Source organism: Streptomyces sp. NPDC031340, from assembly GCF_055569945.1.
Window position 1 is genome coordinate 1 of record NZ_JBVIIE010000003.1, and the last position, 57,671, is coordinate 57,671.

39 protein-coding genes (1 of these 39 running past the window's edge) are annotated in these 57,671 nt (G+C 73.6%); 13 read left to right on the plus strand and 26 right to left on the minus strand.

Annotation, left to right across the window (positions count from 1 at the left end):
- Nucleotides 1-174 precede the first annotated feature (174 nt).
- The 4 genes from ACZ5GT_RS02670 to ACZ5GT_RS02685 form a co-directional block, all read right to left on the minus strand.
- Entirely contained in the window at nt 175-1,293 is a 1,119-nt protein-coding gene (locus ACZ5GT_RS02670) for an AAA family ATPase (protein ID WP_469013170.1), read from the minus strand.
- A complete protein-coding gene (pnuC, locus tag ACZ5GT_RS02675) occupies nt 1,290-1,955 on the minus strand; it encodes a nicotinamide riboside transporter PnuC (RefSeq protein WP_469013172.1) in 666 nt (221 codons plus the stop codon). The genes ACZ5GT_RS02670 and pnuC overlap by 4 nt, the downstream gene beginning before the upstream one ends.
- A 97-nt stretch (nt 1,956-2,052) precedes the next feature.
- Nucleotides 2,053-3,873, minus strand: coding sequence for a HAMP domain-containing sensor histidine kinase (locus ACZ5GT_RS02680; protein WP_469013174.1), 1,821 nt, complete (start codon nt 3,871-3,873; stop codon nt 2,053-2,055).
- Nucleotides 3,863-4,615: a response regulator transcription factor gene (locus tag ACZ5GT_RS02685; RefSeq protein ID WP_469013176.1), complete on the minus strand. Its 753-nt coding sequence runs from the start codon at nt 4,613-4,615 to the stop codon at nt 3,863-3,865. Before ACZ5GT_RS02685 ends, ACZ5GT_RS02680 begins: the two co-directional genes overlap by 11 nt.
- A 304-nt stretch (nt 4,616-4,919) precedes the next feature.
- On the opposite strand from ACZ5GT_RS02685, the gene ACZ5GT_RS02690 reads away from it, so the two are divergent.
- Nucleotides 4,920-5,786: an AfsR/SARP family transcriptional regulator gene (locus ACZ5GT_RS02690; protein ID WP_469013179.1), complete on the plus strand. Its 867-nt coding sequence runs from the start codon at nt 4,920-4,922 to the stop codon at nt 5,784-5,786.
- Here the strand turns inward: ACZ5GT_RS02690 and ACZ5GT_RS02695 are convergent.
- The 12 genes from ACZ5GT_RS02695 to eccCa form a co-directional block, all read right to left on the minus strand.
- Entirely contained in the window at nt 5,783-16,606 is a 10,824-nt protein-coding gene (locus tag ACZ5GT_RS02695; RefSeq protein ID WP_469013182.1) for a WXG100-like domain-containing protein, read from the minus strand. The genes ACZ5GT_RS02690 and ACZ5GT_RS02695 overlap by 4 nt on opposite strands.
- A gap of 52 nt (nt 16,607-16,658) precedes the next feature.
- The gene (locus ACZ5GT_RS02700) at nt 16,659-17,030 is read right to left on the minus strand and encodes a WXG100 family type VII secretion target (protein WP_469013184.1); all 372 of its coding nucleotides are present in this window, start codon (nt 17,028-17,030) and stop codon (nt 16,659-16,661) included.
- A complete protein-coding gene (locus ACZ5GT_RS02705) occupies nt 17,023-17,454 on the minus strand; it encodes a YbaB/EbfC family nucleoid-associated protein (RefSeq protein ID WP_360747107.1) in 432 nt (143 codons plus the stop codon). The genes ACZ5GT_RS02700 and ACZ5GT_RS02705 overlap by 8 nt, the downstream gene beginning before the upstream one ends.
- Nucleotides 17,455-17,501: 47 nt before the next feature.
- Complete coding sequence (locus ACZ5GT_RS02710) at nt 17,502-19,763, minus strand: WXG100 family type VII secretion target (RefSeq protein ID WP_469013187.1); 2,262 nt, start codon at nt 19,761-19,763, stop codon at nt 17,502-17,504.
- A 47-nt stretch (nt 19,764-19,810) separates the two neighbouring features.
- Nucleotides 19,811-20,482 carry a hypothetical protein gene (locus ACZ5GT_RS02715; RefSeq protein WP_469013189.1) on the minus strand — a complete coding sequence of 224 codons (672 nt, stop codon included), beginning with the start codon at nt 20,480-20,482 and terminating at the stop codon, nt 19,811-19,813.
- A 1-nt stretch (nt 20,483) separates the two neighbouring features.
- Nucleotides 20,484-20,774 (minus strand): WXG100 family type VII secretion target, encoded by a 291-nt coding sequence (locus tag ACZ5GT_RS02720; protein ID WP_398265378.1) that lies wholly within the window; start codon nt 20,772-20,774, stop codon nt 20,484-20,486.
- A gap of 31 nt (nt 20,775-20,805) precedes the next feature.
- Nucleotides 20,806-21,141, minus strand: coding sequence for a WXG100 family type VII secretion target (locus ACZ5GT_RS02725; protein ID WP_469013192.1), 336 nt, complete (start codon nt 21,139-21,141; stop codon nt 20,806-20,808).
- Between the two features lie 127 nt (nt 21,142-21,268).
- On the minus strand, nt 21,269-24,640 hold the full coding sequence (locus tag ACZ5GT_RS02730) for a right-handed parallel beta-helix repeat-containing protein (RefSeq protein WP_469013197.1): 3,372 nt from the start codon (nt 24,638-24,640) through the stop codon (nt 21,269-21,271).
- On the minus strand, nt 24,637-27,270 hold the full coding sequence (locus ACZ5GT_RS02735; RefSeq protein ID WP_469013201.1) for a hypothetical protein: 2,634 nt from the start codon (nt 27,268-27,270) through the stop codon (nt 24,637-24,639). Before ACZ5GT_RS02735 ends, ACZ5GT_RS02730 begins: the two co-directional genes overlap by 4 nt.
- A gap of 5 nt (nt 27,271-27,275) precedes the next feature.
- Nucleotides 27,276-28,568 (minus strand): type VII secretion protein EccB, encoded by a 1,293-nt coding sequence (gene eccB / locus ACZ5GT_RS02740; protein WP_469013205.1) that lies wholly within the window; start codon nt 28,566-28,568, stop codon nt 27,276-27,278.
- A gap of 11 nt (nt 28,569-28,579) precedes the next feature.
- Nucleotides 28,580-29,977 (minus strand): type VII secretion integral membrane protein EccD, encoded by a 1,398-nt coding sequence (eccD, locus tag ACZ5GT_RS02745; protein WP_469013209.1) that lies wholly within the window; start codon nt 29,975-29,977, stop codon nt 28,580-28,582.
- A complete protein-coding gene (eccCa, locus tag ACZ5GT_RS02750; protein WP_469013214.1) occupies nt 29,974-33,969 on the minus strand; it encodes a type VII secretion protein EccCa in 3,996 nt (1,331 codons plus the stop codon). The genes eccD and eccCa overlap by 4 nt, the downstream gene beginning before the upstream one ends.
- Nucleotides 33,970-34,284: 315 nt before the next feature.
- Between eccCa and ACZ5GT_RS02755 the strand changes: the two genes are divergently transcribed.
- The gene (locus tag ACZ5GT_RS02755; protein WP_469013219.1) at nt 34,285-34,911 is read left to right on the plus strand and encodes a helix-turn-helix transcriptional regulator; all 627 of its coding nucleotides are present in this window, start codon (nt 34,285-34,287) and stop codon (nt 34,909-34,911) included.
- A gap of 206 nt (nt 34,912-35,117) precedes the next feature.
- The gene (locus ACZ5GT_RS02760) at nt 35,118-36,368 is read left to right on the plus strand and encodes a ricin-type beta-trefoil lectin domain protein (RefSeq protein ID WP_469013222.1); all 1,251 of its coding nucleotides are present in this window, start codon (nt 35,118-35,120) and stop codon (nt 36,366-36,368) included.
- A 108-nt stretch (nt 36,369-36,476) separates the two neighbouring features.
- Here the strand turns inward: ACZ5GT_RS02760 and adh are convergent, their stop codons facing one another.
- The 5 genes from adh to xylB form a co-directional block, all read right to left on the minus strand.
- Nucleotides 36,477-38,000 (minus strand): aldehyde dehydrogenase, encoded by a 1,524-nt coding sequence (gene adh / locus ACZ5GT_RS02765; RefSeq protein WP_469013225.1) that lies wholly within the window; start codon nt 37,998-38,000, stop codon nt 36,477-36,479.
- 56 nt (nt 38,001-38,056) lie between these two features.
- Nucleotides 38,057-39,394 (minus strand): GAF domain-containing protein, encoded by a 1,338-nt coding sequence (locus ACZ5GT_RS02770; protein WP_469013230.1) that lies wholly within the window; start codon nt 39,392-39,394, stop codon nt 38,057-38,059.
- A 106-nt stretch (nt 39,395-39,500) separates the two neighbouring features.
- The gene (locus tag ACZ5GT_RS02775) at nt 39,501-40,100 is read right to left on the minus strand and encodes an N-acetylmuramoyl-L-alanine amidase (RefSeq protein ID WP_469013236.1); all 600 of its coding nucleotides are present in this window, start codon (nt 40,098-40,100) and stop codon (nt 39,501-39,503) included.
- Nucleotides 40,101-40,399: 299 nt separating this feature from the next.
- Complete coding sequence (locus tag ACZ5GT_RS02780) at nt 40,400-41,608, minus strand: ROK family protein (RefSeq protein WP_469013239.1); 1,209 nt, start codon at nt 41,606-41,608, stop codon at nt 40,400-40,402.
- A 12-nt stretch (nt 41,609-41,620) separates the two neighbouring features.
- Nucleotides 41,621-43,066 (minus strand): xylulokinase, encoded by a 1,446-nt coding sequence (gene xylB / locus ACZ5GT_RS02785; RefSeq protein WP_469013242.1) that lies wholly within the window; start codon nt 43,064-43,066, stop codon nt 41,621-41,623.
- A gap of 189 nt (nt 43,067-43,255) precedes the next feature.
- On the opposite strand from xylB, the gene xylA reads away from it, so the two are divergent.
- Together xylA and ACZ5GT_RS02795 are read left to right on the plus strand one after the other, a co-directional pair.
- Nucleotides 43,256-44,422: a xylose isomerase gene (gene xylA, locus ACZ5GT_RS02790; protein ID WP_469013246.1), complete on the plus strand. Its 1,167-nt coding sequence runs from the start codon at nt 43,256-43,258 to the stop codon at nt 44,420-44,422.
- A gap of 344 nt (nt 44,423-44,766) precedes the next feature.
- Nucleotides 44,767-45,051: a hypothetical protein gene (locus tag ACZ5GT_RS02795; protein WP_469013249.1), complete on the plus strand. Its 285-nt coding sequence runs from the start codon at nt 44,767-44,769 to the stop codon at nt 45,049-45,051.
- A 72-nt stretch (nt 45,052-45,123) separates the two neighbouring features.
- Here ACZ5GT_RS02795 and ACZ5GT_RS02800 read toward each other — a convergent pair whose 3' ends face one another.
- The gene (locus ACZ5GT_RS02800; RefSeq protein WP_469013253.1) at nt 45,124-46,464 is read right to left on the minus strand and encodes an esterase-like activity of phytase family protein; all 1,341 of its coding nucleotides are present in this window, start codon (nt 46,462-46,464) and stop codon (nt 45,124-45,126) included.
- Nucleotides 46,465-46,722: 258 nt separating this feature from the next.
- Between ACZ5GT_RS02800 and ACZ5GT_RS02805 the strand changes: the two genes are divergently transcribed.
- A complete protein-coding gene (locus ACZ5GT_RS02805; protein ID WP_073943599.1) occupies nt 46,723-46,905 on the plus strand; it encodes a hypothetical protein in 183 nt (60 codons plus the stop codon).
- A gap of 4 nt (nt 46,906-46,909) precedes the next feature.
- Here the strand turns inward: ACZ5GT_RS02805 and ACZ5GT_RS02810 are convergent, their stop codons facing one another.
- Nucleotides 46,910-48,304, minus strand: a complete 1,395-nt coding sequence (locus ACZ5GT_RS02810) for a tannase/feruloyl esterase family alpha/beta hydrolase (protein ID WP_469013258.1) — start codon at nt 48,302-48,304, stop codon at nt 46,910-46,912.
- Between the two features lie 261 nt (nt 48,305-48,565).
- Nucleotides 48,566-49,459, minus strand: coding sequence for a hypothetical protein (locus ACZ5GT_RS02815; RefSeq protein WP_469013263.1), 894 nt, complete (start codon nt 49,457-49,459; stop codon nt 48,566-48,568).
- 537 nt (nt 49,460-49,996) lie between these two features.
- Here ACZ5GT_RS02815 and ACZ5GT_RS02820 point away from each other — a divergent pair.
- Nucleotides 49,997-50,893: an oxygenase MpaB family protein gene (locus tag ACZ5GT_RS02820; protein ID WP_469013267.1), complete on the plus strand. Its 897-nt coding sequence runs from the start codon at nt 49,997-49,999 to the stop codon at nt 50,891-50,893.
- A gap of 199 nt (nt 50,894-51,092) precedes the next feature.
- Here ACZ5GT_RS02820 and ACZ5GT_RS02825 read toward each other — a convergent pair whose 3' ends face one another.
- A complete protein-coding gene (locus ACZ5GT_RS02825; RefSeq protein WP_469013273.1) occupies nt 51,093-51,692 on the minus strand; it encodes a class I SAM-dependent methyltransferase in 600 nt (199 codons plus the stop codon).
- A gap of 114 nt (nt 51,693-51,806) precedes the next feature.
- Nucleotides 51,807-52,235, minus strand: coding sequence for a PPOX class F420-dependent oxidoreductase (locus tag ACZ5GT_RS02830; RefSeq protein WP_469013279.1), 429 nt, complete (start codon nt 52,233-52,235; stop codon nt 51,807-51,809).
- A 93-nt stretch (nt 52,236-52,328) separates the two neighbouring features.
- Between ACZ5GT_RS02830 and ACZ5GT_RS02835 the strand changes: the two genes are divergently transcribed.
- From ACZ5GT_RS02835 to ACZ5GT_RS02860, 6 genes are all read left to right on the plus strand, one after another.
- Entirely contained in the window at nt 52,329-52,742 is a 414-nt protein-coding gene (locus ACZ5GT_RS02835) for a roadblock/LC7 domain-containing protein (RefSeq protein ID WP_469013281.1), read from the plus strand.
- 85 nt (nt 52,743-52,827) lie between these two features.
- Nucleotides 52,828-53,796, plus strand: coding sequence for an ABC transporter substrate-binding protein (locus ACZ5GT_RS02840; RefSeq protein WP_469013285.1), 969 nt, complete (start codon nt 52,828-52,830; stop codon nt 53,794-53,796).
- A complete protein-coding gene (locus ACZ5GT_RS02845; RefSeq protein ID WP_469013287.1) occupies nt 53,793-54,593 on the plus strand; it encodes an ABC transporter permease in 801 nt (266 codons plus the stop codon). Before ACZ5GT_RS02840 ends, ACZ5GT_RS02845 begins: the two co-directional genes overlap by 4 nt.
- Complete coding sequence (locus tag ACZ5GT_RS02850) at nt 54,590-55,447, plus strand: ABC transporter permease (protein ID WP_469013293.1); 858 nt, start codon at nt 54,590-54,592, stop codon at nt 55,445-55,447. The genes ACZ5GT_RS02845 and ACZ5GT_RS02850 overlap by 4 nt, the downstream gene beginning before the upstream one ends.
- Nucleotides 55,444-57,051: a benzoylformate decarboxylase gene (gene mdlC, locus ACZ5GT_RS02855; protein WP_469013297.1), complete on the plus strand. Its 1,608-nt coding sequence runs from the start codon at nt 55,444-55,446 to the stop codon at nt 57,049-57,051. Before ACZ5GT_RS02850 ends, mdlC begins: the two co-directional genes overlap by 4 nt.
- A gap of 3 nt (nt 57,052-57,054) precedes the next feature.
- Nucleotides 57,055-57,671 carry the 5' portion of an ABC transporter ATP-binding protein gene (locus ACZ5GT_RS02860; protein ID WP_469013299.1) on the plus strand. 151 nt of this gene lie beyond the right edge of the window, so the window shows 617 of its 768 coding nt (coding positions 1-617); the start codon lies at nt 57,055-57,057; the stop codon falls past the right edge of the window.

Below are 57,671 nucleotides of genomic sequence, written 5' to 3' on the forward strand. Positions count from 1 at the left end.
CCCCCCCCCCCCCCCCCCCCCCCCCCCCCCCCCCCCCCCCCCCCCCCCCCCCCCCCCCCCCCCCCCCCCCCCCCCCCCCCCCCCCCCCCACACGGACCCGGGCCAGAGCCTCGGCAGGGACGACAGGACGGACAGGACGGCGGACCGGCGGGCGCAACGCGGACGCCCGAAGCCTCAGCCGAGCGGGGCGGCCAGCCGCCAGCCCGCTTCGAGCAGCCGGTCCACTGCCTCCAGGGCCAGTCGCAGCCGCGTCGGGCGGTCACCGCGCACCTCCTGCCAGGGGACGCCGCGACCGGACAGCACCTCGCGGAACCGCTCGGTCATCCAGGGCCGCAACTCCTCGCCGTCGCGCAGGCCGTCATCGTGGAACGGCACGTCCTCATGGCCGGTGAGCAGATACAGCGCCCTGGGCGGCATGGCGTCGGCGAGGTTGTGCACCGCCTCGGTGGTCCGGCCGACGTAGCGCTCCTGCCAGACGGTGGTGGCCAGTGCGTCGGTGTCGCAGACCAGCACGGGCCCGCCGGCCCGGGCGGCGCGTTCCTCGTCGGCCGACTGGCGGGCGGCGACGGCCTCGAAGTCGGCGTCGCTCCATTCCAGGTCGAACACGGTGGCTTCCGGAGAGCCACGGCGGGCGGCCAGCGCGCGGGTCACCGCGAGCTTGGCGACGGTCAGTTCGCGCCCGTACTCGGGAACCCACCGGGTGAGCGCATGCGGGCCGCCACGGGTGCGCAGTGCCTCCGCCAGGTCGCGGGAGAGCGTGGTGGTGCCGGTGGACTCGGCGCCGAGCACCACCACCCGGCGGGCGAACCAGGCCCGTACCGGCGGCTCCAGCGCGTCCCAGTGGCCCACCGGGTCGCCGCGGACCGCGGTGGCGGAGACCGCGAAAGTCTCCCGTGCGACGTCCAGGCGGACGTCCGCCGCGCCGAACCGGCGCGCCAGTTCGGCGCCGTACGGCTCCGAGGTGAACACCGCGTCCACCGGGACGGCGGCATGTGCCGCGGCGGCGACCGCCTCACGCATCAGGGCCACGTGCCCGGTCCAGACGCTGTCGCTGTGGTAGTCCACCGGGATGTTGTCGACGACGCCCACGACGGCCACCTGGGGCCGGTCCGCGTACGCCTCGCGCAGCCAGCCGACCCGGTCGGCGAGCGGTATCGACTCCACGTCCGCTGCCATCACCACGATTGTGACACGACGGCAGCTGTCCGCCGCGGTGCGCACCAGGAAGTGGTGACCGGCGTGCGGGGGGTAGAACTTGCCGATGACCAGTCCGTGGTCGAAGGGGGCCGTCATGCGCGCACCGGGTCCGCTGCGGCGCTCGGCCGGCCCGCGGCCAGCTCCCGGTGCCAGCCGCGCAGTCCGAGCAGGCACATCGCCAGGAAGAGCACGTAGACGATGCCGGTCAGATAGAGCATCTTGGCGAAGTACAGCGGGATGTAGACCAGGTCCGCGGCGATCCAGAAGTACCAGGTCTCATAGGACTTGGTGTTGAGCAGCCACTGGGCGGCCAGCGACAGCACGGTGGTGAGGGCGTCCCAGAACGGCGCGACGTCGTCGGCGCGCGTCAGCACCACCGTCAGGCCCCAGGTCGCGGGTACGGCGAGCAGCAGCAGGACGGCCAGGGTGCGCGCGGAGGCATGGCCCATCGGGCGGGCGGAGCGGCGCTCGCCGCCGTGCAGCCAGGTCCACCAGCCGACGGCGGCCAGCAGCAGGTACACGACCTGCAACAGGGCGTCGGCGTACAGCTGGGCACTCCAGAACAGAACCAGGAAGAACAGGTTGTTGGCGATGCCGACGGGAAAGTTGGCGATCCTGGCCCTGACGGTCAGCCAGACACAGGCCGCACCGGTGGCGAAGCCGAGCAGCTCCGCCCAGGTCACCGCATCGCGGCCGAAGTCGAACAGCACGGTGTTCAGGGGCGCGACGATATCGCCCAGGACGTCGCTGACAGCCATTCAAAGCTCCTCGGCCGGTAAATGTCAGCATGACGATAAGGGGTGGAGCTGTCCCGTGCCAAGCCCCTCCGGCGAGACGACGAAGCGACCGGATGGATCACGGAACCGGACCGGAGTGCTGACCGGGCAGCCTGAGCGAGAAGACCGAGCCCTCCCCGGGCACGCTCGACACGTGTACGGTGCCGCCGTGCGCCTCGGCGAGCTTGCGGACGATGGACAGGCCCAGCCCGCTTCCGCCGCCCTGCCGGCTCCGTGACTTCTCCGCCCGCCAGAAACGGTCGAAGATCCTGGGCAGGTCCTCGCCGCTGATGCCGGAACCGGTGTCCTCAACGCTGAACACCACCTCGTCGCCCTTCATCCGGGTGCAGAGGGTGACCGTGCCGCCGACGGGCGTGTGCCGGATCGCGTTGGACACGAGGTTTCCGATCGCCTGGCGCAGCCGCACGGGATCGGCGTACAGGTGGGGCCCCTCGTCGCCGGACCGCACCCGCAGTCGCACTCCCGCGGAACCGGCGCTGCCCTGGTGGGCGCGGGCGACCTGGGCGAGCAGTGCGGCCGCGTCGACGCCTTCGGGGTGCAGCCTGAGCACGCCGGCGTCGGCCGCCGCGAGGTCGCGCAGGTCGTCGATGATGTGCTGAAGGAGCAGCGCCTCCTCCAGCAGCGAGGAGATGAGGTTCTTGTCCGCGGGTACGACACCGTCCTCGACGGCCTCCAGCCAGCCGCGTACGTTGCTGAGCGGGGTGCGCAGTTCGTGGGCGACGTCGCTCACCAGGGCCCGTCGTAGCTCCTCCAGTTGGCGGCGCCTGCTCGCCATCAGGTTGAACGCCTCGGCGAGTCTGCCGAACTCGTCGTCGCCGGTCACCTCGACGTGTGCGCTCTCGTCGCCCTCGGCCATCCGCCGGGCCGCGCCGGTCAGCGCACGCAGCGGCCTGACCATGCGCGTGCCGGCGACGAACGTGACCGTCATGGTGGTCAGCAGCACGGCGACGGTCACTCCGGCGATCCGCGCGCGGTTGGTGTCGGAGAGGTCGAAGAAGGTGGCGATCTTCTGGTCGGGTCCGCTGGTGAAGAGCAGGGCGGCCGGCGCCACGTAGGGGTCGAGCTGTTCCCGCCGGGCGGTGGAGAGGCAGGTCGTCACCGCGCGGGAGTCCGGAGTGCCCCGGGCGGTCGACGGGATCCAGGTGAGGTCGTCGGCGAGCTGCACCGGCGGGGCGTGACGGGCGGTGAGGCAACCGTTGACGAGCCGGCCCAGCTGGGCGAGCGCCTTCCGCTCCGTGGCGGTGCGCTGGAGGAGTCTGTCCACCCGGCACCGGTCACCGACGTCCAGAGCACGGCCGTCGATCATGACCTGTTCCCGGCCGTTGGGCAGCTCCGCGATGCTGACGTCCTGCAGCACTCCGGGCCCGCGCATACAGCTCGCCACGCGGGACGCCTTGGCGTGCAGAGCGGCCTTCTCCCGGGCGGTCAACCGGAAGGGGCCGACGGCGCGCGGATCGATGCGGTCGGCGGGGGCGCCGTCGTAGCGGGGCGCGAGCGCGGTGTCGACGGCGAACGCGTCGACGGTCGCCGACGCCGTCGACGGCAGCGACCGCGCCGCCGTTCGGCTTCTTCCCTCGGAATCCGCCAGCAGATGACGGTTCTCGTCGGTCAGGGTGATGCGGCGGCCGGTCTTCCGCGACAGCTCGCGGATCACCGGCCCGACGTCCCTCCAGTCCGGGTGCGTGGCCGCGAAACCGACGAGCGCGTCGTAGATCCGTGCGTCGTCGGCGAGGACCTGTCCGCGCTGGCGTCCGATGGCGACGGCGGTGAGGCTGACGACGAGCCAGGCGGTCGCGACGATCGAGCAGAGGGAGACCAGGGCGGACAGCAGCAGCAGCCGCGACCGCAGCCTTCTGCGCAGCGGTATGTCACCTGGCACGGGGACCGGTCCCGTCGTCGGACGCCTCCGCGGAAGGGGCGTCGGCGACCTTGTAGCCGACGCCGTAGACCGTGAGCAGCCGCTCGGGCCGGGCCGGATCACGCTCGATCTTGCGGCGCAGATTCATGACGTGCCCGTCGACCGTGCGGGTCGTGACATAGCGGTCGATGCCGTGCAGGTGCTCCAGCACCTGTTTCCTCGTGAACACCCGGCCCGGAGCCGACGCCAGCACCTCGAGCACGCGGAACTCGCCGGGTGTGCAGTCGACCAGCCGTCCCTCCACCCGCACCTCGAACCGGTCGGGGTCGACCGTCAGGGCCCCCACGACATACGCCGGTCCGGCCTTCTGGACGGTCCCGGCAGCGTGGGCGGCCGCGTGGCCGGCCCGTCTCAGCAGGGTACGGACGCGGGCCACCAGTTCACGTGGGCTGCAGGGCTTGGTCATGTAGTCGTCGGCGCCCAGGTCGAGGGCGAGCAGGAGGTCGTCCTCCTCCGCGCGCGCGGTGAGCATCAGGACCGGAACCTCGGACTCCCTGCGCAGCACCCGGCACACGTCCAGGCCGTCCACCCGCGGCATCATCCAGTCCAGCACCACCAGATCGGGCATCCGCCGCCGGATCTCGTCCAGGGCGGCCCGCCCGTCGTGGACGACACCGACCGAATGGCCTTCCCTCTCCAGGTAACGGCGGATGAGGTCGGCGTGTTTCAGGTCGTCGTCGGCGAGCACAACATACGCACACATGGTGGCCATCGTAGGAACGGCGAAGACCCAACTCCCGCGGATGCCGGGGAAGCCGCCACGGCGCACCGGACCACGACAGGAACCCAACAAGTTCCTGACATTCGGCCGGGAATCTGAGCACCGGCATCCCCAGCAGTGTCCCGCAGCCACTTGGACCGCACTTGGAGCCGACTTGGCACGGTGTCACATCGGCACGTCCGACGTCTGCCGGGAGAGCGATGCCACCCGCCACCGGATCGACGAACATGCCTCGGAGTCGTACATGTCCCCGCAGAAGGACGCCAGTCCGACAGATGGCTCATCCATGCTCCGCCTCCGCGTCCTCGGCTCGATGGAGGCCCAGGCGGGCGGAGAACGCGTGGCGCTGGGAGGGCCACAGCAGCGCGCGGTGCTCGCCATGCTGCTCACCGCGCGCGGCAGCGTGGTTCCGGCCGAGCGCATCACCGACCGTCTGTGGCCTCACACCCCGCATCACCGGGCACGGACCGCGCTGCAGCCGCTGATCTCCCACCTGCGGCGCGCTCTGGAACCGGAACGTCCGCCCAGGGCGCCGTCGAAGGTGCTCCCCAGCACCCCGCCCGGCTACGCCCTGCGCCTGCCGGAGGACGCCGTCGACGCCTGGCGGTTCGAGGCCGCTGTCCGGCGAGCCCGCTCCGACGAACCCGAGAGGGCGTGGCACCGACTGAGGGACGCCCTGTCCTGGTGGCAGGGTCCGGCCTACTGCGAATGGGCCGACCACGACTGGGCCGTGGCCGAGGTGGCCCGCCTGGACGAGATGCGGCTGATGGCCCGTGAACTGCTGCTGCGGGCGGGCCTCGAGGCGGGCCGGGCCGCGGAAGTCGTGCTCAGCGCCGAAACGCTCGTACGCGACGCGCCGTTGCGGGAGCACGCCTGGTTCATGCTGGCGCTGGCCCTGTGGGCGGGCGGCCGCCAGTCGGACGCGCTGGGAGCCCTGCGGCGGGCGAGGTCCGTCCTGAAGGAGACCGTCGGCGTCGCTCCCGGACCGGAGCTCGTGGAGCTGGAACGGTCGATACTCCGGGGTGAGCGTGAGGTGCTCCACCACGCGGTGTCCCTGCCGGGCGGCGGCGAGGGCCCCCGGCGCCGCCTCGGGACCGGGGTCGACGCCGCACCGCCGCATCGCCGGACCCCGGCCCTGCAGGCGTGGGCCTAGCGAGCCGTCGGGGGCTGACCGGGCCGGGGCGCCGGTTCGTGGCCCGTCTCCGGTGGCTGGGTGACGGTGATGAACGCCTGGAGACGGGCCTCCGGGGTGTCAAGGGCGGGGTCCGTGCCGTGCGGCAGATCCGCACCGCGGGACTCCGCCCTGATCGTGAACGTGTCGGACGTCAGCGGGGAGCCCAGGCCGCGCAGGTGGACGTCGAGGCGGCGGGCGAAGACCTCGCGGACGGCGTCGGCGCGCTCCGCGCCGGCCTGGACCGCCCTGCCGAAGTGCGGCCGGCCCGACACGGACGCGGTGGCGTGCCCGGTGACCAGTACCTCCGGCAGAGCGAGCCCGGCGCCGGAGCGCCGCACCGCGTCGCGTGCCACCTCCGCGGCCAGCGCGTCGATGCGGGCGGACTCCTCGGGGCCGGGCCTGGTGGCGTCCTCGGCGGCGAACGCCACGCTGCGGGTGAACATCGGGGCGGGGGCCTGCGCCGGAAGCGGGCCGGTCCGGGGAGCGCGGGCGGCGACCTCCCCGGCGTGCGAGCGGGACGGACTCGCGGCGGAGGGAGCCGAGCTGGACGGGGTGGAGCTGGACGGGGCGGAGCTGGACGGGCGTGGGGCGGGAGCGGCCGCGGGTTCCCGGACCGGGCCGTGGGCCGAACCGCGGTCCGACGGCGGGGCGGTCACGGACGGGCGGGACCAGTGGAAGACGTGACCGGTGACGGTGCGGTGGACGGCGTAGGCGCCCTGTTCGTCGTGCCCGTGGACGGCGATCCTGACCGGCTGCCGCCTCAGCACGGCCGGACCGCCGACCTCTGCCTTGCCGGGTTCCGTGGCCTTCATGCGGTGCGGCAGGGCCGTGTCGGGGGTGTCCCGGCCGGGTGTGCCGGGCGCCCGGGTGACCGGGCGCGCGGCCTCGTACGACTGCTCGCGTCCCCAACGGACGCTGTTCAGAGGAAAGTTGAGCACCGGGTTGTCGAGGAGGAGGGAGAAGTCGAGCGGGGAGACGTTCCAGTTGTAGCCATCGCTGAGGGTCGTTCCGGCCTCGTCCTTGACCGTGACGGTGAGTTCGTCCTCGGCCGTGTCACGGCGGCCCACGTCCTGGGCGGGGCCGATGGCCTCGATCGACAGGGCGACCGAGGTGCCCGGCACACGGTACCTGCTCTGCCCGGTGGCGAAGTGGTGGAACAGGGCGGGCAGTGACTGCCCGGAGAACGCCTGGCGGATCGCGAACCGTTGCTCCGGAGTCAGGCGCTGCTCCTCGCGCAGGTCGTGCTTCACCTCCGGGGCGTTCTCCTGTTCCAGGTCCTGGCCGGTGCGCAGCCGGGGATCGGCCGCGAAGGAGTCGAGGAAGCGGGAGACCGCGCCGGTCAGGTGCTCGGGCAAGGCCGACCGCACCGCCCACCGGGCCAGTCCGGTGCCCCGGTTGAGCGCCCACGACGAATAGGCGCCGGTCCGCCCGAGCAGTCCGTCTCCCCAGGGGCGCGGGGTCGCCTGGACCTCGATGGCGGCGTCGTGCAGGGCCCTGGTGTTGTCGAAGCCGACGAGGTCGTGCGCCTCGCGCAGAGCGTTCTGCCATGCGGCACCGGCGGTGTGCCCCTGGGCGTCCGTCCGGCCGAGCTCGATGCCGAACGGGCTGACGACCAGGGGGGCGGTGATACCGGGGTCCTGCGGCATGCCCGGGTGGTCCGGGGCGGTGGCACGCTCGGTGAGCGACTCGGGCACCCAGGCGGTCACCGCGAGCGGGCCGACCTCCTGCGGAGGTTTCGGCAGGTTCACGAAGCGGCCGGTCTCCGCGCGCCGGCTGACCGTCACCCGGAACCGCATGGTCGTGCTGAACCGGGCGTTCGTGTCGCCGAACCCGGACGTCTTGTGCCCGACGGTGGTGGTCACCCCCGACTCGGCGCCGCTGCCCCGGCCGCCTTCGAAGGCGGCGGAGGGAGTCCAGGAGGCCGCGTCCAAGCGCTCCGTCGGGGGCCGCAGCGAGGCACGCAGGTTTCCCTCGCCCCCCGCCGACCACTTGCCGGCGGCCTTGCCCTTGACCGTGTCGGAGGCGGTCACCTCACGGGTCAGCGCACGGTCCGAACGGGCGCCGTCGTCCTGCCAGCCGGCCGCGATTCCGCGCACCAGCACCTCGGTGACCACGTGCCCGGAGCGGGTCGTCCTGACGTGCCGGTCGAGGATGCCGGGGCCGACGAGTTCGTCGTAGCGGGCGGCGAGGGCGTCGGGCGAGTACGTGTCGGCGAACGGCAGCGCGGCGACGGGCACGGTCTCCCGGCCGGTCCCGCCCAGCTGCCGGTCGATCGCCCGCAGGACGAGATCCGAGTCGGGGAAGTCCACCAGGACGCCGCCCGAGATCCCCTGGTCCAGCATGGTGGCCCGGAGCTTCGGCGGCGTGGCGCCCGTCGGCCCGCCGGACGCGGTGTGCAGTCGTTTCACGTCCTCGTCGGACAGCAGGACGAACACCTCGTGGTCGCGCCGGAGCGGGCGGCCGGTGTGCGGCTCCCCGTCCGGCCGGGTGATCCGTCCGGCGACGCTGATCTCGGCGGTGGCCCGGTACACGTGCCAGGTGCCGGTGTGGCTGACCTTGCGGGCGGTGCCGGTCTGTCCCTTGACCGTGTCGGTGTCGTCCCGCTGGCCGCCGAGCTTGACCTTGGGGCCGCCGCGCACCTGGTAGCTCGTGGTCAGCGCGCCGGTCACGGTCTCGGGGAACCGGCCGAGGTCCGCGTTGAGGTTGCCCTTGGCGGACCACGACGTCTGGTCGGCCAGGGTGGTGGCGCCGCTCGCCTTCAGCTCCAGCTCGAGCGTGCCGTCACCGGCCAGGGTCTCCTGGTAGGTGAGGCCGCCCAGCCGGGTGCGCACCGACAGGCCGACGGTGTCGCGCTCACGTCCGTCGCCGACGTGCCGGTCGAGCGTGTTGGCCCAGCCGGAGTCCGAGGCGGAGACCAGCCCGTGCAGCTGGGCCCGGCCGGCCAGCGCGTCCACGGCCTCGTCCAGGTCCGGGACGCGCGGCGGCTCGCTGCCGGGGTCGCGGGACTCGTAGGCGCTGCGCAGAGCGGCGGCCGCCTGATTCCTGAACAGCGCCTCGTCGGTGACGTGCGCGACGGAGTGCAGTTGCGGAAGGCGGCCGGGCCGCAGGTAGCGGGGCGCCGACGGGTCGTCCTGCGACCGCCGCACCTCGACGCGCAGCCGGTCGCCGTCGGCGGGCACGACCTCGGTCGCGGTGCGCGCGCCGGAGCCGGCGGGCCGGGTGCCCGGCGTGTCCCCCGGCCGGTGCGGGCCGATCTCGACGCGGTACGTCACCGGGTAACTGAAGGCGTCGGCCCGGCCCTTGTGCTGGAACGCGCGCTGGACCTGGGTCTCGGCGGAGGCGACGGTCTGCCGGGACGGGGAGTAGGAGCCGTCGGCGCCGCCCCCTCCGAAGACCCGGACGGTGTCCACCGGGTTCAGCGTCCTGCGGAAGGTTCCGTTCGCACTGAGGGTGTGCTTGCCGCCGCGGGTCACGGCCTTCTCGGACACGTGCCCCCGGGTCACCGTGCTCTTCGCCGTCGCGGCCGGAGCTCCCTCGTGGCGGCCCGCCCCGAGGTCGGCCCGGATCACCACCTCGTACCCGCGGCCGGGCAGTACGGGCGAGTGGGAGGCGTCCAGGGTGATGCGGAAGGCGCCGTCGAGGAGCCGCCCGCCGCCCGCGCGCAGGGCGGAGGGCGACAGACGTTCGCGCAGCAGTCGCTGGTTCTCCATCGCCCGGGGCGTCACGCGGCCCTCCGCGCCGGCCGGCGGCGGAATGATGCCGGGGGCCAGTTCGCGCAGCCGTTCGGTGATGTGCCGTTCCAGCTCCGCCGAGCCGGGTACCTCGACGAACGCGGTGCGCTGCGCGGTCAGCGGCGCGCGCAGGTTCGCGGGGGCGGCGCGGGTGCCCGGGCCCTGGGCGTCGTGGGGAGCAGGATTCCCCGTCGGCGAGGCCTGGTCCGGGTGGTGGCGGAGCCGGACCACCTCGCCGGTGTGGACGAGCGGAGCGGCCTCCGGATCGGGCCGCGCCGGCGGGGAGTCCGGCCCGGGCTCGGGGCGGACCGCGTGCAGGCCGTCCATGCGGGGCGACAGGTGCTCGCGCAGCACCTCGACCCGGAGCCGCACCTTGGTGGTGACCAGGTCGCCCGTGCCCGTGTGCTCCAGGCTGTTCTCCAGCGCGAAGGTCTGTCTGCCCTTGTGCTGGTGCGCCTGGCTGTGCGCGTAGGCGTAGCCGCCGGTGACCGTCAGCCAGGCCGACTCACTGGTCGTACCGCTGTGCCAGACGCGCTTTGCCGCGCCCCCGTTCAGTCCGAGGCCCCAGGTCGAGGTGCCGGTCCTGCCGACCGCGTGCTCGCCGGTCTCCTTGCCGGTGAAGCTGTCTTTGGCGGAGACCGTCCCCTCGCGGACGGACGTCTCGGGCTCCAGGGTGAGACGCAGCCAGGCGTGACCGCCGTCGGAGAGGTCGAGGCGCTTGGAGGTCAGGCCCCAGCCGGCGGCGTGCTCGAACCCGTCGAGGACGTTCTTCGGCGACAGGAACTCGAGGATGTCGAGGTGGGCGGTGCCGTCCGGGCGTCCCTCGAGCGGGAGACGGCGGAAGACGTCGGCGTGCAGGGCGCTCAGGCCGGTGACGTCGAGCGGGCGGCCGCGCGCCGGCCCGGGACGGTCGCTCTGCCAGCCCTCCCACGTGCCGGCCCGTGAGGCTGCCGGGCCAGTCTCGGGGTGGGCGATCTCCGCCGTCACCCGGCCGTGCACCGAACCGCTGCCCGGCTGCGGCAGCGGCCGGCCGTCGGGGCCGATGACGGCCGTCTCGTAGCGGAAGCGGGAGACGTAGGTGCGGGTGGAGCCGGTGAGCGCGGTCTTCGCACCCGTCTCCGAATCCGCCTTCACCGAGGTGTCGGTCGCGTACGTGGCACCGGACGCCCTGACCGAGGGGATCAGAACGGGCATGACGTCGTCGCGGCCCGCGACCGAGAGCATCACGGTCGGGGCCAGTTCGCCGGGCGCCTTGGACGTGGTGAGGGAGATCTTCTCCGGCTCCGCCCGGCCCTTCGCCCCGAAGCTCCGCTCGAACCCCTTCCCGTCGTTCTTCCCGTCCGGCGTCCGCTCCTCCCGCGGAGCCCACTCTCCCGGCCTGGCCATGAGCACCACGTCGTGCGGTGCACCGCCGGCCCAGAGCCGGAAGCGCCAGCCACCGTTGACCATCTGCTCGTGCCTGGCCCGGAAGTTGGCCGGGGCGAACTCGACGTCGAGCTTCTGGACGACCCGGCGGTCCTCGCGATGTCCGGCGGGCAGGGTCTGAAGGACCCGGGCGCGCAACTCCTCGGGGCCGGGAGCCTGGGTGATCTTGATCCCGGCCAGCGATCTCTGGTACCGGCCACCCAGCTTCCCGGCCGGTCCGGCGGGCGGTTCGGGGGACGGTGCCGCGTGGTGCACGGGCTCGGGCGGCGCCGCGTCACCGTCCCGGCCGGGGGAGCCGCCGGGCGGGCGCGGTGTCTCGGGGTCGCCATCGGGCTCCACGGTCATCGGCTCGGGCTCGGGCTCGGGTTCTCGGGCCGCGCTCCTGACCGCGTCCGCCGGGGCGGGCATCGGCTCCGGAGCCGTGACCTGGGCCGTGCCGGGCGGCGGTACGGCCGGCGACTCCTGTCGTTCGGGCAGAGCGGTGGCCGGCGGCGCGGGGGTGGGGGACGGTTCGCCTCGGTCGGCGCTGGACTCCGGGTGCGCGAGGGGTGTCGGCGCCGGCTCGGCCGGTTTCTCCTCCGGCGCCGGTCCGGTGAAGCGGAACTCCCGCGGCACGTGGACGAGTTCGACGTCGTTCACGTCGGACCGGAAGCGGAGCAGCGGCTCGCCGCCCTCCCGGTGCGACTCGACGATCTTGGTGAAGATGCTCTTGCTGAAGGGAGTGGACGGCTCCCAGTCCATGTGGGCTCCGTGCATGACGGCCATGTCGTTGGCCATCATCGCCCCGACCACCTCCTCGTACCGGTTCCCCTTCAGCCGGGTACCGCCGGGTGTGCTGATGTCGAACACGTCGTGATCGCCGGTGATCTCCCGCCAGTTCCCCTCACCGTCCCTGCCGAACACCAGGCCGTCCTCGACCTTGAACCGGTCCTCGGCCTGGAGCCGGGCCATGACCGGAGCCAGCGTCCTGAACTCCTCGTCCCGCTGCGCGAACCGCTGCTGGAGCCGGTTCCAGGTCGTGTCGTCGAGAGTCCCACGCTCGGGCCTGACCGGCTGGAAGTACCCGATCAGGCCCCGGTGTTCGGCCTTGGCGCCGAGCAGGACGTCGAGGTCGTTGATCGACTTCGCCTTGATGTCCTTGGGCTTCGGCAGCTTTCCCTCCTCGAGCCACCGCACGGCCGTCGGATTGGTCGGCCGCACGTCGATCGTGAGGTGGTGACCGGCCGCGATCTGCCGGAACTTGCGGAAGTTGGCCGCCGGCATGCCGTAACGCGACCGGGCCTCGTCCTCCGATACGCCGGTGGACGACGACCGGGCCTGGTCCTCCGATACGCCGGTGGACGACAGATGCCGCAGTTCGGCGAAGCCGTCGGTGTTCGGGACGGTGGAGAGCGAGGGGTGGTCGGGGGACAGTTCCGCCCGGGTTGCCGCCACGGCGGGGGCCCCGTCCTTCGCGGCCGGCGGGACGCCGTCCGCCGAGGACTGCGCGGGGCGCGTCATCATGGCGGTGCCGTCGGACTGCGCGACGACGCCGTCCGACTGGGGAGCGCGCGGCAGCACCTCGTCACCGCCCTGGGCACCCTGCCACTGACCGTATTGGCGCTCGAGGTTTTCGAGCGTGCGGCGGACCTGCCACAGGCTCGGGAAATGCGGCAGGAGCTCGTCGACGACGTTCTGGTACATGGCGATGGCGCCGCCCTGATCCGCCGTCGGCACATGGCTCAGAACGCCGTCGTAGTACGTCAGGTACGGCTCCACGGCGTACCCCAAGTAGTGGTGGTACGCCGAGAGCCGTCGTATCTCCGTCGCCGTCCTGAGAAACCTGCGCCGGACCGCGTGCAGGCGGAATGTGTCGAACTCCTCGCGTCCCTGGCGGTTTCCGTCGAGCCCCAGATCGGTGCGGATGTTCTCCAGGTCCGCGTGGGCGAAGCCGCGTTCCCTGCCGTACACCTCCACGGGCTTGCGGTACGGGGAGTCCGGGCCGGGCGGCTGGTACGTCCCCTTCAGCTCGGGCTTGTAGAAGTCCTTGGAGTACCGGCCCGAGGCGGTGGCCGCGTCGATGACGACGGTCCGCTCGTACCCGGGAGGCAGGCCGCCCTTGCGGGTCCGTTCGTTGAGCGCCGCGTGCCATGCCTCCATACGCCGGGCACCGGATGTCGCATCCCCCTCCTCCAGGTAGCGGACCGGGTGTCCGATCAGCGCGACGGCCTCCAGGTTCCCGGAGCGGAAACCGAGGTGCTGCACGCCGTGGCGCCGGTTCAGGTGGTCGTACAGACGGAACTGGCCGGTGCGTGTGTCGCCGCCCCAGGCGCTCAGCCGCGGGTCGCGCCCCCGCCAGAAGCCGGTGATCTGGTGGATGTGCTCGTTGCCCAGCTCGGCACGCATCTCCCGGACCAGCTCGTCCCACTTTCCCGCCTTGGCCGGGTGGGGATGCGGGTCACCGGTGATGATCACCGCCTTGTAGTCCCCGGCCAGGTTCCGCAGGAGCTGGCGCATGCCCTCGAAGCTGGTGTCGTGCTCCATCCGGCCGTCCAGGTGCGCCCACTTCGTGGCCTTGCCGGTGAAGCGGGACCACAGCACCAGGACCTTCCCGTCGCCCTCCGGGATCCGCACACCGCGGCCGGCCAGCCACTCGGTGATCTCCGCGTCGCGATGGTCCTCCAGGTGCCACGCCTGGCGGATCTTCGACCGCAGCGCTTCGGAGAAGTGTGCGGCGACGTGGTCGGTGCCATGCGTGACGCCCCACAGCTCCTGATTCTGGTGCATCTCCTCGAAGTATTTGTTGATTCCCCACTGGTGCTGGGCGATACGGGTCGCCTCCTCGTTCAGCGCGCGCCAGGTGCTGCGCTTCTCCAGGTTCGGGAGACCCACCGTCCAGATGCGGTCGGGGTCGATGCCGCTGTCCCGGTAGAACTCCGCGATGTCCCGGGACTTGTCCAGGACCGGGTCGTGCCCCGGATGGCCGGGGCCGGGACCGCGCGCGATGAGGACATGCATGTTGGGCTTGTCGAGCAGCGTCGCGAGGATGGCGAACCGGTCGCCGGAGGCGTAACCGGGCTGCATGATCAGCTGGTTGTCGGGCGAGTAGACCGGCTGTCGCTCCGGCTGGTGCATCCGCGGAGGCACCGCCGGTGCCGCTCGCCCGACGTCCGCGCGGGAACGGGCGTCACGCCCGGCGCCCAGGGGATCGGAGACCGGGTCCACCCACACGTGGCGGCGGTCGTGGCTCTCGGCGCCGTGCCAGGCCCGTGCCCATTCCGCGTCGTGTGCGAGTACCTCGTCGTGTGCGAGTACCTCGTCGTGCGGGCGGGCGGTGGACGCCGTCTCCGGCGCCCTGCCCGCCGGTTCTCCGGCATGCCTGGGCCCGGCGCCTTCGCCGAGGTCGCCGACCAGGGTGCCGATCAGGTGCAGGTGCCGTTCGCGCAGCCCCGCCTGTCGCAGGCCCTCGGGTGCGGCGGCCCGGTAGTCGCCCTGGAGGCTGCCCTCGACGGCGGGGCGGTGCGGGGTGCTCCGGTCGCGGTACTCGTCGCGCAGGCCGATCTGGTGGCCGATCTCGTGGGCGAAATCGACGGGTTGCGCGTCCGGCCACCACGACCGCTGGTCCATGGCCCGGTCCCGGCCGACCAGGTCGACCGTCAGGTGCGGCTCCTCGCCGGGGCGGGCGCGCAACACGGTGACGTGCAGGCGGTCGCCGTTGGGGAGGTGGTAACCGGGTGCGTTGAGGAACTCCCGGACGCCGTCGGACATCCGGTTCCAGACCCCGTCGGTGTCGTGTCCGTCGCCCCCGTGGCGGAACGCCACCCTGACGGTCAGGTCGGTGACCCGCTCGCTGCGGTAGGTGAACCGCCGGGCCTCGAAGGCCGACCGGACGACGAAGCGCGGCGTACGGTCCAGCGTCGCCCTGGGCGCCTGTGGCCCGCCCGGGGGCGGAGTGGGGCCGGGGCCGGGGGCGGCGGTCTCTCCCCGGGGCGCGGGGACGGATGAGGTCTCCCGGGGGGCTGTCGTGGCGTGGGGCCCGGTGGCCGTCGTGGCGTGGGGTCCGGCGTTCGCTGTGGCGTGCGGGCCGGTGGCCGTCGCAGCGTGCGGTCCGGTGTCTGTCGCGGCGTGCGCCGTGGTGGCGTCGCGTCCGGGATTGGCGGCGGATTCCGTGGTGGTGCCGGCGGCGGTGGTCGCGGTCGCGGTCTGTGCGGCGGTGCCGACGGCGGGCTCCGTCGTCCCGGTGGCTTCCGGCCGGCTCTCCGTACGGACCGGTGCCGCCGGCTCGGTCGTGCGAGGGGTGCCGACGGTGGTGCCGGGGCCGGTGGCGGACTGGCGGGGTGCGCCCGTGCTCTCCGTGGCGGGACGTCCGGACCCCGGTGCGGTGCTGCCGGAACCGCCGGTGGTCGCGGGGCGGCCCACGTTCGCGGCCGTGGCGCCGGCCCCCGCACCGCTGCCTGTGCCGGTGGTGCCGGTGGTGCCGCGGGCCGGCGCGGGGACGGCGGTCCCGGATCGGGTCGCGGCACCACCGGCCGCTGTGGACGCCGGATCGCCCTGCGCGGTGGTGAGGGTGGTCGCGAATCCGGGCAGCCCACCGTCGTGGTGTGCGGTGAAGGGGGCGGACGTGGCCCCGGCCGTCTCCCGTACGACGGCGGAGTTCCCGCCGCGGAAGGCGCCGTTCCCCGTCCCGCCGCCGCCTCCGCCGTCGTTCGTGCCCGCCGTGGTCGCGGTGTTCTTCGACGTGCCCGGGAACGTGCCCGTCTGGGACAGCTCCGGCTTCTCGGCCGACATGAGCCCCGGCAGGTCGATCTTCAGCGTGCCGGGCACGTTCACGTGGACCGGGTCGATCTTGGCCGTGTCGCCGGTGCCGCCGAAGCGCCGTTTCCCGCCGCCGCCCAGTGCCCCCAGGGCACCCGCGCTGATGGACGAGCCGAACTCGTTCTCCCCGCTGTGGTAGACGCCGTACATGATCCCGGCGGTGCTCAGGCCGGTGGCCGCGCCGAGGACGCCCTTGCCGAGCAGCGAGTGCGCGAACTTCGGGGCGAGGACGCTGCCCGCACCGAAGAAGACGCCGCCCATGGCTCCGCCGATGGCGCCCGACACCACCGCGGATACGGTGTTGTCCCTGGACCACTGGGTGCGGTCGCCCTTGAGGAACTGGATGGTCTGGACGGCGACGTCGAGGCCGACGTTCAGGGCGACACCGGTCGCGACCGAGATGAGCAGGCGGCGCAGGATCATCTTCACCGCGAGGCGCGCGCCGGTCACGGCCACCGGGATGACCTCGGGCGCGAAGAAGGCCCACTGGGCGATCTGCCCGGCCAGCAGGACGAGCTGGCCGAGGATCATGTACTTGGAGTACTCGACCTGGACGGCGGTGTGCTTGCCGAGCCTGCCCAGCTGGTTCGCCGACTCCGCCATCTCCGGCAGACTCGCCTCCAGTTGGGTGACGAAGCCACGGAACTCGTCCGCGACCTGCCCGCCCACGCTCGCCAGGACCCCGTTGCCGGACGCGCCGATCTGCCCGCTGATGCCCTTGAGCTCCTGCGCGGCCTCGTGCCACGCCTGGCCGAGGGCCTGCAGACCGTCTTCGTCGCCCTTCGGCCAGGACTGCCCGACCGCCAGCCGGGCGACCCAGGCCAGCTCGGGGGGCATGTCGACGCTCATGCGGTGCCGTGTTCCTCTGTGGTCGTGTCGGGTTCCGTCGCGGTGCCGGATCTCATCGCCGGCCGGGGTGCCGGGAAGATCCGCCCGCGGTCACGGAGCCTGCGGCGGGCGTGACGGCGCGCAGGGCCTCCACGTTGTGTTCCTCGGTCCGCGCGAATCCCTTGGCCATGGTCCTGATGCCGTCCACGGTGCTGTCCAGTACGGTGCCGGCGGCGGTGATGCCGGCGCTGAGCTGCCGCTTGGGCTCGGCGTACTGCTCCCTGAACTGCCGCCCGCTCTCGTCGTCGCCCCAGCACGCGCCGAGGGACTCCAGACGGCCGTCCAGCTTCGTGGCGATGGACCTGATCCGCGCGGCCAACTCCTGCATCTGCGGGGCGGCCTGCTCGAGCCGTTCGGTGTCGACGGAGAAGGTGCCGTCACTCATGGGAGTCCCCCTGGAAGCCGTGGTCGACGTAGTCGCGGACGGACCGCGGCATGGCCGGGTCCTCGGGCAGGACGGCGCCGGGATCGACCCGGCCCTGGAGCAGGTCGGGTACGGTCACGCCGGGCGGCAGCCGGTCGGCCAGCACTCCGGCCACGCTCTCCAGGGCCTCGGACCTGGCCTGCCGCAGGGTGGTGAGCAGGACGTCGGCCAGTTCCCGGGGCGCCATACGGCGGTAGGCGCCGGTGGGGAACTCGATCGCGGTGACCTCTCCCTGGGCCCCGACGGTGATCTTCACCGTCTGCCGCGGGGCCGTCACGGTCGACGTCGTCTCGTTGATCCGGCGCCGGGTCTCGGCGGCCTCGTCGCGCTGGCGGCGGTACTGGTCCAGCAGGTCCTCGATCTGCTGGTCGTACGGGCTGGGCATGTGAAGTCGACTCCTTCCGGGCAGTGGTGGCGGACCGGGCGGCCCGGTCAGAAGGCGGCGGACCCGCCGGGAACGGCGCCCCAGGCGCTCTCTTCCTGGACGAGCAGGTCGGCGATGCCCCGGACGGCCGGCTCCTCCTCGGTCTCCTCGGCCTCCTCGGATTCCTCGGGCTCCTCCGGTTCGGGCCCCCCGTCGCCGCAGAACGGCTCCCCGGAGGCAGCGACGACGGTCCCGGACGGCGATCCGGTGCCGGTGCGGTCCGGCTGCCACGTGGTACGCGGCTCGGTCTGCTCGTCGTGCCCGTCCGCCTCCGGGTCGCTCGCCCGATCGCGTTCACCGGGCAGCGCCCACAGCAGGGGTACGAACGCGCCGGCTCCGGTCTCCCACGCGGAGAGGTCCTCCTCGCCGTCGTCCGCCAGCGGCTGCCCGGTCATGGCGCCCTCTTCGGCCGGGCGCAGGGGCGGCCCGTCGGTCCCGGCCACGCCCGGAGCGGTCGCGGAGCCGGCGGTGGTGGTCTCCGGTCCGGTCCCGGCGGGGCTCGTGCCCACCTCCGCCGCCGGCTCCCCGGCGCGTTCCCCGGACGGCTCGGACGCGCGGTCCGGGGCGGCGCGGTCGGTGGCGGCGCGGGCCGCCGGCCCGGTGACGCCGAACCCGGGCAGGTACGGCACACCGGGCAGGGCGCCCGTGAGCGAACCCACCTCGTCGTCACCGGCCTCCTCGTCGGCGGCCCAGGGCTCGGCGCTCGGGTCCAACAGCCCGGAGGCGTCGGTCCGTTCGTTCGTGCCGTCCCGTCCCGCCCCCGCCGCGCCCGTACCGCCCACGCCCGGCAGGTACGGCATCCCGGCCGTGCCCAGGCCCTCGCCGCCGGCCGCGGCGCCCTCCGCGGAGCCGACCTCGTCCCCGCCGGCGATCTCCTCGCCCTCCCAGGGGTCCGCGCTCGCGTCGAGCAGCCCCGAGGCATCGGTCGGCTCCGCGGACAGACCGGCGCCACCGGACCCGGTACCGCCCATTCCGGGCAGGTACGGCATCCCGGAGGACGTCGCCAACTGCGCGGGCGAGGCCGACCCGGTGGACAGGCCGTCGGTGAGGCCGCCGTCCAGACCGCCGGTCAGGCCGGCGCCGAGACCGTCGTCGAGAGCGGTGTCGCCGAAGGCGGCCGGGTCGGCCGTGGACAGACCGCCGAGGGAGCTGCCTTCCGAGGCCCCCGCACCGCGGCCGCCCAGACCGGCCAGGCTGCCGAGCCCCGGGAAGGGAACCGGGTTCAGCGTGTTGTCGAGGGCCGACGGATCGAGGGCCGACGGGTCGAGGCCGTCCAGACCGAGGTCGTCGAGGCCGGACGTGCCCAGGCCGGTGTCGTCCAGCCCGGACAGGTCGCCGGGGAAGGGGCTCACGCCGCCGGACAGGTCCGAGGCGGCGAGATCCCCCGCACCGTCCAGGCCGCCGATGCCGTCGCCGGTGCCGGGCCCGCCGTCGAGACCGCCGCCGGGAAAGCCGGACAGGTCCGACAGGCTTCCGTCTCCGCCGAGGCCGTCCCCGAGGCCGTCGCCGATGCCGTCGCCGGTCCCTCCGCCGAACCCGTCGGGGTCCGGGCCCGGAAAACCGTCTTCGTTCCCCGGGCCGTCCGGGTTGTTCGTGGGCGAGGTCACCGGAGTGGGGTTCACGATCGCGTCGGTGGTGACCTGGTAGGAGTGCGCCAGGCTCTTGAGCACCGCGCGCATGTCGGAGTTCATCATCGCGACGAGTTCGGGCTTCCGGCTGATCGGGATCAGCCCGTTCGCCATCGGGGTGACCCCCATCGCGACGGCCTGCTTGGCGTACCAGATGTCGATCTCCGCGAGCTTGTTCTGCGCGCTCTGGAAGGAGATCGCGTTGTTGGCGAGCTGGTGCGGGACGGAGTGGTCGCCGGTCGAGCCGCCGGACAGCACGTCCGCGTTGGCCTTCACCTGGCGGGAGAAGTTGGTCATCATGTCGAGGAAGGCGTCCGCCGCGCTGCCGCTCCACGGCCCGTTGTCGCCCGCGAGCGCCTTGGCCTGGGCGACCAGGCTCTTCGTGACCCCCTCCAGGATCAGTTGGACGTGGTAGAAGGCGTTGGCCGCGTCCAGGAGCGACTGCGGGTTGGCGACGGACCGGGCGTGGGCCACGTTGTCGTGGGTCTCGACTCCGGAGGACATGCCGTAGATGGCCGCCTTGATCTGCTTCCAGTCCCAGTTGTCGTAGTCCGTGACGCTTCCGTTGGACGAGCCGTCGGGGTTGCCGAAGATCGTCCCGTCGTCGCCCTGGTGGAAACCGCCGCTGTTGTAGTCCGGCATTTTCGCCCTCCCGCGGAGCCGCCGACCGTCGCCCGGTGAGCCCGCGCCTAGGCGGTCGTGGTGTTCGTGTTGCTGCTGGTGTTGCCTGTGCCTGTGCCGGTGCCCGTGGTGGTGGCCATGCCGTTGCCGCCGTTGGACGTCATCATCGTGTTGAAGTCGGCGGTGGTGGCCGCGAAGGCCTCGGCGAGGTCGCCGGCCGTCATGCGGTTGGCCTCCTCGGCGGTGCCGTACTTCCGGCTCAGTGCCCGCACCCCGTCCCGAAGGTCCGTCAGCCCCTTGACCAGGGCCGAGAGCGCGTCGCCGTAGCTCTTCTTCAGCCCGCCGTCGGCGTTGGGGCCGTTGACCGTCGTCCGCATGACGTTGGCGTGGTAGAAGGCGCCCGGCGCGACGGCGATGCCGCTCAGGCCGGTGGCGACGTCGCGCACCGGCTGGATCAGCAGGTCGATGTTGGTGGCGAACAGGTCCATGGACGGCGTACTGACCGAGGTCCCGTTGTGCCCGTCCCCGCCGGGCACCGGCGGCGGCACGAAGGGATGCAGGTCGGTGAGGATTCCCGGGCTGTGCAGGACGTCGGTGCCGCCGTGGTAGTGGTGGTCGTCCCCGGAACCGGTGGTGTTGTCGTCGGCGTGGCTGTCGGAGGATTCGTACCAGTTGTAGTTCTGGTCGCTGCCGTTGTTGTTGGGGTCCTGGTTGTCGACATCTTTGTTCGGGTGCCCCACGTCACTGCTCCCAGAGGCTCACGCCGTGCCGCTCACCCGCGTAGTAGGACTCGTTGATGTGGCCGAGGGCGTTGGTGGCGTTCTGGGCCTGGGTCACCATGTCGGCGGCGGCCGCGTCCCACTTGGCCTTGGCGACGTCGTAGGTGGTGCGGGCGTCGCTGGTCCACTCGCTCAGGTGGATCTTGGCGCTGTCGTCCAGTTCGGCGAGAGCCGCCTTGATCTTCCCGCTGATCGCGGTCATCTCGCCGATCACGTACTCGACCTGGTTCATGTTGACGGTGTAGGTGGGCACGGGTCGCTCCTCGTGTGGGTGGGGAAGGGGTCTAGAAGCCGGGCAGCGGGGTGGTCATGTTTTTGTGGAGCTGGGTGGCCATGTCGGTGGTGGCCCGGTGCGTGGTGTCGTAGCTCCCGGTGCTGGCCTGAAGCTTGTGCAGCATCAGTTCCAACTGCTGCTTGACGGTGCTGAAGTCGGAGAGCCAGGTGTCCATGGCGGTCTGGAAGGTGCTGGCGGCGTCACCGGTCCAGCTGGCCCGCAGCGCCTCGATCTGGCTCTGCATCTGGGTGTATGTGCTGCTGGCGTCCTCCAGGGCGGTCTGGAAGCTGCCCTGGGCGCTCCTCATGCCCGAGGTGTCCACCGAGGTGTTCGTGTTGGCGGCCATGGCCGTTCCTCTCGTCGCGGGGGCGTCGTGGTCGTCGTTCGTGATGGTGGTACGGGGTGGCGCCTGCCATGGGCCGGACCGGGGGCTCGCTGCCCCCGCGGCCGTGATTCCCTGCCCGTGCGGCCGGTCAGGAGACCAACAGCGCGTCCGGCAGCGGGACTTCGCCGGAGAGATCGCCGAGCACCAGCGCGGGGCCGCCCGCGCGGGCGGCGATCCGGTCCGCGAGCCGGTGTGCGCCGTGTGCGCCGTGGACCGGGTCCTGCGCGGCGAGCGCCGCGAGCACGTCGTCGGGCACGTCGAAGCCCAGGGCCGTGAGCCGCCGCCGGGTCAGCTCGGCGAGACCGGCGCCGGTGCAGGGCGGCAGCCTCAGGTAGTCGGCGAAGGCCCCGGCCAGGTCGGTGCGGGTACGCAGCAGTTCCATCAGGTGCGGGGCGCTGCCCGACAGCACGAGCACCGGACCGTACGGATCGCGCGCCGCGGTTTCGGCGGTCAACGCGTCGAGCACGGCGTGCCGTTCGGTGTCCGGACGGTCGTCGAAGGCCGGGTCGGCCTGCACGGCCAGCAGGCCGCCGGCCGCACGGCGGAACACGTCGGCGAGGAACGTGCGCGGCTGCGCCGCCCAGCGGGCCGGGACGGTGGAGAGCGGGACGTGGGTGAACGCGCCGGACGGGACGATGCCGAGTTCCGCCAGGGCCCTGCCGTAGGCGGCGGCCACGGCCCGGCGCCCGCTGCCGGGCGCGCCCTCCAGGACGACGTCCGCGAGGCTGGCCGTGCCCCGGCCGAGCTCGACGAGGGTGTCCAGGCGTGCCGTCAGTGCGTCGGTCACCGGGCTGAGACCGGCGAGGGCGGTCAGGTGACGGGTGGCGGCGGGGACAGGCGCGGCCGGGGAGGAAGGGGCGGCAGGGGCGGGCGCCTCGGGCGCGGCGGCGGGCGGTGCGGGGGAGCCGGGCTCCGGCGGCCTCCCGGGCGTGCCGGCGGCGGCGCCCGGGCCGGGGGTGAGGGGCGGAGCGTTGCCGGTCGCGGGAGCCGGTGAGGGGGCGGGAACCGGCGAGGGTTCGGTGACCGATGCGGGTTGGGGAGCCGACGGGGGCTCGGGAACCGATGAGGCCTCGGGAGCCGGTGCGGGGGAGCCGGCTCGGGCGGGACCACCCGGCGCCCCCGGCGCCCCGGTGGGTCTCCCCGGCGCCGGAGGCTGGGGCGCCGGCGTGATGTCGGCGGCGGTCAGCAGGCTCAGTTCGCTGTCGTGCCCGGGCGGCCGGGCGGCCAGCCGGGACGCCTGGGTGCTGATCATCGACTCGAAGACCTGGCGGGCGACCCGGCCGTTGCCGAAGGTGGGGCCCTTGGGGACCTCCTCGAAGTAGCGGCTCAGCGCGTCGAGGGCGTCGTCGGACAGCTCGTAGCAGTGCTTGGCGCACAGGCCCCGCACGATGGTGACCAGTTCCTCCGGAGCGTAGTTCGGGAACTCGATCGTGCGGGCGAAACGGGACGCCATACCGGGGTTGGAGGCCAGGAACCGGTCCATGTGCCCGGAGTAGCCGGCCGCGATGACGACGATCTCGTCGCGGTGGTCCTCCATCAGCTTCATCAGGGTCTCCACGGCCTCCTGACCGAAGTCCGGACCGCTGCCCCGCGACTGGTTGGTCAGGGTGTACGCCTCGTCGATGAAGAGCACCCCGCCCAGCGCCCGGGTGAAGACCTCCGTGGTCTTGATGGCGGTCCCGCCGATGATCTGGGCGACCAGGTCGGCACGGGCCACCTCGACGATGTGGCCCTGCTCGAGGACGCCGAGCTCGGCGAGGACCGCTCCGTACAGCCGGGCCACGGTCGTCTTGCCGGTGCCCGGAGGCCCGGCGAACACCAGATGGCGGCTCACCGGCGGCATGGGCAGGCCCATCTCGGTGCGCCGCCTGGCCATCTTGTTGAGGTTGATCAGCCCGGCGACCTCCAGCTTGACGCTCTCCAGACCGACCAGCGCCTCCAGTTCGGCCAGTGGCCCGTTGTCCGGCCGGGAGACGTCCGCGTCGGCCGCCGCGCCCGCGAGGCCGCCGACGTCCCGGATGCCCGCGCCCCCGCCGGAACGCGCGTCGGCGCCCCGGCCGAAACCGTCGCGGACCGCGTCGGCCGGAGCGTCCCGGGCGTTGTCCTGGACGACGCAGTTGCTGAGGTCGGTGCGGGCGGCGGCGTGCGCGTTGACGCCATGGCCACGCGCACCCGTCATCCGGCACCCGACGGCGGTGAAGGAACCACCCGCCAGAACCTGTACGGCGTCTCCTCCCGAACCGGTGAACTCGGTGTCGTGAGCGGTCAGTTCCGCGTCCTCGCCGACCACGGCACCGCACTCGCGCAGTACCGAGCCGGTCACGTACGCGCTCGCCGACGCGGTCACTCCCACCCCCTGGCCGCCTCCGCTCACCACGATCTCGGCGCCCAGCAGGGTGAGCCGGGCACCGCCCTGCGCCCGGACTCCGGCGCCCGCGGTGCCGGTGACGGTGAGCCGTTCCAGCTCGGCGGCGCCGCCGTCGGCGGCCTGCACGGCCGCCGTCGTGGCATCCCGGACGACGAGCCCCGTCGCCGTCACGGCGGTCGCCGCCCCGGTGACGTGCAGCCCGACCGGGGTCCCGGTGATCCGGCAGCCCTCCAGGCGGGGGCGGGCGCCCGCGGTGACGTGGACGCCGCTGCGGGCCACGCCGGTGACGGCGCAGCCGCGCAGCCGCGGCGCCGCGCCGTCGGCGATGTGCACGGAGTGGCCGGCCGAACCGGAGAAGGCGCACTCGGTGAGAGTGGTCTCGCCCCGGCCGGCGAGATAGGCGTCCAGGACGGTGCTGCCGGTCACGGTGACCCTCAGCAGGGCGGCACTCGCCTCCTGCTCCACGGCGACGGCGGGTTTGCCGCTGCCGGTGATCGTGGTGGCCTCGACGGTCGCCGAGGCATGGCCGTTGACGCAGACGCCGTTGCCCCGCGGGCGGTCCAGGCGGCAGTCCCGTACGGCGAGACTGCCGTGCTCGGCTACCACGACCGCCGACGATCCCGTTTCGGCGACCTCGGTGTCCACCAGCACGTTGCCGCCGCGCGAGGTGACGACCACACCCGCGCCGTGCGGGTTGGTCACCCGGCAGCCGCGGGCGGCCAGGGTGCCCTCGTTCCACGCCAGCACGGCCGTCCAGGCCTCGCCCTCGATCCGGCAGCCGTCCAGCGCGGACTGGCCGCGCCGCAGATCGAGGACCGGCGCGTCCCGGTCCGCGCCCGACAGGACGAGCCCGGACAACTGCACCGCCTCCGCGTCCACCACGACCGTGCTGCCCGAGATCGCGTGCACCCGTACGGTCCCGGCGCCGCCCTCGGCGGCCAGGGTCACGGGCCGGACGATGTCCAGCGCCTCCTCGTACCGGCCCGGCGCGACCGTGATCAACGCGCCCTCCGCGGCCTCGGCGAGGGCGTGGGCGATCGTCCGGTGAGCGCCCGGGCGGTCGGGGGAGACCAACAGGACCTGCCTGCTCACTGCTCGGCTCCTTCTCCGCGGACCGCGTGGGAGCTCACGATCAGTCCGGGTGGGTCGGCGCTCTCGGCCCCGGCGGTGGTGCCGGCCCTCTCCAGCGCGTCGAGGATGTTCTCCAGCCCCTTGAGGGCGATCTGGTCGAGCTTCGCCCGCTGCCCGCCGTCCCCGCCGTCCTCGGCATCCCCGCCGTTCCCGGCGGTCTCCGACGGTGACACCTCCCGCATCAGCACGGTGGAGCCCTCCGAGCGCAGCACCCTGAAGACGGTGCCGGGCAGGAACAGCACCCGGTCGGGGACGGCCGGGTCCAGTGCGGTGGTGCGGCGGGCGGTCATCGACCAGATCAGGACATCGGTGGCGCCCCTGCCGCGCGGGCCCGGGTGCAGGGACGTGCGGGCATGGCAGAAGGCCCACTCGGTGACCGGCCGGTCCTCGCGGTACCAGGCGCGTTCGGCCTCGTTGAGCCGGGTGCGCAGCAGGGCCGGGCCCCGGTAGGAGGGCAGCCGGCGCAGTCCGGCCGTGACGCAGCGCGCCAGGGGTACGTGCGGCCCGGCCGCGGCCTCGCGCACGGCCGCGTCGGCCCGGCGGGTGTCCCCGGACAGGTACAGCCGGACGGCGACCAGCTCGGTCAGCACGTCCGCCGCCTCCGTCCTGGACCTGCCGCGCAGCCCCGGTGACTCGGACATCACCCGCGAGACGGAGCCGGCCAGCGCGTTGTACTGCTCCTTGAAGGTCCGGCGCACCCAGTCCCGTTCCTGTGCGATGCCCCGCTCGGGCGGCAGCGCGCAGGCCGAGGCCCGCGGCACGGGCTGCACCCGTACCTCCGGCGCCGCGCCCGCCGACGCCGACGCCGACGCCGACGGCGACGCCGACGCCGACGGCGACGGCGACGGCGACGGCGCGACGGGGACGGACGGCGACGGCGCGTCGGCGATGGACGGCGCCGGCGCGGACGGGCCGGCGTCCGGGGCCTGCATCGGCGCGGGCAGGTCGGTGCCGTCGGCTTCCGGTTCGGGCACGGCCGACTCCAGCCGGAACCGGGGGGCGGCGGCCGGCGCGAGTCGCTGTGCGGGGGCGCTCGGCGCTTCCGCTTCCGGAAGGGGCGGTGGTGCCGGACCCGGTTCCGGCGTCTCCGGGACCGCGGACGGTGCCGGAACCGGGACCCGCGCAGCCTCGGCCGGGGGTTCCGCGACGCCCGCGGGCTCCGGTCCCGGTTCCCGGGTACCGTCCGCGGTCTCGTTCCGCGCGGACCGGGGCCTGTTCCGTACGGTGGGCGTCTCGTCCGGATCGGCCGTGCCGCCACCGTCGATCTCGTCCGGCGTCTCCGGAAGGTCCGCCGTGCGACCCCCCTGGCCCACCGCGGGTGCCTCCGACGGGTCCGTCGCAGGGACTCCGCCAGGCGCGTCGGGCGTGTCGGGCGTGGGGGAGTGATCCGCCGAGCCGGTCTCCGCGCGCCACGGGACGGGGTCGTGAACCTCGGGCGCCGCGACCGTCGAAGCGATGGTCGGCACGGCAGCCGGGGCCACGGCGTTCCGCGTCGGGACGGCCGATGCCATGGCGTCCCGCGCCGCGGCCGGACTCCGGCCGGGGGGCGGGTCCGTGGGGTGCGCGGGGGCACCGCCCCGGGACTGCGTCCGGACGTCGGCCGGTCCGGAACCCGGAGCCGGAGCCGGAGCCGGAGCGGGGGCCGGGGCCGGGGGCATCGCGCCGGACACGACCGCTCCCGTGGCAGGTGCAGGCGCGGGCGCAGCCGCGACCGCGGGTGCGGATACCGGGACCGTCGGGGGAGCCGGGGAAGGGACGTAGACCCGCTCGGCCGCCTCCCCCGGCGGTGCGGGTTCGTCGAGGACCGGTCCGCCGTACAGGACGGCGCGGTGGCCCAGGGCGTCGGCGAGTGCCTGGCCGGGCGCCTGGTCGCCGACGGCGTCCAGGGCGCCGTACAGCACGAACCGCGCCGCGGGGCGGGCGCCGGAGAGCACCGTGTCCCAGAAGCGGGCCACGTCGTCGAGTGGCAGCGGAGGGGTGCCGGGGCTGCCGAGGACGACCAGGAAGAGGTGCGGGTCGGTCGGCGCGGTCTCGACCGCGCGCCGGTGGCGGTCGGCCGGAGGGTCCCCGTCGGTGCGGCGCAGCCACACGCCGGCGGGCACCGGCTGGACGACGGTGCGGGCGCCGACCGGGCGGGCCCGGGTCGGTACGGAGAACTCCCAGTGCGGCTTGGGGAAGCGCTGTGCCACGGGTTCTGGGTCGTGACCCGGGCGGAACCGCAGCCAGGCACCGCCGTCGTCGCCGGGCAGGAACAGCCCGCCGGTGCGGGTCGGGACGAGGTCGCCATCCGCGGCGAGCACCTCCCGTCCGAGCCGGCCGGCGATGAGCCGGCCCGCCGTGCGGATCTCGTCGCCGGAGCCCCGGCCGAAGACCAGCCGCGGGCTGCCGTACCGGGAGGACGACAGCAGCCGGGCCACCGACTCCCACTCGGTGGTGAGGGCGTCGGCGGGGAGGTCCACCACGACGAGGGTGTGGTACGGGTCCTCGGCGATTCCCCCGGCGAAGGCGGCGGCCCGGTCGTCGAACCGGCCCCTGGGATGGATCACCAGGGCGTCGCCCACGGGCGTCGAGCGCAGCCGGAGTCTGCTCACCGGGCTCAGCCCTTCGCCGCGGCGGCACGGCTGAGTACCGGACCGTCCGGGATCAGGGCGAGGACGCCGGCGGGCAGGGTGAGCCGGCGCCCGCGGTCGCCGAACCCGAGGGCCCGCGCGGTGTCGTCGTCGGCGATCCGGTACTTCAGGCCCTGTTCGGTGACCAGGTACTCGCTCCCGCCGCCCTCCGGCACGGCCAGCACCCCGCCCCCCGGCGGCAGGACGATCCCCCTGTCGTCGACCGTGCCCACGGTGATCCGGGCCCGGCCGCCCGGCAGCGGCGTGAGGCAGACGGTGCCGCCGTCCAGGGCTCGGACACCCGACAGGTCGGGCACCCGGCCGGCCGTGTCATGGACCGCCGAGACCGGGACGGCCGCGATGTCCGCCTGCCCGACCTGCCGCGGCGCGTGCGCGCCGGGGCGCGCGGCGAGCAGCGCGAACTCGGTGGCGTCGACGAGTTCCAGCCCGTCGGAGCGCATCAGGTAGTAGTGCTGAACGGCGCCCGTCCCGGCGCGGAAGACGTCGCCGACCTCGGCGGCCTGTCCGGCGACCTTGCCTGCCGCCTTTCCGGCACCGGAGGGTACGGCGGCGGCGAGCGCCGCGCCGGTGGGGACGGAGGCCAGCCAGTCGGCGGTGGCGGGCAGCGCCGGCTGGTCATCCAGTCCGAGGGCGACCAGCGAGGAGTCGCTGGGGACCGGGTACTTCACCCCCCGCAGGAGCACGTACCGGGCGCCCTTCGGTCCGCCGAGCAGCACCTGCCGGTCGTCGGGCAGCGCGGTGAGCGCGGCCGCGGAGCCGCCGAAGACCAGGGTCTGCCCCTTGCGGGCCGCCCCCCGCCCCGGCAGGCAGCGCGCCCAGGCGCCGGAGGCCAGCGCGGACGCCTCGGGGACGGTGTCCGGAGCGCCCTCGATGCCCACGGGGCCGCCGTGCCGGACACCGGCGAGAGACTTGGCGGACACCGTCTCGGGCGCGGTCCGCCCGCCCGCGATGAGCAGCGCGGAGGCGTAGTTGCGGACGGGGCGGAGTGCGCCGTTCGCATAGACGTAGCGGTTGCCGGTGTCCTCCTCCAGGACGACGGCCCCGTCCTTGCGCCAGTCGTCCCGGGCGACGGGTGAGATCAGCCCGTACACCCCGAACCCGGCGCACAGCAGCAGCACCAGGCCCGCCCCGAAGACCGAGCCGAGCGCGGACCGTCTGGTCGGGCTGTCGCCCCGGCCGGGATCCCCGCTGACCAGGGCCGAGGCGAGGCGGCCCATGGCGAACTGGTACGCCTGCACATGATCACGTCGTGTCTGCATGCCCGGTGCTCCTAGCCCGCCAGGCCGCGGAAGTACGCGTACGCGTGCAGCACCTGGAGCAGCAGCGGCAGCAGGGCGATCGCCGTGACGATCTCCAGCAGGTCGCCGAGATGCCCCCACACCGGCAGCAGCCGGGCGCGCGGCAGTCGCCAGGCGCCGACGAGCAGTGCCGCCACGGCCGCCAGGAGCACCGCGAGCGCGACGGCCCGGCCCGCGGGGCCGGCGGACGTGACGCGGACGACGAGCACCAGCGCCAGGCCCCAGGCGCCCGCCAGCACGGCGGGTACCCGGTGGAGGGTGCCGTTGGCGCCGCGTGCCCGGAGCAGTACGGCCAGGCTGAGCGAGAGCGGCAGCAGCCACCCGGTCCAGCCGTGCTCACGGTCGACGAGCAGCCAGAGGGCGACCGCCCAGACCAGCGCGGAGGAGACGCCGATCACGTCGAGGCAGGCGGTGGCGACGGTGACCCGGCGGTTCACCGTCTCGCCGGGCTCGGGTTCGATGTCCGACTGGAGTTCCTCGGCGTCGTGCGGCAGCCGGGGCACCCGGAGCCGGGCCGTGCGCAGGGCCAGCCGGGGGGCGAGGTGCCCGAGCACGAAGAGGGCCACCGCGACCACCGAGGCGGCCTGGACGGCGCGCAGCCCGAGCCCCTCGGCGAGTCCGGCACCCGCCGCGGCGGCGACCGCCGTGAGCAGGACGGTGCCGGGCACCACGAGGGGAAGCGCGTTCAGCGCGAGCAGCACGCCGGCCAGCGCGACCACGAGCGCCGCGCCCATGAACACCCCGGTCAGACCGGGGGCGAAGCCACCGGACGGGCTCTCCCGCAGGGTCGCCCCGGCCAGCGCGGCGAAGGCGAAAGCGCCGGCCCCGGCCACCAGGCCGCTGCCCGGGTCGGCGCCCGTACGGGGCGCCGCGGCGCAACCGACGGTCAGCAGCAGGGCGATCGCCACGCAGACGGCCGCCGTGCGGGGCCCGGGGCCCGCGCCGAGCGTCGCGGCGGCGAGCGCGGCCAGGGCCAGGCAGGACAGGGCGAGGGCGAGATTGCGGGTGAGCCGGGGGCGCCACCGGCCGGGCGCGCCAGCGGCGGCGTGCGCGACCCCGTCGGCGATGTCGTCGAAGTGCAGGGCGGGCAGCGCCGCGTCGGCCGGCCGCAGCTGCAGGACGTCGCCGTCGCGGAGCCCGGCGCTCTCCACGGTCGCCCCGGGATCAAGGGGTTCCTCGCCGAGCCGTTGCAGCACCCAGGGGGTGTCCTGCGTGCCGGGGCGGGCGGTGACGTGGCGCAGCAGGACCGGCAGCAGGTCGGAGACCGTGGTGGTGACCGGGGCGGCCAGGTCGGCGCGGCCGTCGGGTGCCTCGACGGTGAAGCGGCAGACCTCGGTGGCCCGCAGCGGCGGGGGTGCGGTGTTGGTCATCGTGTTCCTGTGGGGGTCGAAGCCGCCGGCACCAGGCCGGTCTGGACGAGCGTGACGGTGCGCCGGGTCACCAGCTGGGCCCGGCCGGCCGGCAGGGTGCGGGGCTTGGCCTCGCCGATGAACTTGCCCTCCTCCTTGGGGTAGGAGAAGAGCAGCGCCGGGTTGCCCAGTTCCCACATGCGGCGGATCAGCGGGTCCATGACGGAGCGCATGGCGCCGGACGTGGAACGGGCGACCACCAGGTGCAGTCCGATGTGGGCGCCGTGCGCGAGCAGGGGCACCAGCGGCGTCATCGGGGACGGCGTGCCGGGCGCGCCGGTGAAGAGGTCGTAGTCGTCGACGAGGACGAACAGCAGCGGACCGGTCCACCAGTCCCGCTTCTCCAGGAGCTCCGGGGTGATGTCGGGCCCGGGCTGCCGCTTGGCCACCGAGACCGCGGCGCTGTCGGCGAGTCTGCCGAGCGCGTCGTTGTCGACCACGTAACCGACCCGGTACTCCTCCGGCACGTCCTTCAGGAGTCCGCGGCCGGGGTCGGCCAGCAGGATCTTGGCCTCCTGCGGACGGTAGCGGGCGGTGATGGCACGGATGGCCAGCCTGAGCGCGTTGGTCTTGCCCGTCTCGCCGTCACCGAAGACCAGCAGGTGCGGGGTGGCGCCGAAGTCGTGCCAGACAGGGGAGAGCCGCTGCTCGTCCCAGCCGAGGCAGAACCGCAGGTCGCGGGTGCCCGCCGGGGCCGGCAGCCGGCGCGCGTCCAGCCGGGCGGGCAACAGGCGCACGCCGGGTGCCCGGGGGCCGGTCCAGAACGAGTCGATCTCGGCGACCGCCGACTTGGTGGCGGCCGTCAGGTCGTCGGTGCGTGAGGAACTGTCGAGCCGGGGCAGCGCGGACAGGAAGTGGTGGCCGGACCCGGTCAGACCGCGGCCCGGACGGTGCGGGACACCGGCCGCCGCGCGGGAGCCGACCTCGGACTCCATCGAGTCGCCGAGCCGGAGTTCCAGCTTGGTGCCGAGCATGTCCCGCAGCCTGGGCCGCACTTCCGACCAGCGGACCGCGGAGGCGACCACATGCAGACCGAACGACAGCCCCCGGGCCGCGAGTTCCATGATCCGCTGCTCCAGGTCGTCGAAGTCCTGGCGGAGCGTCGCCCAGCCGTCGACGACCAGGAAGACATCGCCGAACGGGTCGTCGATCGTGCCGTCCGCACGCAGCGCCCGGTAGGCGGCCATCGACTCCAGTCCCCTGGACGTGAACACCTGCTCCCGCTGTTCCAGGAGTTGGCTCAGTTCCTCGACGGTGCGCTGCACCCGGTCGCGTTCCAGCCGGGTGGCCACCGAACCGACGTGCGGCAGCCCCGCGGTGGACACCAGACCGCCGCCGCCGAAGTCGAGGCAGTAGAACTGCACCTCGCGGGGCGTGTGGGTGAGCGCCAGCGACAGCAGCAGGGTGCGCAGCAGGGTCGACTTGCCGGTCTGCGGCGCGCCCACCAGGCCGATGTGGCCGTCCGCCCCCGACAGGTCGGCGACCAGCAGTTCCCGCAGCTGCTCGAACGGGCGGTCCACCAGACCCAGCGGGACGCGCAGCGCGCCCTGGACCTGGGGGTCGGCGGCGCCCATGCCGCGGTCCGGGTCCGGCACGACGGCGGGCAGCAACTGGTCCAGGCCCGGCGACTCGGACAACGGGGACAGCCAGACCTGCCGGGCGGGCGGCCCGCTGTCCTCCAGCCGTCCGACGAAGACGTCCAGCAGGCTGTCCTCGGCGTTCTCGTCGCCGTCCTCGCCGTCCTCGCCGGGCCGCCCGGCACCGGCGCCCTGGTCGCGCAGAGCCTCCTCGGCCGACGAGACCAGGCGGGCGGCCGCGTCCTCCGCCGTGTCCGGAACCGGCGGGCCCTGCCGTTCCAGGCCGAAAGCGGTCACCTCACGCACCGCGCCCTCGCCGTGCCCGGTCTCCTCCGGGCCCGGCGCGGCGGGCGCGGGGCCGGAGACGTACGCGGCCTTGAACCGGACCAGGTTGGTGGTGTCGACCTTGAGGTAGCCGTTGCCGGGGGCGGGGGGCAGCTCGTAGGCGCTGGAGGTGCCGATCACGCTGCGCGACTCCATCGAGGAGAAGGTGCGCAGCGCGATGCGGTACGACAGATGGCCCTCGACCCGGTGGATGCGGGACTCGTCCAGTCGCTGGGAGGCCAGCAGCAGATGGACGCCCAGGCTGCGCCCGAGCCGGCCGATGGAGACGAACAGCTCCACGAACTCCGGTTTGCTCGCCAGCAGTTCGGAGAACTCGTCCACGATGATCAGCAGCGAGGGCAGCGGGGCCAGGCCGTCCGCCCCGGCCGCGCGGGCCTTCTCGTACTCGTACAGCGAGGCGTGACCGGCCTCGCGCAGCAGCTCCTGCCGACGGATCATCTCGCCGTTGATGGAGTCCCGCATCCGGTCGACGAGGTGCAGCTCGTCGGCGAGGTTGGTGATGACGGCGGAGGTGTGCGGCAGCCGCTCCATGTTGAGGAAGGTGGCGCCGCCCTTGAAGTCCACCAGGACCAGGTTCAGGATCTCGGAGGAATGGGTCGCGGCCAGGCCGGTCACGAGGGTGCGCAGCAGTTCGCTCTTGCCGGAGCCGGTGGCGCCGATCAGCAGACCGTGCGGGCCCATGCCGCCCTGGGCGGACTCCTTGAGGTCGAGTTCGACGATGTCGCCGTCCTCGGTGACTCCGACGGGCACCTTCAGCCGGGCCTCCAGGGCCTGGCGCGGGCGCCACTTGGCCGGTACCTCGAAGGTCCGTACGTCGCGGATGCCGAGCATGGTGGCCAGGTCGAAGTCGGATTCCAGCGGGCGGTCCACCAGGTCGACGCCGCCGCCGGTGCGCATCGGGGCGAGGACGCGGGCCAGCGTCTCGGCCTCGACGCGGTCGAGTACGTCGGCGTGGCCGCTGACGATCTCGTCACCGTTGGGGAAGTCGACCGCGCCGCCGCGGACGACGAGCCGCAGCACCTTGGGGCCGCCGGGCACCGTGCCGGTGAGGTCGAGAAGCACCACGCCACGTATTCCGGCCCCCAGCAGCCGCGAGGTCTCCGGCAGCCGTACGCCCTGGGCGACGATCACCGTGAACGGCTCCGCCACGCTGGGCGAGGAGGCGGCGTCGTGGTCGGGGCGGTCGCGGACGTCCGGCCCCAGCAGGTCGAGCAGCTCGTCGTGGTCGCCGGCGGCGAGGCGGACCGGACCTGCGGAGTCCTCCTGCTTGGGATGGGCGTTGTGCGGCAGCCACTTGAGCCAGTCCCACTCGAGGCGCGCGGCCTCGTCGCCGAGCACCGCGACGCGCAGTTCGTCCGGGGAGTGGAAGACCGCCAGCTGCCCGAGCACCGCCCGCGCCAGGGCCAGCGCGTCCTCGGTCTCGCCGGTGAACTCGACGCTGGTGAAGCGCCGCAGTGCCACCGGCACGGGCAGCAGGGGCACCGTCTGGTGGGCCTTGGTGAACCGGCGCAGCGACACCGCGCACAGCGGTTCCAGGTCCTCCACCGGCTTGGTCTGCGGCGGAAGGAACTCCAGCGCGGCGCGCCGGGTCGCCAGGCCGATGCGGACGCGGGCGAAGTCGTCGTGCCCGGGCCTGCGTTCCCACAGCCGGGGGCCGGCGGCGAGCGCCCACAGGTCGGCGGGGGCCGGGTTGTCCCACAGCAGCGCGGCCCGCTGCGCGTCGGCGGCCTGCCGGGCCTGTGCGCGCTTCTGGCCGAGGTAGCGCAGGTAGTCGCGGCGTTCGGCGCGCATCCGGCGCCGCCGTTCGGCGCCGGGCCGGCCGATCTGGGTCAGCGTCATGCTGATCATGGCGACGCCCATCATCCCGGTCATCATGTACATGGGCGCACCGCCGCTGCCGACCGAGTACATCAGCACCATGGCCCCGGCGCCCAGGCCCATCGGCAGGTACGTCAGCACGGATCCGAAGTCGGCGGTGGCCGGTTCGCCGAGGACCGGGGGCTCGGCCAGTTCGACCTGTCCCTCGGGCATCGGGGGACCGTCGCCACGTGGTGGGCGCTTCGCGATGACGGTGCTCAACGTGCTCTCTTCCCTGCTCTCCGGAGGCTGGAACTGCGCGGCGAGCCTAGGCAGCCGGCCACCCGGAGCCCGGGCCGTACGGCGGATGTCTGTCCCGGCGGACAACGATCACTGGCCGGACGGGCGCCGTTGCCAAGTGCACGCCAAGTCGGCACCAAGGCGAGCCGGTGAAGATCCTCGTCCACCGTCTCCTCCGCCGGGCGGTGCCCACCGCACGGCACTCGGGGGCGACGGCCCGCACCCGGAAGGAAAGCAAGGACGTTGGGGATGATCTCGATCGCCGTCCTCGCCGGTGACCCGATCACCGGAGAGGGAGCCGTCTGGTGCCTGCGCAGGTACCCGGGGCTGCACGTACTGCCCAAGGAGGAACACCGCCACGCGGACGTCGCGCTCATGATCACGCCGGACGTCACCGAGGAGACCATGCTGCTCATGGAGTCCGTGTCCGCCCACTCGGCCAACCCCGGCATGGGGGTGGTCCTGGTCACGGGGCACATCGGGGAGGCCCACCTGATCCGGGCCCTGCAACTCGGCCTGCGCGGGGTGATGTGGCGTCAGGACAGCACCTACGACAAGATCGTGGAGGCCCTGCGGGCCGTGGCCGACGGCGACGCGGTCCTGCCCTTCCCCGTGCAGGGGCGTCTCGTCGACCACATACGCGCGGTCCAGCGTGACGTACTGGGCCCTCTGGGACTGACCGCGTCCGGTCTGGAGGCTCGCGAGGTCGACGTGCTGCGACTGCTGGCCGAGGGCTTCGAGACCAAAGAGATCGCCCAGAAACTGAACTATTCCGAGCGCACCATCAAGAGCATCGTCAGCGTCATGATGACCCGGCTCGGTCTGCGCAACCGCACCCACGCGGTCGCCTTCGCCCTGCGCTCCGGAACTCTTTAGTTTCCCGGACCTGCGTAGCTTCCCGGACCTGCGTAGCTTCCCGTGCGTACGGCGGCCTCCGCGGGCGTGTCCCGGTGAACCCGGTACCCAGGGGAAGGAATGTCCGCCCCGCCGGGCAGAACAACCCGGCACCGACCGTCCCGCGGCCGCCCCGGGTTCTAGGGTCGCTCGCCGACGGACCATCACGCGGAGACGGGCAGGCAGACATGGAGCGCGCAACGGGGCTTCCGGAGTCCCCCGGGGAGTCAGCCGTCTGGGAACGGCCGCTGCCGTGGCTGGAGGAGACCGGCATCCAGGCGGCCGGCGCCGCGACCAGCCCGGCGGCCGACGCCGACGCCGACGCCGACGGCGACCCTGCGCCCGACGGTGCGAGCGAGACCGGCCCGGGATCGCCACGGACGCCGGAACCTGAACCGGAACGGGCGTCGGTGACGGCGTCGGTGTCGTTGCCGCACGACGATGAGGCGCCCGCCCCGACACCCGCGCCCGACACATCCGCCCCGGCACCCACGCCCCAGGGCCCGTCCGTCCGCACGCCGGACGGCGATGGCGGGTCCGGAACGGCGGGCGGGCCGCCCGGAGGGCTGTTCCGGCCGTCGGCGACCAGAGCGCAGGTGCCCGGTCCGCGGGACGGAGAGGACTCCGGGGAAGCCGAGCCGGAGCGTGGCGCGCGGATCGTCGGGGCCACGGTCGCCGTCTGCGTTCTGCTGGGCCTCGGCCTGGGCGCCGTCGCGTTCCTCGCCGTGCCCGGCGACAGTGACTCGCAGCCGCGCGCCGCGTCCGTCGGTGACGGCGCCGTCCCCCGCCTCGCCACGGGCGGAGCACCGGTACCGACCGGGTCGCCGTCCGCCTCGGCCGAGGGCCGCCGGGGGCACGACAAGAAGGGGACGGGAACCCACCGGACCGACGACGCCCACGCCGCCGGAAGTCCGTCTCCCAAGGCGGACCCGGGCCACCAGCACGCGGCGGCCGACGCCCCGGCCACCGGGGCCCCGGCCGCCCAGAGCGGCGGCAAGTCGACGGGCGAGAAGTCGACGAGCGGGAACTCGGAGCAGACCACCGCGACCGCCGTGACCGGTGACGCGATCGTCGGCTACGGGTCCTCGAAGTGCATCGAGGTGAGCGCCCACGCGGGCGTGGACGGCTCCCCGCTGCGGCTGTGGGGCTGTGACGGCCACGCCTGGCAGAAGTGGGTCTTCAAGTCCGACGGCAGCGTGCGGTCCATGGGACGGTGCCTGGACATCGCCAACGCCTCGCAGGCCGACGGCGCGGTCATCCAACTGGCCACCTGCAACGGCGGCTGGGCCCAGCGCTTCCGCCTGAACAGCGCGCACGACCTGGTCAACACCGAGATCGGCAAGTGCGTCGACGCCAAGGACGCCGGCACCGGCAACGGCACCCGGCTGCAGTTGTGGAACTGCTCCGGCACGTCCAACCAGAAGTGGCGCCTGGGCTGAGCCGGCCGCCGCGGTACCTCCCGGGCGAGGGCGCACGCGTTGCTCCCAGGTACGCCCGGAAGGGCGCCTGAACGGGGAACTTCCCCGTTCAGGCGCCCTTTCCGGCTCCTAGAAGAAGCCCAGCCTCTTCGGCGAGTACGACACCAGCAGGTTCTTCGTCTGCTGGTAGTGCTCCAGCATCATCTTGTGCGTCTCGCGGCCGATGCCCGAGCCCTTGTAGCCGCCGAACGCCGCGTGCGCCGGGTAGGCGTGGTAGCAGTTCGTCCAGACGCGGCCCGCCTGGATCGCGCGGCCCGCACGGTAGGCGGTGTTGACGTCCCGCGTCCACACGCCCGCGCCGAGGCCGTACAGCGTGTCGTTGGCGATCTTGATGGCGTCGTCGAAATCGTCGAAGGAGGTCACCGAGACGACCGGGCCGAAGATCTCCTCCTGGAAGATCCGCATGCGGTTGTCGCCCTCGAAGATGGTCGGCTGGACGTAGAAGCCGCCCTTCAGCTCGCCCTCGTGCTCGATGCGTTCACCGCCGGTGAGGACCTTGGCGCCCTCCTGCCGTCCGATGTCCAGGTAGGAGAGGATCTTCTCCAGCTGGTCGTTGGACGCCTGCGCGCCGATCATCGTGTCCGTGTCGAGGGGGTGGCCGGTCTTGATCTGCTGGGTCCGCGCGACCGCCGCCTCCATGAACTCCGCGTAGTGGCCCCGCTGCACCAGGGCACGCGACGGACAGGTGCACACCTCGCCCTGGTTGAGGGCGAACATCGTGAAGCCCTCCAGGGCCTTGTCGCGGAAGTCGTCGTCCGCCGACCAGACGTCCTCGAAGAAGATGTTGGGGGACTTGCCGCCGAGTTCCAGGGTGACCGGGGTGATGTTCTCCGAGGCGTACTGCATGATCAGCCGGCCGGTGGTGGTCTCGCCGGTGAACGCCACCTTCGCCACCCGGGGGCTGGACGCCAGCGGCTTGCCCGCCTCCACGCCGAAGCCGTTGACGATGTTGACGACGCCCGGCGGCAGCAGGTCGGCGACCAGGCTGAGCCAGTAGTGGATGGACGCGGGGGTCTGCTCGGCCGGCTTCAGCACCACCGCGTTGCCCGCGGCCAGCGCCGGGGCGAGTTTCCACGTGGCCATCAGGATCGGGAAGTTCCACGGGATGATCTGCGCGACGACGCCGAGCGGCTCGTGGAAGTGGTACGCCACCGTGTCGTCGTCGACCTCGCCGAGCGAGCCCTCCTGCGCGCGGATCGCCCCCGCGAAGTAGCGGAAGTGGTCGATGGCCAGCGGAATGTCGGCCGCCAGCGTCTCCCGCACCGGCTTGCCGTTCTCCCAGCTCTCTGCGACCGCCAGCGGTTCGAGGTAGGCCTCCATCCGGTCGGCGATCTTCAGCAGGATGTCCGAGCGTTCGGTGACCGACGTACGGCCCCAGCCCGGGGCGGCCGCGTGCGCCGCGTCGAGCGCCCGCTCCACGTCCTCCGCCGTACCGCGCGCTATCTCGGTGAACGGCTGTCCGTTCACCGGTGACGGGTTCTCGAAGTACTGCCCGCGAACCGGCGGCACGTACTCGCCCCCGATGAAGTGGTCGTAACGCGCCTGGTAGGAGACGATCGCGCCCTCGGTACCGGGCGCCGCGTAACGGGTCATGCCGGAGTGCCTCCTTCGACAGCGCCGCCCGCCGTTGGGCAGCGTCCGTCCGGAGGCTAGGGACGCCCACGTTGCAACCACGTTGCCGCGTCCGGCCGGCTGGCCGCCGTCCGGCGCCCGTCCTGCGCCGTCCGGAGCCCGCCTGCCGGCAGCGCCAGCTCCGCCTCCAGCGCCGCGAGGCGGGAGCGGACCGCTGGTGACGGCCGCACCGCGGCGAGCGCCCGCCAGACGTCGAGGTCGTCCTCGCCCCACGGCGCGTGCGCCCAGTCGGCGAGCAGGTCGGGATCGCGCCGGGCGATCAACGCCGTCCGCAGCTCGTCCGTCACGCGGTGCCTGAGGCGTACGACCGCCGGGGCCCGGGAGCCGGGCAGCAACGGCCCGGTGTAGGCCGCCGCGGCCGATGTGACCGCGCCGGTCCGCAGCCGCCGCTCGACCACGCCGACGTCGGACTCGACGGGGGCGGTGAGCCGGTACGGCCGCGAGGCCAGCAGCCCCGGGCCGAGGATCCTGCGCAGCCGCGCCAGTTCGGCGCGCAGCGTCACCGGCGTCACCGACTCGTCCTCGTACAGCGCGCACAGCAGCTCGTCACCGGTCAGTCCCTCCGGGTGGCGGGAGAGCAGGACCAGTATCTCGCTGTGCCGGCGGCTCAGCCTGGTCCTGCGCCCGCCCGTGAGCAGCTGCGCCTCGTCGCGGCCCAGCGCGGTCAGCTCGGGCGGGTCGGCGGCCGGCCGCGGCGGGTCCAGCAGCGCCAGCTGGGACTCGGCGGCCCGCGCCACCGCCTGCACGAACGCCAGGCTGTGCGGATGCGCGAGCCCGTCCCCGCCGGTGACGTCCACCGCGCCGAGCACCCGGCCGGTGCGCGGGTCGTGCACCGGAGCCGCGGCGCATGTCCAGGGCTGCACCCGCCGGATGAAGTGCTCGGCCGCGAAGACCTGGACGGGCCGGTCCACCGCGACCGCCGTGCCCGGTGCGTTCGTGCCCATCGCCGTCTCCGACCACCGGGCGCCCGGGACGAAGTTCATCCGCCCCGCCTTCCGCTGAGTCGTCGGGTGGCCCTCCACCCACAGCAGCCTGCCGTGCGCGTCGCACACCGCGAGCAGATGCTCGCCGTCCGCGGCGAACGTCCCCACCAGCTCTCGGAACAGCGGCATCACCCGCGCCAGCGGATGCTCGGCACGGTAGGCGCCGAGGTCCCCGTCCACGAGTTCCACGTTCGCCGTGCCGTCGGGCCCCACGCCGGCGCGCGCGGAACGCCGCCACGACGCGGCCACCACCGGGCGCACCGGTCTCGGCACGGTACCCGCCTCGGTGAACGTCTCATGCGCGCGACGCAGTATCCGTGCACGCTCGGCGGGGTCGGCCCCCGGCTCCAGGGCCACCCACGGCTCGGTCAACTCGGCCTCCCCGGATGCGATGCGGCTGGGGACATCGTCACTCCCGGCCTGCGCGCGGACAACCTTTTCGACCGCCGTCACCCGAACGTGGTGCCGCCCCTGGACTTCAGGCGAAATTGACGAGCCTTATGTACCGTGTCCAGTCCCAGTTGGCGCCCGGGTCGGTGTGGTCCGTGCCCGGTACCTCGTAGTGCCCGATGATGTGTGCCCGGTCCTTGGGGATGCCGTACTTGGCGCAGATCGCCGCCGTGAGCGCGGCCGACCGCTCGTACAGGGCGTCGGTGAACCAGGCGGGCTGGTCGACCCAGCCCTCGTGCTCGATGCCGATGCTGCGCGTGTTGTAGTCCCAGTTCCCCGCCTGCCAGGCGATGTCGGCCTCGCGGACGCACTGCGCCACGTGCCCGTCGGCCGAGCGCACCACGTAGTGGGCGGACACCTTCTTCTTCGGGTTCTGGAAGATGGACAGGGTGCCGGCGTAGGTCGCCTGCGTGACGTGGATGACGACGTAGTCGAGGGGATAGGCGGCCGGCCGGTTCGACAGCGTGTAGTTGGCGGTGCTCGCCGGCTGCCACTCGGCGAGCGGGTAGTCGACGGCCTGGGCGTCGGCCCCGGCCCGCGTGCTGGGGAGTAACGCGTACGGGACGACGGCCAGCGCGGCGCCCTTGAGGAACCGCCGCCTGGTGCCGTCCGGTCTGGTGCGTTCCATGGAGTCCTGCCTCTCGGAGCCTGGTGGTGCCCGGTGGGGAGTCGGTCGGGAGGACGTCGCCCGTCTGCGGATGCGCCTCGCGTGAATCACGGTACGGCGGGCGCGGGTTGGGCAGAAGGCGATTCTCGATTCGGTGGATAACGGTGCAACTGTGGATAACTCAGTCACCCACACGAGTGGAGTCGGGAGAGGCAGACACGCCGTCACGCGCGGAGCAGGTGCGCCGAACCGGTGCGCCGAACCGGTCCGTTCAACAGGTGCGCCGAACCGATGCGTCGTCGCAGTCGGCCACCCGGGGATCAGGCCCGTGCGGCCACGGACGCCGGGTCGTCCAGCACCGCCCGCACCACCGAGTGGGCGGCGCCGAGCAGCGGCCCCTCGTGGCCCAGCCGTGACACCGACACCGGGCAGGCCGGTCCCGCGGTCCGGCGGGCCAGCTCCGATTCCAGGGACGGCAGCAGCCAGGGGGCGAGCGCGGCCAGCGCGCCGCCCAGGACCACGCTCTCCGGGTCGAGCAGATTGACCGCGCCGGTCAGGGCTATGCCGAGCGCCGTGCCGGCGTCGCGCAGCGCGCGCCGTACCGCCTCGTCGCCCTCCGCGGCCCGGCGCGCCAGCAGCCCGACCCGGTCCTCGCCCGGCTCCAGCCCCGCCGCGCGCAGCACCGCCTCCTCACCGGCGTACTGCTCCAGGCACCCGCGCCCGCCACAGGGGCACGCGGGCCCCTCCGGACGTACCGGCACATGCCCCAGCTCACCGGCGAAGCCGCGTGTTCCGCGCAGCAGCCCTCCGGCCACGACGACCGCGGCACCGATGCCGATCTCCGCCGACACGTGCAGGAAGTCGCCCGGTGTGCCCTCGCCCAGCCAGAGTTCCGCCAGGGCGCCGAAGTTGGCCTCGTTGTCGACCGTCAGCGGCAGACCGGCCGGCAGCAGGGCCCCGAGGTCGGTGTCGTGCCACTCGAGGTTGGGGGCGCGGACGACGGTTCGGGCGTCGCGGGCCACCAGACCCGGCACGGCCACCGCGAGCCCCGCCGGCCACAGTCCCTCCCGCTCCGCCTCGGCGGTCACCCGGCGCACCAGACCGGTGAGTTCCGCGATCACCGGCTCGGGGGGGCGGCCGCGGTTCGCGCCGTGGCGCACGGCCCGGGACCGCACCTCACCGCGCAGGTCGACCGCGCAGACCGCCAGGTGATCCACGCCGATCTCGGCGCCTATCCCGGCCGGGCCGCGGCCGCTGACGGCCAGTGCCGAACCGGGCCGGCCCACCCGGCCGGGCCGCTCCGGGCCCAGCTCCTCCAGCAGGCCCGTGCGGATCAGCTCGTCCACCAGGGTGGACACGGCCGCCCGGGTCAGCCCGATGCGCGAGGCGACGGCGGCACGGGAGAGCGGGCCCTCGGCGCTGACGGCGTGCATCACCCGGGCGAGGTTGCGGCGGCGCATGCCCTGCTGGGTGTCGGGCAGCGCCCGCCCCGGTCCGGCCGGGCGGGCCTCGTGCAGGGGTGCGGTCATGCCTCCGTGTCCTCAGTGAGCGCCGGTGCCCCGCTCCAGCAGCGGGGCCGCGTCGGAGAGTACCCCGGAGATCCTGGCCAGGGTCGTCTCGTCCCGCTCCACGGCCTCGAGCACCGGGCCGGCGGCCGTGTTCCAGCGCCGGGCGACCGCGGCCGGGTCCTCGCCGGTCAGCAGGCCCGCCGCCTGGGCGGCGGCGCCCAGCGCCACCAGCTCCTTGGCCTCGGGGACCTGGACCGGGCGTCCCGACAGCCGGCGTACCGTCTGCTGCCAGGCCGCACCCCGGGCGCCCCCGCCGATCAGCAGCAGCGGTGCCGAGCGGTCCTCGTCCTGGTCGAGGACCAGGTCGAGCGCCCCGAGCAGCGCGTGCACCGCGCCGTCGTAGGCGGCCTGCAGGAGCTGGCCGGCGGTCGTGTCGTGGCGCAGCCCGTGCAGCAGGCCGGAGGCGTTCGGCAGGTTCGGGGTGCGCTCGCCGTCCAGGTAGGGCAGCAGGGTGACGCCGGCGGTGGGCTCCACGGCCTCGCGGTCCAGGCCCAGCAGCGACGCGATCCGGTCGACGGCGAGCGTGCAGTTCAGCGTGCAGGCCAGCGGCAGCCAGTCGCCCCGGGCGTCGGCGAAGCCCGCCACGGTGCCCGTCGGGTCGGCGGGCCGGTGCGCCGACACCGCGTACACCGTGCCGGAGGTGCCGAGACTCATCACCGCCGTGCCGGGGCGCAGCCCGAGGCCGAGCGCGGCGGCGGCGTTGTCGCCGGTGCCGGGGGCGACCAGGGTGCCCTTGGAGAACGGCAGGTCGTGGCTGTCGCGCACGGTGCCCGCCACCTCGCCGGGCCGCACCACTCGGGGCAGCAGCGCCGGATCGAGGCCCACGTGCGCCAGGGTCTCCTCGTCGTACGACTCCGTCCCCGAAGCCCACCAGCCCGTCCCGGACGCGTCGCCGCGGTCGGTCGTGCCCTGCCCGGTGAGGCGTTCGGTCAGGTAGTCGTGCGGCAGGCGGACCGCCCTGGTCGCGCGGACCGCCTCCGGCTCGTGCTCGGCGAGCCAGGCCCACTTCGTGACGGTGAAGGAGGCGCCGGGCACGCTGCCCGTGCGCTCGGCCCAGCCCTTCGGTCCGCCCAGTTCGTCGACCAGCCGGCGGGCCTGCGGCGCGGAGCGCACGTCGTTCCACAGCAGGGCCGGGCGGACCGGCTCGCCCCGCTCGTCCAGCGTGACCAGGCCGTGCTGCTGCCCGCCGATCGACACCGCGGCGGCCTCGTGCGCCGCGTCGCCGCACTGGCGCAGGGCCTCGCACAGCGCGTCCCACCACTGACGCGGGTCGCTCTCGCGGCCGGCGCCCGAGGACACGGTGTGCGGCGCCTGGCCGCTCGCGACGACCTGCCCGGTGGCCACGTCGACGACGAGCGCCTTGGTGGACTGGGTGGACGTGTCCACGCCGACGACGAGCGGACCTTCGGCTGCTGACATGCTCTCCCTCTTTCCGCGGCTCTGCGGCTCTGACCTGCTGCTCTGACCTGCTGGTTCGAGGGCGTCCGGGTGGTGATCACCCGGACATCACCTCTTCGGGGACACCGTGTCCCTTCCCAGGGATGCGTCCGCATACTAATTTGTAAACCGCCATGACGAAATAGTCGCAAGCGAGCAAGGAGCCGCGGCATGAACTACCAGCCCACCCCCGAGGACAGGTTCACCTTCGGCCTGTGGACCGTCGGCTGGCAGGGAAGGGACCCGTTCGGCGACGCCACGCGGCGCGCCCTCGACCCCGTCGAGACGGTGCAGCGCCTGGCCGAACTCGGCGCCTACGGCGTCACCTTCCACGACGACGACCTGATCCCCTTCGGGTCCTCCGACAGTGAGCGCGAGTCGCACATCAAGCGCTTCCGCCAGGCTCTCGACACGACCGGCATGACCGTGCCGATGGCCACCACGAACCTCTTCACGCACCCCGTCTTCAAGGACGGCGCGTTCACCGCCAACGACCGCGACGTGCGCCGCTACGCGCTGCGCAAGACCATCCGCAACATCGACCTCGCGGTCGAGCTGGGCGCGAAGACGTACGTCGCCTGGGGCGGCCGCGAGGGCGCCGAGTCCGGCGGCGCCAAGGACGTGCGTGTCGCCCTCGACCGCATGAAGGAGGCCTTCGACCTCCTCGGCGAGTACGTCACCTCCCAGGGCTACGACCTGCGCTTCGCCATCGAGCCCAAGCCCAACGAGCCGCGCGGCGACATCCTGCTGCCGACCGTCGGCCACGCCCTCGCGTTCATCGAGCGCCTGGAGCGGCCCGAGCTGTACGGCGTCAACCCGGAGGTCGGCCACGAGCAGATGGCCGGGCTGAACTTCCCGCACGGCATCGCCCAGGCGCTGTGGGCCGGAAAGCTCTTCCACATCGACCTCAACGGTCAGTCCGGCATCAAGTACGACCAGGACCTCCGCTTCGGCGCCGGCGACCTGCGCGCCGCCTTCTGGCTGGTCGACCTCCTGGAGAGCGCCGGTTACGACGGTCCCCGCCACTTCGACTTCAAGCCGCCGCGGACCGAGGACCTCGACGGCGTGTGGGCGTCGGCCGCGGGCTGCATGCGCAACTACCTGATCCTCAAGGAGCGTTCGGCCGCCTTCCGGGCCGACCCGGAGGTGCAGGAGGCGCTGCGCGCGTCGCGCCTGGACCAGCTCGCGCAGCCGACCGCGGCGGACGGGCTCCAGGCGCTGCTCGCGGACCGCGGCGCCTTCGAGGAGTTCGACGTGGAGGCGGCCGCCGCGCGCGGCATGGCCTTCGAGCAGCTCGACCAGCTGGCGATGGACCACCTGCTGGGGGCACGCGGCTGAGCACCCGCACGCGTGTGCGCGTGCGCCGGTCGAGCGGGTACGCGCGCGTGCCCGGGACCGCCGGTGCGCACGGGCACACGTCGTGCGCTCGCCTCCGCGCGGACAATGCTCCGGAACCGTGCCGTCCGTGGCACGGGGCCGTACCGACTCCCGCGCGGAGGCCGTCCCGTCCCCGGGTGCGGGGGACGCTGGTCGGTATGGCCATCCCGCCCGTACCGCCCCAGCCGCCCGGCCCGCCCACGCCCTCGGGCCCGCCTACGCTTTCGGGTCCGCCCACGCTTTCGGGTCCGCCCACGCCCCTCGGGCCGGGACGGCGCCGGAGGCCGGTCCTGGTCCTGTTGGTCGTGCTCGTGGCGGCAGCGGCCGTCGCCGTCGTCGTGCTGCTGACGGTCTCCTCGGGCAGCGGCGACTCGCCCGGCGGGAAGCCCGCCGGGGACGGCGCGAGCGGCGGCCGCACGCCGTCGCCGTCCCTGACCGTCCCGTCGGGACTGCCGAGCGAGCTGCCCACCGCACTGCCCACCGCATTGCCCACCGCACTGCCGTCCCGGCTGCCCAGCGGGTTGCCGAGCGGCATCCCCAGCGATCTGGAGTCGCTGATCCCCTCTCTGGCGGGCGGCGAACTGCCGTAGCCGTCCGAGAGCCCGCCGGGCGCGTGAGGCCCGTCGCGGCCACGCGCGCGGCGTGCGTGGCCGCGACTGCCGTCAGACGCCGTGCGGCAGCCGCACGTACGTCACCGTCGTCTCGATCCCGCTGTCGACCAGTCGGCCCTGCGCGTCGAACGCGCCCGCGCCGTCCGTCATCCCGAAGTCGTTGTCGTTGACGAGGACGAGCGTGTCATGGTCCACGCGCGCGACGCCCTCGATCTTCCCGGGCACGCCGGCGACGGCGCCCAGGTCGACGACGAGCTTCTTACCGAGCACCGGGACGCCCGCGGCGGCGGGGTCGTCGAGCTGCTCCAGGGAAGGGGACGTGGTGTCGTCGTCCCAGCGGCCTCCGAGGACGTCGGCGTCCTTGTCCAGCTTCACGAGCTGCAGACGGGCCGCCTTGTCCGTGCGTTCCTCCACCAGCAGCCGGTCACCGCCGACGGCGACCACGGAGGAGATCTTCAGCTCGGAGGTGTCGTCCTCGCCCGGGTCCACCACGCTCACCGGGTCGAAGCGGTACACGTACTCGGCCGTGACCGCCTTCCCGCCGGGCGAGAAACGCAGCAGCCGGGTGGTGCGGGAGGCCTCCCCGGCGCGCGTGTCCGGCAGCGACAGCGGGCTCTGCAGGGCCATCACCAGGTCGCCGCCGGGCAGTTGCGCGAGGCCCTCGAAACCGCGGTTGGTCTTGCGGTGCAGCAGGACGGAGGGCAGCGCCTCCACGACCGGGTAGTCGGCGCCGGTGAGACCGAGGCCCTTCGGGACGTAGCGCGTGAGGACCCGCCCGCGCGCGGAGACGTGCACGAGCGAGGGCCCGTACTCGTCGACCAGCCAGAAACTCCCGTCCCCCGCACGCACGATGCCCTCGGTGTCCAGCCCGTTCGGGTCGTACGTGAGCGCCGTCCGCGCGTCGTAGGAGTACGGGGCCTCGTCGCGCCCCGCCTGGTTGGGCAGCCCGGTGACGGGCTTGCCGGAGGAGGTGGTGAGCGGGACGGCGTCCAGCACCCGCACGGTGTCGCCGGACACGCGGATCCGCACGATCGCCGGATCGAAGCCGGGCACCGGGAAGGTGCGCCGCTTGGCGCCGTTCACCTTGATCTGGCCGTTCGGCCCGCGGTCGGTGACCGTCCAGAACTCGCCCTTGCGGCCGGCCGGGTAGATGTCGCTGCCGATGCCGCCGAGGTCGACGCCCCGGTCGTCGTCCACCGTCCCCGGGAGCAGGGCGTTGCTGAACGCGCCGAGCGGGATGTCGCCGAGCGTCGCCGTGCGGGTCACGTACGCGTCCTTCGGCGCGGCGCCCGAGGCCGGGCCGGCGGCCAGCAGGGCCCCGATCACGGCGAGCGGCACACCCGCCGCGACGGAACGTCTGACACGGCGCCGGACGGTGGCGTGCGGGGACATCGGGCCTCCTGAGGAGAAGTTCGCTGACAGCGTCAACATTTGGGCCCCGTGGCGAACGCGCTCCGACCGTCCGGTGAACTCGGGACGTCGGACACCCGAGCACGTCGCTGCCACCGGCGGCGCGGGCGTCCGCCGGGTCTCAGGGGTGCGTCGGGGTCGCGACTCAGGGACGTATCAGGGTCGCGACGCGGAACCGCGGGAAGCGCGGACCCGTTTTCACGACAGAGAGCGGCAGTGGCCGCGAAGGAGGCGACGCACATGTCGAAGAACGCGAAGATCGCCGCGGGAGGTGTGGCGGCCGGACTGATCCTGCTGATCTGGCTGCCCTGGTGGGCCGCGCTTCTCATAGTCCTGGGAGTCCCGGCCGCCGCCTACCTCGCCCTGGACCCCTCGCAGCGGCGGCGACTGCGCCGCGTCACCCGCAAGGAGCTCGGCCGCTGAGACGCTAACGCGCGGAAGCGGCCCGGTCGGACAGGGCGCAGGAGCCGACCACGTCGCCGTCCGCGGGCCTGGCGACGGTACGGTCCGCGGGCGGCTGCGCGCCCCGTTCCACCCATGACACCAGCGTGTCGAAGGCCGACCGGTAGCAGGGCAGGATCGGCCGCAACCGGTCCGGATAGGTGTCGTACAGGCCGTCGACGTGCGTGCCGCCCTGGATCGTGTAGTAGCGGTGCAGGAGGCCGCGTCCGCTCCCGTCGACCATGCGCGCGTACACGTCCGAGTCGGCCGCCGCGGGCAGCAGCGTGTCCAGGTCACCGTGCAGCGTGATCAGCGGCTTGCCGATGCGCCCGGTCAGCGACACCCGTGCCACGGCGCGATGGACGGACGCGGGCCGCGACGCGAAGTCGTACGCCGCGTCGGAGGCGCACGGCGCCAGGATCTGCTCCGTGGTGGTCCCGGCCGACGGGCCGGGGCAGGCGGGGTCGTAGCCCGGGTCGAACTCCGCACGGTAGATCTTCTGCGTGAGCCCCCAGTAGGCCTTCTCGTGGTACGGCCACAGGAATTCGGAGCCGCGCGCGAATCCCACCGCGTAGAGGTCCTCGTCCCGTGCGGCTCCCAGCGTGCGCGCCACGGCGGTGGGCAGCGAGGTGAGCAGGCTGGGGCCGTCCGCGGTCCACAGGGCGCCCTCCCAGTCCACGCCGCCGTCGTACAGCTCCGGGTGGTTCTCCAACTGCCAGCGGGTCAGATAGCCGCCGTTGGAGATGCCGGTCATGTACGTACGGCGCGGAGCGCGGCCGTACCGCTGGGCCACGGCGCGCTTCGCGGCCCGGGTGAGCTGGGTGGTCCGGGCGTTCCATTCGGCGACCGCGTCACCGGGCCGGGTGCCGTCGCGGTAGAAGTCGACACCGTTGTTGCCCTTGTCGGTCGCCGCGTACGCGTAGCCCTGGGCGAGGACCTGGTCGGAGATCGCCGTGTCGGTCGCGTACTGCTTGCGCGTGCCGGGTGCGCCGGTGACCACCAGACCGCCGTTCCAGTGGTCCGGCAGCCTGATGACGAACTGGGCGTCGTGGTGCCAGCCGTGCGTGGCGTTGAAGTGCGAGGAGTCCGGGAAGTAGCCGTCGATCTGTACCCCGGGCACCCCGGAGGGGTTGCGGGTGGCCTTGGCCGTCAGCCCGGCCTGGTCGGCCATGTCGGTGTACTGCGTGCCGGCGAGCCCGGCCGTCGTGAGGTCGGGCAGACAGGCGCGCTGCTGGAAGGCCGCGCCCGGCACCTGGACCCGCGTCTGCCGCGCGCAGTGCCCCACGTCGTCGGCTCCGGCGGCCGAGGCGGAGACCGGCCAGACGAGGGTCGCCGCCGCGAGCGCGGCGACGACGGGCGGGACATGGCGGGACGGACGCATGGCAGCCTCCAGGCAGGCGGAAGGAAACGGCGGCCGGTGGGAACAGGGCGCCGGGGGCTGCCTCATGGTGCTGTCAGGCGTATGCGGCATCCATGGGCTGGGGCCACATCGAACGACCTCGCCACATGGGGACGGAAGACAGGGACAAGGGTGGTGAAGACAGGGATGAGGGTGCTGTCGAAGACAGAACGGGGGGCGTCGAAGACGGAGACGGGGGAGACAGGGGCGGCGAGGGTGCGTCCGCGGACCGGCGTGCGGGTTTCAGCTGGGACGGACGGCCATGTTGTCGAGGGCCTCCAGCAGGCCCGGCAGTTCCGGCCCCCTGCCCACCGGCAGCACCTCGCCGGGCTCCTCGTCGAGCAGCACGAACGCGATGTCGTCGGTCCTGGCGACGAGCGACCAGCCGGGACCGTCGGCGCGCAGGGTCCGCGCCTCACCCGGGGCGAAGGACGACCGGACACGGCCCAGCGGCGGGGGCGTGTCCAGGTAGGCGCGTGCCTCCGCGAGGACGCGCCGGATCCTGCTGGAACCCGCGCTCCCCTCCGCTGTCCCCGCCTGCTCGGAACCCGCCGCGTCGCCGGCGTCCCCGGAGGAACCGGAAGACTCGGCGGACTCGGCGGAATCGGCAGACTCGGAGGCGCCCGGCGCCGACGGGAACTCGGAGTCGTCGATCTGCTCCCGCCACAGCGCCCACTGCAGCGCGATCTCGTCGGCCCCGAGCCGGCGCTGGGCCGGCCCCCACGTGGAGGTGTCCGGCGGCGACAGCGGAGGCCGCTCGGCGACCTCCGGGTCCGGGTCGTGCGGGTCGGGCACGCCGGGGGCCGCGACGGCGACCGCGAGCGGCCAGCCGGGCAGGGCGGCGACGACCGAGCGCTCGTCGGGCGACAGGTCGTACTCCATGCCGCAGTCCCAGGACGCGATGGCGACGGCGACCAGGGAGACGTCGTCGACGACGACGGTCCAGCGGGCCCCCTCGCCGTCCTGGCCGAGCACCAGCCCGTAGCCGTCGGCCAGCGGCGCCAGGCCGAGCGCCGCGCAGGCCTCCGGGTAGTCGTCGCCCAGCACGCTCGGGAACTTCGCCGGCGTCAGCAGCACCGCCGTGAGCACATACAGCGCGTCGTCGGCGGCGACGGCGTCCTCGTCCGTCCCGGCCATCCCAGCCTCCCCATCGGTTCGTCCAACGGCGCGCACCCTAATCCGAGCGGAAGGCCCTTGTCACGACTCCCCGACCACGCGGAGCTGCAGTTTTCCGGCTTGACGGGGCGAATCGACCGCTCGTCGGCCCGCGCGCCGGGCCGCCGTGACCCCCGGCAGCGTCCGGGCGACGACGCCCGGCGACGCCCGGTGACCCGGCGCGCTCCCGCGCGAGCGCGCCGACGGCCCGGCCCGCCGGTTCGCCGACCCGCAGGACAGCGACTCCGGCGACACCCGGCCGACCGCCCCGTCCACGCGGTCCCGGCCGGCCTCCGCGCGGGCCGCGACATACCCGGCGGCGGCCTCGAAAAGATTGTGTGTACGTTTGCCCCGGCCGGCGTCGTCCCCGTGCGGACCGGGCGGGGGAACCCGGCAGCGGACCTGCGCACCCGAGTCGGACACGCCGACCGCCTTCACCCGCCGCGCCTCCCTCGCCGACCGCTCACCGCCCGTGACCCCACGTAGAGTTGGAGCCTCGGCGGCAGATGGGGGAGCGCGGTGAAGCGGTTCGAGCGGCTGGAGCAGATCCGGCGGATGGATCCGTACCAGGAGGCGTCCGAGATCTACCGGCTCAGTTCGGCGTACGAGTTCCCGTGGGACTTCACCCGCTCCCTCGAACTGGCCCTCTACCGCACGTACGCGGTACCCAGCATCGGCCGGCTCCTCGCCGAGACGGCCGAGCTCACGGAGCGGGCGCAGAAGCGCTACGACGACACCAGCCTGCTCCTCGACGCCGTCGTCGAGCACGGCTTCGGCAGCGGGGAGGGCCGCACCGCGATCCGCCGCATCAACCAGATGCACCGCAGCTACGACATCAGCAACGACGACATGCGGTACGTGCTGTGCACGTTCGTCGTCATGCCCAAGCGATGGATCGACGCCTACGGCTGGCGCAGGCTCTCGCGCCACGAGACCGTCGCGGCGAGCGTCCACTACGGCATCCTGGGCCGCCACATGGGCATCAAGGACATTCCGGAGTCCTACGAGGAGTTCGAGGCCTGCCTGGACGCCTACGAGGAGGCGCACTTCGACTGGGACGAGGGCGCGCGGCGGGTCTCCGACGCCACGCTCGACCTGATGGCCTCCTGGTACCCGCGCCCGCTGGCGCCCCTGCTGCGCGCGTCCACGCTGGCTCTGCTCGACGAGCCGCTGCTGCGCGCCTTCCGCTACCCGGCCCCGCATCCGGTCACCCGCGAGCTGGTGCGGCGCGCGGTGCGCGCGCGTGGCCGCATCGTGCGCCTGCTGCCGCCGCGGCGGGCACCGCACCACGCGCGCCAGAACCGGGAGGTCAAGGGCTACCCGAACGGCTACCGCCTGGACGAGCTGGGCACCCGCCCGGTTCCCGGCGTGCGCGGGTGCCCCGTGCGGCACCTGGACACGTCAGCCGCCGAGTGACTCGGTCGTGCCGCGCAGCCAGGGCCGATCGAGCGGGTCCAGCTGGAGAGGGCGTGCTGAGCGGCCCGCTCGACGGCAGGGCGGCCCGGAAGCGGCGGGCATGCGCGTGGTGACGGTGCCGGGCGCCGGGCCCGACGTCATGTCCGACGACCCCGGCGCCTTCGCGGCGGCGGTCGCGGGCCGCCGCTGAGGACCGGCGTCATCCTTCGCGTACCGCCAGCGCCAGGAAGCGGGCGTCCTCGTCGGCGTACGAGGTCAGGCGGAAGCCGGAACCGGCCAGCAGCGGACGGAGATTGCCCTCGGCGCGCAAGTCGTCCGGGGTGAGCCGGCGGCCCTGCCGGGCGGCGAGCGCCGCCCTGCCGATCGGGTGGAACAGCGCCAGCGTGCCGCCGGGCCGCAGCACCCGGAACAGCTCCCGCAGATTCCGCGCCGGGTCGGGCAGGTGCGCGATCAGGCCGGCCGCGAACACCGCGTCCAGCGACTCGGACCGCAGCGGCAGCGCGGTGACGTCGGCGAGCAGCAACCGCCCGTCCCGGTCCCGCTCGGCCCGTACGGCGGCCTGCAGCATGGCCGGGGTCAGGTCGGCCCCCACGACCACCCCGGACGGGCCCACGGCCGCCCGCAGCGGCGGCAGCGCGCGCCCCGTGCCGCAGCCCGCGTCCAGCACGCGGCCTCCCGCGGGCAGTCCGAGGCAGGCCACCGCGGCCGCGTAGGCCGGGCCGTCGTCCGGGAAGCGGCTGTCCCAGTCGGCGGCGCGGGCGGTGAAGAATTCCTGGACGTGCGTGTGATCGTCGCTCATGCCGCGCATGATTCCGCATGCACGGTCCGGCACCGCCGTGCACACGCTCGGGCATCCGTCGTCGAGCGTCCCCCGGCCGCTCGACGACGGAGGCGGGCCGGCCGGGCCGGAACCTCAGTCGGCCACGTCCCGCAGCGCCACCACCTTGTCGACGGTGACGCGGACCAGGAGTTCGCCGGGAACCCCGTTGCGGGCCCCGTACTCCTCGGCCCGCTCCTCGCCCATGTACCGGGCCGCGATGCGGGTGGCCCACATCCGCACCTCGTCGAGGTCCTCCGACAGCCGGGCGCGGCCGTCCAGGACGACGAAGTGGAAGGGCGGCCGGTCGTCGTCCACGCACAGGGCGACTCGCCCGTCACGGGCCAGATTGCGCCCCTTCACGGTCTCCTTGCCGGTGTTGAAGACCAGTTCGTCGCCGTCCATCAGGAACCAGACCGGCGCCACGTGCGGGCTCCCATCGGCCCGGACGGTCGAGAGCTTGCCGGTGCGGGTGCCGTCCGAGACGAACGCCCGCCATTCCTCATCGGTCATCTTCTGTGCCATGCCCCCATCCTCCTTGCCCGTCGACCGGAGGTGGGGAAGGCTGGCGAGCAGATCCTCCGGCCAGGGGGAGTCGTCACACGGGGAGACCGAAACATGGTGCAGAACCAGGGACTTGGCTGGCTCCTGGATGATCTGACCGAGCGCGTCGAGCACGTACGGCACGCCTTGGTGCTGTCCAACGACGGGCTGGTGGCGGGCGCCAGCACCGGGCTGCGACGCGAGGACGCCGAGCATTTAGCGGCCGTATCGTCCGGACTGCACAGCCTGGCCAAGGGCTCGGGACGGCACTTCGGCGCGGGCCGGGTCCGCCAGACGATGGTCGAGTTCGACGACGCGGTGCTGTTCGTCACCGCGGCCGGTCCGGGCAGCTGCCTGTGCGTGCTCAGCGCCGCGGACGCCGACATCGGGCAGATCGCCTACGAGATGACCCTTCTCGTCAACCGGGTCGGCGAGCACCTCGGCGTGGCGGCCCGGCAGCCGGAGCGGAACTCGCCCGAGGACATCTGACCGGAACGCCCGGCATGTCTCCGAAGGCGGAAACCATGCCCCAAATCTGTAGCGATCATGACAGATTGAGGGTAGTCATGCCGACATGCCTTTACATCGATCACGTTCGGGAACCAAACGCCTTGCCGCGCTTGCCGCCACCGTGGCGCTGATCCTGGTGGGCTGTGACAGCGGCGGCACGTCGCACTCCGGTGACGGCCGGCCGCAGCTGACCGTGGCGGCACTGCCGCTCACCGACTCCGCCGCCCTCTACCTGGCCCGGGACCGCGGGCTGTTCGCCAAAGAGGGCCTGGACGTGCGCATCCAGCCCGTGCAGCAGAGCATCCAGGCGCTGCCCGCGCTGCTCAAGGGCCAGGTGGACGTCATCGCGAGCGCGAACTACGTGACCTACTTCCAGGCGTACGAGAAGGGCACCCTGGACCTGCGCATCCTCGCCGAGGGCGTACGCATCGCCCCGCACATGATGGATGTCCTGGTGCCCAAGGACTCGGCCCTGAAGTCGCCCGCGGACCTCGCCGGCAAGAAGGTCGCCGTCGCCGTCCTGAACAACATCCAGTCCCTGACCCTGAACGCGATCCTCGACGCCCGGCACGCCGGGCGACCCGTCTACCGGCAGATCCTGTTCCCGCAGATGGGCCCCGCTCTGCAGAGGGGCCAGGTGGACGCCGCACACGCGGTCGAGCCCTTCGACTCGGCCATCCAGGGCGAACTGGGCGCGAGGGTTCTGCTCGACGGCGGTTCGGGACCGGCGAGGGGCCTGCCCGCCAGCGGATACGTCACCACGGCCGACTTCGTGAAGAAGAACCCGAAGGCGGCGGCGGGCTTCCGGCGTGCCGTCGAGGCGGCGTCCAGGCTGGCCGCCGAGAACCCGGCGGCGGTGCGCGCCGAACTGCCGAAATACACCAAGGTGACCGCGGACCAGGCCAAGTCGATCCACCTGCCCACCTATCCACCGGCCGCCGATCCGTCCGTGCTGCACCGGCTCGTCCGGCTCATGCGCGCCCAGGGACTGCTGTCCAAGGACATCGAACCGGCACCCCTGCTGGTGAAATGACACGGCGTCAGGAATTCCTGCTGGGCCTGAGCGGCGCGGCGGCGGCCTTCGGGATCTGTGAGGCGGTGTCCCGGGCCGGGATCGTCCGGCGGAGCTATCTGCCGCCCGCATCCGAAGTCCTCGTCCGCGCCGCACGATTGGCGGGTGACCCGGCCTTCCTCGACGGGATCGGGGTGACCCTGCGGGCCTGGGCGCTCGGCCTCGGGCTCGCCTGCGCGCTCGCCGTGCCGCTGGGACTGCTGCTGGGCGCGGTGCCGGTGGTGGAGGCCGCCGCGCGCACCGTGATCGAGTTCCTGCGGCCCCTGCCGTCCGTCGCGCTGATCCCCCTCGTGTCACTGCTGCTCGGGTCGGGCACACAGACGGAGGTGACGCTGATCGCGTACGCCTCGCTGTGGCCGGTGCTGTTCAACACCGTCTACGGCCTCGGCGAGAGCGACCCGCTGGCCAGGGACACCCTGCGGGCCTTCGGGTTCGGCCGGCTCGCGGTGCTGCTGCGGGCACAGCTGCCGGCCACCGCCCCGTTCATCGCCGCCGGTGTGCGGATCTCGGCCGCGGTCGCCCTGATCCTCGCCGTCGCGACGGAGATCCTCTCCGGCTTCGGCCAGGGCCTCGGCATCTTCATCGCCCAGGCCCAGACGGCAACCGACGGCACGCGGGACGTGCTGGCCGGGGTGGTGTGGGCGGGCGGCCTCGGGCTGGTGATCAACGGCGTACTGGTCGGTGCCGAGCGGCGGCTGTTCGCCTGGGCGCAGGAACCCCGCCCAGTGCCGGGGAAGCCGGAGCGGGGCCGCCCATGACGCAGACGCAGGCACAGACGCGGACGCAGACGCGGAGCGGACCCGCACCCCGCTCGCCGCGCACCACCGCCGTGCCCTTCCTGCTGCGCTGGTCGGTGTTCCTCGGCGCCCTCCTCTGCTGGGAACTGGCCGCCCGTGCGCTGCACAGCGTGTACTTCCCGCCACCGCTGCGGATCGCCCGGCACGCCCGCGACCTGTGGTTCTCGGGCCCGGCCGGCCATCTGTTCGTCACCTCGGACGCCGTCGGCACCATCCTGCCGAGCCTGGGCCGGATGGCGGCCGGGTTCACGCTCGCCGCAGTCGCCGGGATCACCCTCGGGATCGCGGTGGGCCGCTCGCGCCGGGCGTACGCGTTGTGCAACCCGGTGCTCCAGTTCGCGCGGGCCGTGCCGCCGCCCGCGCTGGTGCCGGTGTTCGTCGTCGTCTTCGACGTCGGTACGCCCATGCAGGTGGCCTCGATCGTGTTCGGCGCCGTGTGGCCGGTGCTGATCAACTCGGCCGAGGGCGCCCGCGCCACCGATCCGCTGCGGCTCGAGGCGGCGGCCGTGCTGCGGCTGACGGCACCCGAGCGGCTGTGGTTCCTGATCCTGCCCTCGGCGCTGCCCCGGATCTTCGCCGGGCTCCGGCTCAGCCTGTCGCTGTGCCTGATCCTGATGGTGTTCTCGGAACTGCTGCCGGGTAGTGACGACGGCATCGGGTTCACGCTCACCGACGCCCAGACGCGCTCCGACCTGCTCACGGTGTGGTCCGCGCTGCTGCTGCTCGGCGTACTCGGGTATCTCCTCAACACCGGACTGCTGGCGGTCGAGAAGCGGCTCGTCGGCCCGGGATCGTCCGCAGGGAGGACAGCATGACGACGGCCACGGTGCGCGAGGCGGTCGTACGGTTTCTGCGCGACAACGGCATGACCACGGTCTTCGGCAATCCGGGCTCCACGGAACTGCGGATGTTCCGCGACTGGCCGGACGACTTCACCTATGTGCTGGGCCTGCAGGAGTCCGTCGCCGTCGGCATGGCCGCCGGGCACGCGCTCGGCACCCGGCGGGCCGCGCTGGTCGGCCTGCACTCGGCGGGTGGGGTGGGGCACGCGCTCGGCGCGGTGTTCAACGCCTTCCGCGACCGGGTGCCACTGCTCATCATGGCGGGGCAGCAGACGCGCTCGCTGATCCAGCTGCGGCCGTTCCTCGGCGCCGACGAACCGGCCCTGTTCCCGCGCCCGTACGTGAAGTTCGCGCGCCAGCCGGAGCGGGCCGAGGACGTGCCGGCCGTGCTCGCCGAGGCGTACCGGGTCGCGATGGCGCCGCCCCGCGGCCCGGTCTTCGTGTCCGTGCCCGAGGACGACTGGGAGCGGCCCGCCGAACCCCTCACACCCCGCACGGTGCACTCGGGGTTCACGGCTGCCCCCGCCGCCCTCGACGCACTCGCCGCCCGGCTGGAGACCTGCCGGCGCCCGGCGCTCGTGGTCGGTCCGGGCGTGGACGACGAGGACGCGCTGGAACAGGTGCGGGCGCTGGCCGAGCGGATCCGGGCCGGGGTGTGGATCAGCCCCCTGTCCGGCCGCTCCGGCTTCCCGGAGTCGCATCCGCTGTTCCAGGGCTTCTTACCGCCGGTCGCCCGCCAACTGTCCGCGCGCCTCGCGCCGTACGACGTGGTGGTCGCCCTCGGCGCCCCGGTGTTCACCTATCACGTGGCGGACGGGGGCCGGCCGCTCGCGCCCGGGACCGAGCTGTTCCATCTGGACTGCGACCCCGGCCAGGCCGCCTGGCTGCCCACCGGCACCAGCATCGTCACGACTCTGCGGCCCGCCCTGGAACGGCTCACCGGGCTACTGAGCGAACCCGACCGCGACCCGCCACCGCCGCGGCCGGCCCCCGTTCCGGCCGCCGCCGAGGGGCACATCACCCCGGAGCTGCTCTTCGATCTGCTGCGCGCCAGGCTGCCGCGCGACCGGGTCCTCGTCGAGGAGGCGCCGAGCCACCGTGACGCGCTCCACGCGCGCCTGCCCGTCGAGCAGAGCGGCGGCTTCCTCACCACGGGCAGCGGGGCGCTCGGCTGGGGCCTGCCCCTCGCGGTGGGCCGCGCGCTCGCCGACCGGCGCCGGGTGGTGTGCGTGGTCGGGGACGGTTCGGCGCTGTACTCGGTGCAGGCCCTGTGGACCGCGGCCCGACACACGGCACCGGTCACCTACATCCTCCTGGACAACGGAGGTTACGCGGCCGTGCGCGCGCTGGGCCGCCGGATCGGCATCGCACCCGTTCCCGGCACCGACATCACGGGCATCGACTTCGCGGCACTCGCGGAGTCCTTCGGCTGCCCCGCGGCCCGCGCCGAGCACCCAGGGGAACTGCCGGCCGCCCTGGACCACGCCCTGGGCCGGGGCGACGACGCCGGCCCCTTCCTGCTGCACCTCGCGGTGACCGGCAGCGCGGGCACCCTGTACGAGCCCTGGGCCGGGTGAAGGATGCTGCGCCTCGATTCCGTCAGCCGGCACTTCGGCGACCAGCACGTCCTGGACGGCATCAGCCTGACCGTGCCCGACGGACAACTCCTCAGCGTGGTCGGGCCGTCCGGCTGCGGCAAGTCCACGCTGCTGCGCACCATCGCCGGGCTGCTGCCCGTGCAGGAGGGCGCGGTCACGGTCGACGGGACACCGGTGACCGGCGTCCCGGAGCGGCTCGCCGTGGTCTTCCAGGAGTACGGCCGCTCGCTGCTGCCCTGGCTGACCGTACGCGACAACGTGGCCCTGCCGCTGCGCCGCCGGGGCCTGACCCGCGCCGCCCGCCGAGCCGAGGCCGAGACGATCCTCGAACGGGTCGGGCTGCACGGAGCCGCCCGGCGCCATCCCCGGGAGCTGTCCGGCGGTATGCAGCAGCGCGTCGCCATCGCCCGTGCCCTCGTCTGCCGGCCCTCGCTGCTGCTCATGGACGAGCCGTTCGGCTCGCTGGACGCCGGCACCCGCGAGGATCTGGAGGACCTGCTCCTGGAGGTCCACCGCGCCGACGACACGACCATCGTGTTCGTCACCCACGACATCGACGAGAGCGTGTACGTGGGAGACCGCGTCGTCGTCCTCTCTCC

Coding starts and splice junctions, on each gene's coding strand:
- eccB (WP_469013205.1), bottom strand. CDS start 28,568: ATGCAGACACGACGTGATCATGTGCAGGCGTACCAGTTCGCCATGGGC.
- ACZ5GT_RS02685 (WP_469013176.1), bottom strand. CDS start 4,615: ATGTGTGCGTATGTTGTGCTCGCCGACGACGACCTGAAACACGCCGAC.
- xylB (WP_469013242.1), bottom strand. CDS start 43,066: ATGTCAGCAGCCGAAGGTCCGCTCGTCGTCGGCGTGGACACGTCCACC.
- ACZ5GT_RS02825 (WP_469013273.1), bottom strand. CDS start 51,692: ATGAGCGACGATCACACGCACGTCCAGGAATTCTTCACCGCCCGCGCC.
- ACZ5GT_RS02725 (WP_469013192.1), bottom strand. CDS start 21,141: ATGGCCGCCAACACGAACACCTCGGTGGACACCTCGGGCATGAGGAGC.
- ACZ5GT_RS02810 (WP_469013258.1), bottom strand. CDS start 48,304: ATGCGTCCGTCCCGCCATGTCCCGCCCGTCGTCGCCGCGCTCGCGGCG.
- ACZ5GT_RS02775 (WP_469013236.1), bottom strand. CDS start 40,100: ATGGAACGCACCAGACCGGACGGCACCAGGCGGCGGTTCCTCAAGGGC.
- ACZ5GT_RS02700 (WP_469013184.1), bottom strand. CDS start 17,030: ATGAGTGACGGCACCTTCTCCGTCGACACCGAACGGCTCGAGCAGGCC.
- ACZ5GT_RS02755 (WP_469013219.1), top strand. CDS start 34,285: ATGATCTCGATCGCCGTCCTCGCCGGTGACCCGATCACCGGAGAGGGA.
- ACZ5GT_RS02815 (WP_469013263.1), bottom strand. CDS start 49,459: ATGGCCGGGACGGACGAGGACGCCGTCGCCGCCGACGACGCGCTGTAT.
- ACZ5GT_RS02805 (WP_073943599.1), top strand. CDS start 46,723: ATGTCGAAGAACGCGAAGATCGCCGCGGGAGGTGTGGCGGCCGGACTG.
- ACZ5GT_RS02840 (WP_469013285.1), top strand. CDS start 52,828: ATGCCTTTACATCGATCACGTTCGGGAACCAAACGCCTTGCCGCGCTT.
- ACZ5GT_RS02830 (WP_469013279.1), bottom strand. CDS start 52,235: ATGGCACAGAAGATGACCGATGAGGAATGGCGGGCGTTCGTCTCGGAC.
- ACZ5GT_RS02670 (WP_469013170.1), bottom strand. CDS start 1,293: ATGACGGCCCCCTTCGACCACGGACTGGTCATCGGCAAGTTCTACCCC.
- ACZ5GT_RS02780 (WP_469013239.1), bottom strand. CDS start 41,608: ATGACCGCACCCCTGCACGAGGCCCGCCCGGCCGGACCGGGGCGGGCG.
- mdlC (WP_469013297.1), top strand. CDS start 55,444: ATGACGACGGCCACGGTGCGCGAGGCGGTCGTACGGTTTCTGCGCGAC.
- ACZ5GT_RS02800 (WP_469013253.1), bottom strand. CDS start 46,464: ATGTCCCCGCACGCCACCGTCCGGCGCCGTGTCAGACGTTCCGTCGCG.
- eccD (WP_469013209.1), bottom strand. CDS start 29,977: ATGACCAACACCGCACCCCCGCCGCTGCGGGCCACCGAGGTCTGCCGC.
- ACZ5GT_RS02845 (WP_469013287.1), top strand. CDS start 53,793: ATGACACGGCGTCAGGAATTCCTGCTGGGCCTGAGCGGCGCGGCGGCG.
- ACZ5GT_RS02690 (WP_469013179.1), top strand. CDS start 4,920: ATGCTCCGCCTCCGCGTCCTCGGCTCGATGGAGGCCCAGGCGGGCGGA.
- pnuC (WP_469013172.1), bottom strand. CDS start 1,955: ATGGCTGTCAGCGACGTCCTGGGCGATATCGTCGCGCCCCTGAACACC.
- ACZ5GT_RS02705 (WP_360747107.1), bottom strand. CDS start 17,454: ATGCCCAGCCCGTACGACCAGCAGATCGAGGACCTGCTGGACCAGTAC.
- adh (WP_469013225.1), bottom strand. CDS start 38,000: ATGACCCGTTACGCGGCGCCCGGTACCGAGGGCGCGATCGTCTCCTAC.
- xylA (WP_469013246.1), top strand. CDS start 43,256: ATGAACTACCAGCCCACCCCCGAGGACAGGTTCACCTTCGGCCTGTGG.
- ACZ5GT_RS02850 (WP_469013293.1), top strand. CDS start 54,590: ATGACGCAGACGCAGGCACAGACGCGGACGCAGACGCGGAGCGGACCC.
- ACZ5GT_RS02835 (WP_469013281.1), top strand. CDS start 52,329: ATGGTGCAGAACCAGGGACTTGGCTGGCTCCTGGATGATCTGACCGAG.
- ACZ5GT_RS02695 (WP_469013182.1), bottom strand. CDS start 16,606: ATGAGCGTCGACATGCCCCCCGAGCTGGCCTGGGTCGCCCGGCTGGCG.
- ACZ5GT_RS02760 (WP_469013222.1), top strand. CDS start 35,118: ATGGAGCGCGCAACGGGGCTTCCGGAGTCCCCCGGGGAGTCAGCCGTC.
- eccCa (WP_469013214.1), bottom strand. CDS start 33,969: ATGCCCGAGGGACAGGTCGAACTGGCCGAGCCCCCGGTCCTCGGCGAA.
- ACZ5GT_RS02710 (WP_469013187.1), bottom strand. CDS start 19,763: ATGCCGGACTACAACAGCGGCGGTTTCCACCAGGGCGACGACGGGACG.